A 57,671-nucleotide genomic window follows, 5' to 3' on the forward strand; every position below is an offset into this window, starting at 1 on the left:
TTCCCCACTGCTGCCTCCCGTAGGAGTCTGGGCCGTGTCTCAGTCCCAGTGTGGCCGGTCACCCTCTCAGGCCGGCTACCCGTCGTCGCCTTGGTGAGCCATTACCTCACCAACAAGCTGATAGGCCGCGAGTCCATCCAAAACCACAATAAAGCTTTCCACCCCCCACCATGCGATGAGGAGTCATATCCGGTATTAGACCCAGTTTCCCAGGCTTATCCCAGAGTTAAGGGCAGGTTACTCACGTGTTACTCACCCGTTCGCCACTAATCACCAGTGCAAGCACCAGGTCATCGTTCGACTTGCATGTGTTAAGCACGCCGCCAGCGTTCATCCTGAGCCAGGATCAAACTCTCCGTTGAAGTAAAACAAAAACGAACACAACCAACACCCCCGGGAAAACGGAAGAAGAAGGCCGCAAAATTTGAAACCAGCCAAATAACACCGGACCACACCACGGGGTGGCAGGCCCGGCAAATTCAACCAATTCAATACAATAAATTGGTATCAACAAACTTGGCACACTATTGAGTTCTCAAACAACAGACACACCCGGCACCACCACAACCAAACAGTCGCGGATCGCTCCGGAGCAACTTTTCAAAGTTACCCGGCCGCTTCACCCTTGTCAATTCGGCCTGCCCGACCCAGTGTCGCCATAGGCTTCTGGGTCTTTCTGGCCGCTCAACTCCGGGGAACAGCGCGGATTTGAACTCTATCACCACTTTGCCCCGCTGACAAAGCCCCCTGGAAGCACCCTCCCTGCGGGTGCCAAAAAGCCCGGAATCACGGGGATTCCGGGCCCCTTGCCAGCAGCGGCGCCAGGCGGGATACCCGCCGTCGTCATGAGTCAGTCCTGAGTCAGTCCTGAGTCAGTCCTGGGTCAGCCCGCCGGCCGGAAGTACGCAGCACCCAGCGGGGGCAGCGTGACGGTGAGGGTGGCCGGCTGTCCGTCCATGCCGGCGTCGGACGCGGTCAGCGTTCCTTCGTTCAGCACGCCCGAGCCGCCGTAGGCTCCGGCGTCAGTGTTCAGCACTTCCTGCCACCCACCCACCGACGGCACCCCCAGGAGGTAGGCCGTGTGCGGGCCTCCCGAGAAGTTGAAGGCGCAGACCAGGGGGTTGCCGGACTTGTCGCGCCGGATGAAAGTGAGTACGTTGCGGTCCGAGTCGCCGCCGTTGATCCACTGGAAGCCGGCCGGATCGTTGTCCTGCTCGTACAGGGCCGGAGTGGAGGAGTAGAGCTCGTTAAGGTCTTTGGTCAGGAGCTGTATGCCGCGGTGCGCCGGAATGTCGGCGAGCCACCAGTCCAGGCCGTGCTGCTCGGACCATTCGGCTTCCTGGCCAAACTCGGTGCCCATAAAAATCAGCTGCTTGCCGGGGTGCGCCCACTGGTAGCCCAGGAACGCCCGCAGGTTCGCCAGCTGCTGCCAGCGGTCTCCGGGCATCTTGCGCAGCATCGAGCCCTTACCGTGGACAACTTCGTCGTGGCTGATGGGCAGCAGGAAGTTCTCCGTGTAGGCGTAGACCATCGAGAAAGTGACGGTGCCGTGGTGCCACTTGCGGTTGTTCGGGTCCTCGGCCATGTACTTGAGCGAGTCATGCATCCAGCCCATGTTCCATTTGATACCGAAGCCCAGTCCGCCCTGGCTCGTGGGTCCCGTGACACCGGGGAAGGCAGTGGACTCCTCCGCAATCATGACGGCGCCGGGATGCGTCTTGTAGACGGTGGCATTGACTTCCTGCAGGAAAGAGATGGCTTCCAGGTTTTCCCGGCCGCCGAAGCGGTTCGGTTGCCATTGCCCTTCCTCACGGGAGTAGTCCAGGTAAAGCATGGAGGCGACAGCATCCACCCGCAGGCCGTCGATGTGGAACTCATCGAACCAGTAGAGTGCGTTGGCCACGAGGAAGTTGCGGACTTCGCTGCGGCCGAAGTCGAAAATCAGGGTGCCCCAGTCCGGGTGCTCGCCGAGATTCGGGTCGGAGTGCTCATACAACGCCTCGCCGTCGAACCGGGCCAGTGCAAAGTCGTCCTTGGGGAAGTGCGCCGGCACCCAGTCGAGCAGCACTCCGATGCCCGCCTGGTGGAGTTCATCAACCAGGTGCCGGAACTCGTCCGGGTGGCCGAAGCGGGAGGTCGGTGCAAAGTAGGACGTGACCTGGTAGCCCCACGAACCGCCGAAAGGGTGCTCGGCCACGGGCATGAGCTCTACATGGCTGAAGCCTAGCCACTTGACGTACTCGACGAGTTCTTTGGCCAGTTCGCGGTAGCCGAGACCAACCCGCCATGAGCCGAGGTGGACCTCGTAGACGCTCATCGGTGCGTTGTGCGGATCCCGGGCGGCCCGGGCCTCCATCCATTCGGCGTCCCTGAAGGCGTAGGAGGGCTCGACGACGCGGGACGCCGTCAGCGGCGGGACCTCCGTCCCGAAGGCCAGCGGATCCGCCTTTTCCACCCAGTAACCGTGGCTGGTCCTGATCTCAAACTTGTAGCACGCCCCTGCTACAACGCCGGGGATGAACAGTTCCCACACCCCGGAGGAGCCGAGGGAGCGCATCGAGAACTCCCGGCCGTCCCAGCCGTTGAAGTCACCCTTGACGCGCACCGCCTGGGCGTTAGGGGCCCACACCGCGAAGGAGACGCCGTCAACGTCGCCCAATGCCGACTTGTAGTGCTGGACATGGGCGCCGAGGACATCCCAGAGGCGCTCGTGGCGGCCTTCACCGATCAAATGCAGGTCCACCTCGCCTACGGTGGGCAGGTAGCGGTACGGGTCATCGGCGGACTGCGGCGCCTGACCTTCGTACGTCACGTCCAGCCGGTAGTCCGGCACATGGCCGGGCTCCAGCGGATCCACCACGGCAACCCACACTCCCCCGGACTCGTGGGTCATCGGGAAGGTCCCGGCCGCCGTCACGACGGACACGGCTTCGGACAGGTGCTTCACGGTGCGGATGGTGACGTGTCCGTGGTCATCAAAGTGCGCGCCCAGGACAGAGTGCGGCGCGTGGTGCTCACCGGCCGCGATCCTCGCCAGGGTGTCCGGGTCCACGGGGAGGGGGGCTCCGGGCCGATCGATACGTGCTGGTCCTGTCATTGTGATACCTTCCGCTGCGGCTTCGGCCGGAACGCCGGAGCCTGTACTGCCGAGGAGACGACGTGATGCGTTCACCGGGATGGCAAGCCAGTCCGGCCTGTTGCGCAATTCGTAGATGACTTCGTAGAGCGCCTTGTCGAGCCACAGTGCCACGAAGAGCGGCGAATCGCGGTCGATGCTTCCGGGGATGACGCCCGCATAACCGGCCAGGAACGCCTCGGCGCAGTGGTCCACCCAGCTTTCCGGGACGTCCGCGTCGGGATGCTCCCGGGCGGCCGCGCCAGCCGCGTAGTCGAAGGACCGCAGCATTCCGACGACGTCGCGCAGCGGGACGTCGGGGAAGTTGCGTTCCGAGATGGGCCGGAGCGGCTCCCCCTCGAAGTCGAGGATGGCCCAGCGGGGCGACCCGCCGGCGCCCGGAACCTGCAGGATTTGGCCCAGGTGCAGGTCGCCGTGGATCCGCTGGAGCGGACCCGCACCGCTGCCCTTTAGCCGCCCGAGCAGGCTGTCCAGGGCGTCGTCGTAGCTGCCCACGATACTCCCGGCCTGGGCCCAGGACTGGCGGATGCGCTGGGCAACGCCCGGGGCGATGTCGCTGCCCGGGAGGGATTCGACGGTGGTGCCAAGGGCCTGGGCCAGCCGCCGGTGCACTGTGGCGGTGGCGGCTCCGAGCGCATGCGCTTCGGCGGTGAAATCCTGGCCCTTGCCAGCCGCGTGCACCGCCAGCCGCCAGGCGTCCAGCCCGCCGGCGAGGAATTCGTGGGCCACGGCCAATTCGCCGTGGGCGGGCCGCATCCCCCCGGCGGCAGAACCGGCAGTCCCGGCAGCGGCGGCGGAGATGGCAGAGTCGGCAGAGCCTGCAGGGTCGGCGGCGGTCTCCCACTCCCCGGTGACCCAGCCAAGGGTCGCAGGGACTTCGACGGTGCGCCCGGCCGTCAGGGCGGCTCCGATTTCCACCTCCGGGTTGTGGCCCTCGGAGAGCACCCGGAAAAACTTCACGATGGCGGCCGAGTCGCCGTCGTCCACCATTACGGAACTGTTGGACTGCTCGCCGGTGAGGACCTTCACGACGCCGGTGGCGAGGGGCAGACGGTGACCGGACGCCACGTGGTGTCCGGTGGCGTTGCCTGCGGGAGTGGTGCCGCCGCCGCGGATGAGTTCCAGCCACGCCGCGACGAACTCCGGGTCATGCACCCCGTCGTAAACCCAGCGGGCGCCGTCGCCGGCAGCGCCACCCGTCGTCTCGCCGATCAGCGCGGACTCCGCGCCGGCCAGGGGCGCGCGGCGGAAGCTGAGCGGGACCTGCACGACGTCGGTGCGGCTGCCATCCGCCGTCGGGTAGCTGACCGCGACCAGCAGCACCTCCAGCTCGGCCCCGCCGGCGAAGGTGTTGCCGGCGCCGCCGGCGGCCCCGCCGGCGCCGGTCCCGGTCAGGCGAAGGCCGCCGGCCGGCTCGAAGCTGAACTCGGCGCTCTTGACGGGGAACCAGCGTTGGCGGGGAAGCCAGCTGCCGAGGAGCCCGCTCAGGGCGGGGGTAAGGGTGGGTCGGGTCATGTCAGCCTTCGATGGACAGGATCGGCATCGCCTGTGTGAAGGGCGATGCCGGGTTGGAGGCAGCCGTGCGGATCCGCAGCCAGAAGAAGTCGTGGCTGCCCAGGGTCAGCGTCAGGGTTCCGTCCTCGGAGATCGCGGGGAACGCCTGGCCGCCGAAGACGTCCCGGAGCCCTCGCCCGGCAAACCGCGGGATCCGCAGCGTGGTGGCCACCGGGTGCTGGGACAGGTTGAAGGCGCACAGGATGGTTTCGCTGTCCTCGCCGGCCGAGTTGCCGTCCGGAAGCTCGCGCAGGTAGGCGAGGACGACGTCGTGGTCTGCTTCGACGTGCTCGAATCCGCCCAGCCCGAACGCGGGGTGGTTCCTGCGGACGCTCAGGATCTGGCGGGTCCAGCGCAGCAGTGAACCCGAATGCGCGGCCTCGGCCTCGACGTTGGCCATGCTGTAGTTGTAGACCAGGGACTGGACTACCGGCAGGTAGAGCTTGCCCGGGTCGGCGTGGGAGAATCCGGCGTTGCGGTCCGGGCTCCACTGCATCGGGGTGCGGACCGCGTCGCGGTCCTCGAGCCAGATGTTGTCCCCCATGCCGATTTCGTCCCCGTAGTACAGGAAGGGGCTGCCTGGCAGGGAGAGGAGCAGGGCATTGATCAGCTCAATTTCGGAGCGTGAGTTGTCCAGCAGCGGCGCCAGCCGGCGCCGGATGCCGATGTTGGCGCGCATCCGCGGATCAGGGGCGTACCAGCCGAGCATCGCGGCGCGTTCGTCGGCGGTGACCATTTCGAGCGTCAGCTCGTCGTGGTTGCGCAGGAAGGTGCCCCACTGGGCGCCTTCGGGAATAGCCGGGGTGTCCTTCATCGTCTCGATGATGGGGGCGGCCTTCTGGTCCCGCAGCGCGTAGTACAGGCGCGGCATGATGGGGAAGTGGAAGGCCATGTGGCATTCCGGCGCCTCCTCGGTGCCGAAGTACTCGACCACCTCGGCCGGCGGCTGGTTGGCTTCGGCGATGATCACCCGGCCCGGGTAGCTGTCGTCGACCATCTTGCGCAGTTTGCGCAGGAACTCGTGGGTCTGGGGCAGGTTCTCGCAGTTGGTGCCCTCTTCTTCAAACAGGTAGGGGATGGCGTCGGCGCGGAACCCGTCGATCCCCTGGTCCAGCCAGAACCGCACGACGTCGAACAGCGCGTCGATGACCTTGGGGTTCTCGAAGTTCAGGTCAGGCTGGTGGCTGAAGAAGCGGTGCCAGAAGAACTGGCGCCGGATGGGATCGAAAGTCCAGTTTGATTCCTCGGTGTCCACGAAGATGATGCGGGCGTCCTCGTACTTCTCGTCCGTGTCACTCCAGACGTAAAAGTCGCCGAAGGGTCCGTCCGGGTCCTTGCGCGATTCCTGGAACCATGGGTGCTGGTCCGAGGTGTGGTTCAGCGGCAGGTCGATGATGACGCGCACGCCGCGGGCGTGCGATTCGGCGACGAGGCGCTTGAAATCGCTGATGGTGCCGAACTCATCCAGCACGGAGTTGTAGTCGGAGATGTCGTAGCCGCCGTCGCGGAGCGGGGACTGGAAGAACGGCGGGAGCCAGAGACAGTCGACGCCGAGCCACTGCAGGTAGTCCAGCTTCTCGATCAGGCCGTGGAAGTCGCCGGAGCCGTCACCGTTTCCGTCGGCAAACCCGCGGACCAGCACCTCGTAGAAAACCGCTTTGCGGTACCACAGCGGGTCATGCTGGAGGCCGGGCGCGTTCAGTTCGAAAGTCCCCTTCGGGCGGAAGTGCTGGCTGGGGTTCGTGGGGCTGAAACTCACGGCTTCTCCCTCCGGATGCTCAGAATGTGGGCGGGCTCAACATGGGCGTCCAGGCGGACGTAGTTGTACTCCCCCCATTCCCAGCTTTCACCGGTCAACAGATCATCCACCATGAAGCCGCCGTTGGGCGTCAGGTTCTCCGGATCCAGTTCCAGCGCCGCCAGGTCCAACGACACCGTGCTCTCCCGGACCCCGTGCGGATCCACGTTGACCACGATGATCAGGGTGTCCTTCGTGCCGTTTGGGAGGGTCTTGTGCTTGGAGTACACCACCGTGGCATTGTCTGTGCTCGTGTGCAGCGTGAGGTTTTGCAGGTCCCCGAGCGCCGGGTGGGCGTGCCGGATGTCGTTGAGCCGGGTCAGGTACGGGGCCAGCGTCCGGCCGGATTCGGCCGCCGCGTCCCAGTCCCGCGCCTTGAACTCGAACTTCTCGTTGTCGATGTACTCCTCGGCACCCGGCCGGGCGACGTGTTCGTAGAGTTCGAACCCGGCGTACACGCCCCAGATCGGGCTCGCCGTGGCGGCCAGCGCGGCGCGGATCCTGAACGCGGGCGGCCCGCCGAACTGCAGGTACCCGGTCAGGATGTCGGGGGTGTTGACGAAGAAGTTCGGCCGGAAGTAGGCCGGCGACTCGTGGCTGATCTCCTGGAAGTACTCTTCCAGCTCCTCTTTGGTATTGCGCCAGGTGAAGTAGCTGTACGACTGCTGGAAGCCGGCGCGGCCCAGTGCGTGCATCATGGCGGGACGGGTGAACGCCTCGGCGAGGAAGACGACGTCGGGGTGCTTCTTGTTGACCTTGGCGATCAGCCATTCCCAGAACCACACGGGTTTGGTGTGCGGGTTGTCCACGCGGAAAATCTTCACGCCGTGGCCCACCCAGAGCAACACGATGCGCAGGATCTCGTTGGACAGGCCGGCAGGATCATTGTCGAAGTTGAGCGGGAAGATGTCCTGGTACTTTTTCGGCGGGTTCTCGGCATAGGCGATGCTGCCATCCACCCGGGTGGTGAACCACTCAGGGTGACTCTCCACCCAGGGATGGTCCGGGGCGGCCTGCAGCGCGAGGTCCAGGGCAACTTCCAGCCCCAGCTCCCCGGCGCGTGCCACAAAGGCGTCGAAGTCCTCGAAGGTGCCGAGGTCCGGGTGGATGGCGTCGTGGCCGCCTTCCTTCGCGCCGATGGCCCACGGCGAACCGGGATCGTGCGGACCGGCCAGCAGGGTGTTGTTCGGGCCCTTGCGGTGCTGGCTGCCGATCGGGTGGACCGGCGGCAGGTAAATGATGTCGAAGCCCATACCGGCGACCGCATCTAGTCGCGTCGCGGCGGTGCGGAAGGTCCCGGACATCCATTCGCCGGTCTGGTGGTTGCGGACAGCCCCTTCGGAACGGGGGAAGAATTCGTACCAGGCGCCCCGGCCGGCCAGCTCGCGCTCCACCAGCAGCGGGTACGGCGCGGAGACCGTCACCAGTTCGCGGATCGGCTGGCGATCGACGACGGCGGCCACCCCGGCGCTGAACCCGGCGGCGAGACGCTCCTCCGGGGTCCGGGTGGCGTCGGACAGGACAACGACGGCCATCCGCAGCGTGCGCCGGTCAGCGGACGGGCGCGCGGAGTCCTCGGAAGCTTCGGAGAGCAGGGCGGCGCCCTCGGCCAGCATCAGTTCGACGTCGATCCCGGCCTCCACCTTGACCTCGGCGTTGTGGTGCCAGGTGCCGTAGCGGTCATGCCAGGCCTCGATGACGAAGGACCAGTTGCCGGTGGCGGAAGGAGTCAGGAGCCCTTCCCAGCGGTCGGTGCCCTTGCCCCGGTCTCCCCTCGGCGGGGCGAGGCGGACGCGCTGGCGCTCCTTCCCCCGGGGGTCCAGGAGAACAGCGCTGACGCCGAGCATGTCGTGGCCTTCGCGGAAGGCAGTGGCCCCCACCACGATACTTTCGCCCGCCACGGCTTTGGCAGGGAACATCCCGCCTTCCACCGCGGGCTGCACGGCGGTGATCGGAAAACGGCCAAATCGAAGGCCATCCGTGATCAGGGCCTTTGGCTTTTGCTTGGACACGGCGCTGGTTCGAGAGTTAGTCGTCACAGGCTCGACGTTATCGACAAATCGGCCAGATTGCTAAGTCTGCTCGGCTTTTCCGGACGTTTTTCGGACCGCAATCCGTCATTTAAGCAAAAGTATCCCCCAGCGGTTCCGGGGCTCGATCTTGTCCGTTAGTCTTTCGCAGGTGAAGGCTATCCGCAGATTTACCGTCCGAACCGTTCTCCCCGAGTCAATCCGGCCGCTGGCCCGGCTGGCCACCAACCTTCGGTGGTCCTGGCACCGGCCCACCCGGGAGCTTTTCGAGGGGCTGAACCCGAAGATCTGGGCCGAGAGCGCCCACGATCCCGTGACGTTCCTGGGGCTGGTCAGCCGCGAGGAACTGCAGCGGCTTGCCGCGGACCAGGACGTGGTGCGCCGCGTCCACGCGGGCGCTGACGACCTTGACCGGTATCTCGAGCACCCGCGCTGGTACCAGAGCCTCGGCGACGACGCGCCGGCCTGCATCGCGTACTTCTCGCCCGAATTCGGCATCACCGAGGTCCTGCCCCAGTACTCCGGCGGCCTCGGCATTCTGGCCGGCGACCATTTGAAGGCTGCCTCCGACCTCGGCGTGCCGCTGATCGGCGTCGGCCTGCTCTATCAGGCCGGCTACTTCAAACAGTCGCTGTCCCGCGACGCCTGGCAGCAGGAAACCTACCCGGTCCTGGACCCGGACGGACTGCCACTGACGCTGCTGCGTGAGGCGTCCGCGGACGGCAACGGCCGTCCCGTCCAGATTTCGCTGCCGCTCCCCAACGGGCGCCGGCTGCTGGCGCACGTCTGGCGTGCCGACGTCGGGCGTGTCCCGTTGCTGCTGCTGGACTCGAACGTTCCGGGCAACGACGACGCCGCCCGCGGCATCACTGACCGCCTCTACGGCGGCGGCGGTGACCACCGGCTCCAGCAGGAACTCCTGCTCGGCATGGGCGGAGTCAAGGCCTTGCGCGCCTACCAGAAGCTCACCGGCAGCCCGACGCCGGAGGTCTTCCACACCAACGAAGGCCACGCCGGCTTCCTGGGCATCGAGCGGATCCAGGAACTGATGTCCGGACCGGCACCGCTGAGCTGGGAGGAAGCCCTTGCCGCCGGACGCGCCTCCACCGTGTTCACCACCCACACCCCGGTCCCGGCCGGGATCGACCGCTTCGAGACCTCGCAGATCCAGCAGTTCTTCGACGCCGGGCTGGCCCCCGACGTCCCGGTGGGCAAGATCCTGAACCTCGGCCGCGAGGACTTCACGGATGGCAACCCTTTCGTCTTCAACATGGCCGTCATGGGCCTGCGCCTGGCCCAGCGCGCCAACGGTGTGGCCAAGCTGCACGGTGTGGTGTCCCGCGGCATGTTCTCGGCCCTGTGGCCGGGATTCGATCACTCGGAGGTGCCCATCACCTCGGTCACCAACGGCGTCCACGTGCCCACCTGGGTGGACCCGCGCGTCTCCAAGCTGGCCCGCGACCAGTTTGGCGCAGAAGCGGAAGCGCACGGCCGCTGGGACCTGGCCTACAACGTCAGCGACGAGGACGTCTGGGCCCTCCGCCGCGAAATGCGGGTGTCCCTGGTCGACGACGTGCGGCGCCGGCTCCGGTCGGCGTGGAAGAAGCGCGGCGCGGCGGACGCCGAACTCGCCTGGACGGACTCCGTGCTGGACCCGGATATCCTGACGATCGGCTTCGCCCGGCGCGTGCCGACCTACAAACGCCTCACCCTTATGCTGCGCGAGCCCGAACGGCTCAAGGCACTGCTGCTGCACAAGACGCACCCCATCCAGCTGGTCATCGCCGGCAAGTCCCACCCGGCCGATGACGCGGGCAAGAAGATGATCCAGGACCTGGTCCGGTTCACCGACGACCCCGCCGTGCGGCACCGGATAGCGTTCCTGCCCAACTACGACATCGCCATGGCCCGGACGCTGTTTCCCGGCTGCGATGTGTGGCTGAACAACCCGCTGCGTCCGCTCGAGGCCTGCGGCACCTCCGGCATGAAAGCTGCCCTGAACGGTTCGCTGAACCTTTCGGTCCTGGACGGCTGGTGGGATGAGATGTACGACGGCGAGAACGGCTGGGCAATCCCCACCGCCAACAACGACGCCTCACCTGAGGAGCGCGATGACATCGAGGCCGCGGCGCTCTACGAGCTGCTCGAGACCCAGGTAGCGCCCCGGTTCTACGGCCTGACGGTGTCCGACGGCGCCGGCGCGGCCGGTCCCTCACAGCCCGGACCGCAAAAAGTCCCGACGCACTGGGTGTCGATGATCAAGCACACGATGTCCCACCTGGGCCCGGCCGTCTCCGCCGACCGGATGCTCAAGGACTACGTCAACGTCCTGTACCGTCCGGCCGCTGTCGCGGGCCGCCGCGCCGTGGCGGAGAACTTCGCCCAGGCAAAGAACCTCGCGTCCTGGACCTCCCGGGTCCGGGCGGCCTGGCCCCGGATCCAGGTGGAGCATGTGGACTCCGTGGGCGTCTCCGAAGACCCGCAGATCGGTGACCTGCTTCAGGTCAACGCTTATGTGGCCCTCCACGAGCTCACGCCGGACGATGTGTCCGTCGAGGTGGCCTACGGCAGGGCCGAGGAAAGCGACGAACTGGCGGACGTCACCGTGGCCGAGCTGACAGCCGTGGAGGACCTCGGCAAGGGCCGCCACCTCTTCAGCGGAACCCTCGTCATCGACCGCTCCGGGTCCTTCGGCTACACCGTCCGGGTGCTCCCCAAGCATGAGGCCCTGGCGTCAAAAGCCGAGCTGGGTTTGATCGTCAACGCCTAGTCCTGATCCGCATGGGGCGCCGCGGACCGGTCATCCGGTCCGCGGCGCTCTTGCCGTCCCGGCCAACTATTGGCGGTGGATCGCGGCTTAGAGGCAGACGGCGATCACGGACAGGTTCTTGCCGGCGTAGCCTTCGGCGTCCTGCAGGATCTCGCAGATGACGCCGAAGGAACGGTCCGCGCGGAAAACTGCCGGGACTTCCCAGATGAACGTAATCGGGGCCTGTCCGCCGTCGGAGACCGCGTCGGCGAAGTCATGCAGCGAGTCGTTGAGGGCGTCAAGGTTGACGCCGTAATCCGCCGGGAAGTCGAGCGTTTCTGCGAAAATCGCCAGGACGGTCCGCTTCGTGTCCGCCGCGGGAATCACCAGGGCGCGGCGGCCGGCGTCGTGCACCAGGGCCTGCAGTTCCTCGATGGTCCAGGTGTCTGCGGAGTAGATCTTCATGGGTTCCTTCACTTGCCTTCGATGATGAAGATGAACGAGTTGTAGTGGTCCGCCGTATAGTATTTTTCGCCGGTTTTGCCAGCCACGATCCGGCGGGCGCCCCGGTCTGATTCGCCGGGGGTGCGGACCGTGTATTTCTTGTAGTAGCCCGGCGATTTACGGGGCAGGATCCCCTCGAAATTCCCGAAGGACACGTCATCCCGGGAGTAGGGATACGGGCCGCCCGTTGCGATCAGGGCAAGGGTCTCGCGGGCCTCGGCGGGCAGCTCCGACGCTTTCACCTCGGTGAGCCGGGAAGGGTTCGCGGCGCCGGCCGGGCCCGGGGCAGGGCCCGGGGCCGGGGATCTCGAGGCAGCGGGACCCGGCGGCCCGGGAGCCGCGGCTGCACCGCCGTCGGACGCGGTGACATTTGGCCGGGCAGTCCCGGTCTGCGGGCCTCCGCCCGTCCACACCGCCAGCACCACCAGTGCCGCCAGCAGGGCAAGGAGGGCAAGGAGGGCAACGAGCCGTTGAACCTTCACTGTGACTCTCCCCAAAATTACAGTGACTCTCCCCAAAGTCTCATTGCCTGCCCCATTCCGTTCGGCCGGAACTACGTGCGGTAGATGTTGATGGAATTCGCCTGGATAATGTCCCGCTCTCCGGCAGAGACCCGGACGCCCTGGCGCCGGTCGTGGAGTTCGGAGGTGGTCAGGCGCAGTTCGAAGAGGCGGTTGCCGGTGCCCTCTTCGTTGCTGAGCAGGGGCAGGGTGATTTTGACGTCGAGGGCGCTGCCGTTGACCACTACGAGGCCGTCCACGTGGCCGTCGTCGGAACCGAGCAGGAGCTGGACTACCCGTTGGCCGGGATCGTTCCAGCTGGCTCCGGACATCGTCCCGCCGTGCGCATCGAACCAGTGGAAGTAGGACTGCTGATCGCGCGCCGGGTAGTCGTGCGGCTGGCCGGCCAGGAATTCCCTGCGCAGCCGGATCACACGCTTGGTGGTCCGCAGCATGGCGTGGGATTCCGGGGTGCTGGTCCAGTCGATCCAGGTGATGGGATTGTCCTGGCAGTAGGCGTTGTTATTGCCCTGCTGGGTCCGACCGATCTCGTCCCCGGCGGTCATCATGGGCACTCCGAGGGAGATCATAAGGGACGCCATGAGGTTGCGGCTGGTCTGGGCGCGCCGGGCCAGGACGTCCTCGTCCTCGGTGGGACCCTCAAAGCCGTGGTTGTGGCTGCGGTTGTCGCCGTGGCCGTCACGGTTCTGCTCACCGTTGGCCTCGTTGTGCTTGCGGTCGTAGGAGACGAGGTCCGCCAGGGTGAAGCCGTCGTGGGCCGTGATGAGGTTGACCGAGGCGAGCCTGGACCGGCCCGAGGGCTCAAACAGGCTGGCTGAGCCGGACAGTGCGTCCGCGAGGCGGGCCACCGAGCCGCCGTGACCGCCGGCGTCGATCGCGGCGCGGTCAGCGAGCCAGAAGCTGCGGACGGCGTCGCGGAAGTGGTCGTTCCAGTCCACCCAGCCTGCCGGGAACCGGCCCGTCTGCCAGCCGCCGTAGCCGATGTCCCACGGTTCGGCGATCAGCTTCGTGGCGGAGAGGACGGGGTCACCGGCGACCGCGACGAGGAAGGGGTGCCGGGGATCGAACTCGTTGGCCGCGTTGCGGGCCAGGGTCACCGCGAGGTCGAAGCGGAAACCGTCGATGTGGAACTCGGTCACCCAGTAGCGCAGGGAGTCCAGCACCAGCTGGACCACGCGGGGTTCGCTGAAGTCGAGGCTATTGCCGCAACCGGTGGTGTCCACATATTTGCCGTGGCCGTCATTGCGGTAATACTGCATCTCGCCAAGGCCGCGGAAGCTCAAGGCAGAACCGTCGGTGCCGCCCTCGGCCGTGTGGTTATAGACGACGTCGAGGATGACCTCCAGGCCGGCGGCATGCAACAGCTTGACCATGCCTTTGAACTCGTCCTGGACTGCCTGCGGGCCGGCGTCCTGCGCCGACCGGGTGGCGTAGCCGGGGTGCAGGGCGAAAAACGCCGCCGTGTTGTAGCCCCAGTAGTTCGTCATCCCAAGGTTCTGCAGGTGCGGTTCGTCCACATGGAAGTGGACCGGCAGGAGCTGGACCGCGGTGATCCCGAGCGCGATCAGGTGCTCAATCATGGCCGGATGCGCCATGCCGGCGTAGGTGCCCTGAAGGTTCTCCGGGATGTCCGGGTGGAGTTTGGTCTGGCCGCGGACATGGGCCTCGTAGATGATGCTGTTCCGCCACGGAGTCCGGAGGCCGGAGTCACTGCCCCAGTCGAAGCCGCCGGCCATCCGGACACTGGTGAGGAATTCGTGGCGCTCGTCCACGGCCCGGCCGTAGGGGTCCAGCAGGAGCGGCTGCCCGTCCTCGACGTCGAAATCCACCGTCGGCATGGGCAGCGGGAGCGCCTCATGGCCCGGTGAGCTCCGGAAGCCGTAGCACGACCCGGCGGGAATACCCTCCACCATGCCGTGGTGGACGCCGTCGGTGATGTTGGGCAGCGTCTTGAGCTGCCAGGTGCCGCCGGGCGCCTGATAGGCGATCTCGAGGGTGGCCACCCCGGGAGCGTAGACGGCCACATTGGCGACGGCACCCCGGGGATCGTCAATGGCCGGCGAGCCGGTGCACGGAACGCTGATTCCCAGCGGAAACGCGCGTGAGTCGTCTACGGTGGAAGCTGTGTCTACATAGGTCATAACCATCGCTTAAAGCTTAGCGGGGCCGAACAAATGGCCGTGATCCCGAAACTCTGGTCACGTGCGGTGTACGTAGCCGTGGCGCCGCATACTGGATTGGATCGCCCACTTTGGAGGTAATTGTGCGGGTTGCACTGGCTCAAATCATCACCGGCCGCGATCCTGCCGGGAATCTGGCCCTCGTGGCGGAATACGCCGGCCGGGCCAGGGCCGGCGGCGCGCAGCTCGTGGTGTTCCCCGAAGCGACCATGCGCGCCTTCGGCAATTCCCTGCTCGACGTCGCGGAGCCGCTGGATGGCCCCTGGGCCTCGCGCGTGCGTGCCATCGCGTCGGAGCAGGACATCGTGATCGTCGCCGGGATGTTCACGCCGGGAACCGCGGACGGCGGCGGGGCTCCCGGCAAGGTGCGCAACACCCTGCTGGTCACCGGCCGCGGCGTGGACACGAGCTACGACAAGATCCACCTCTTCGATGCGTTCGGCTTCGAGGAGTCAGACACCGTCGACGCCGGCAGCGAGCCCGTTGTCTTCGAGCTCGGCGGCGTGACTTTCGGCCTGGCCGCCTGCTACGACGTCCGCTTCCCGGACCTGTTCACCGAGAACGCCGACCGCGGTGCCGAGGTCAACATTGTCTGCGCTTCCTGGGGCTCCGGTCCCGGCAAAGCCGAACAATGGAAGCTCCTGGCCCGGGCCCGTGCTGCTGATTCCACCACCCTGGTCCTCGCCTGCGGCCAGGGCGACCCGGCAAGCCTGGGCATCGTCCCCAGGGGAGCGGCGCCCACCGGTATCGGGCACTCCGTCGTCGTTTCCCCCTTCGGAGAGGTCCTCGAAGAGCTGGACGGCGCCCCCGGTCTGCTGTTCGCCGAGCTGGACCCCGCCGTCGTCAAGGAAGCCCGCGCCAAACTCCCGGTCCTCGCCAACCGCCACAAGTTCTAGGCTTACTGTCGGGTTCGCTGCAGTCACCCGCCCGGACCGGCGCGGTGGCCAGTTTCGCCATGGTCACCCGCCCGTTCCGGCGCCTGGCCGTCGCTGAGCTGGCCGTAGCTCGTGTCCGTTGTCGCCTGAGGGGATCGTTGGGCCGCACGGCCGGACAGGTGCCCTACTGCTCTGACGCGGCGGATAAAGCCTGGCGACGCGCAAATTTCCTGGCGCTACTGACATTCCCGTAGCGCCAGGAAATTTGCGCATCGCAGAAAGGAATGCGCGTCGCAGAAGGAACGCGCGTCGCGCGTCTGGACCAGGGTGCCCCGACTCTGGGTGCCAAAGGCAAACGCTCCCCCACGAGACGTGAGGGAGCGCTACTGTCCAAAGCGAGTGGCGCTTAGGGTCGCGAGCCGGAACCGGGGTTTTGCGTAGGAGCGCATCGCCGACCAGAGCGGAACGAGGCCGCCCGAGGCCGAGCGGAGCGTCGGGAGGAAGAAAAGCTCCGAGGAACCTGAACTGAGCTTGCGAAGGTTGGAAGAGGCTGAACGCTAAGCGACGGCAAAACTCCGGTGAGGCGGGCCCAACCAGCGGCGGACCCAGCCCAACCGAAGAACTACTTGGCGGCGCGCTGGCGGGAGATCTCGTAGAGGGAGATGCCGACGGCCATGGAGGCGTTGAGTGACTCCATGGCAGAGTCGATCGGGATTGAAACGATCTGGTCGCAGTTTTCGCGCACCATGCGGCTCAGGCCCTTGCCCTCGGAACCCACAACGATGCAGACCGGCTCGGTGGCGAGGGCCAGCTCGGGCAGCGAAACGTCGCCGTCGCCGTCGAGTCCCAGTACATAGATGCCCATGTTCTTGAACGCCTTGAGCGTGTTGTTCAGGTTCGCGGCGCGTGCCACGGGGACTCGGACGGCGGCTCCGGCGCTAGTTTTCCAGGCCGAGGCGGTGACGCCGACGGAGCGGCGCTCCGGGACGATGACGCCGTGGCCGCTGAAGGCCGACACCGAGCGGATGATGGCGCCAAGGTTGCGCGGATCGGTGATGCCGTCGAGCGCGACGAAGAGCGGGGCGTTGGCCACGTGGCCGCGCTTCCAGCTCTCGAGGGTCTGCTCGGCCAGCTCGTAGGCGTCCTGGTATTCGTACGGCGGGATCTGCAGCACCAGACCCTGGTGGATGGCGTCGTCCGTCATTCGGTCCAGCTCGGGCTTGCCGGTCTCAAGCAGCGGGATGCCGCGCTCAGCGGCCAGCTTGAGGGACTCTTTGACGCGGTCGTCCATCTCGATGCGGATGGCAATATGAAGGGCCTTGGCCGGGATGCCTGCGCGGAGGGCCTCGACGACCGAGTTGCGACCGGTGACGACTTCCTCGGTGGCACGGCCCTTGGGTCCGGAGCGGGCGCCGGCGTTGCGCGCGGCTCCCGGGTGCTTGGCCGCGGAGCGTTCCGCGAGCTGCTTGTTCTTGTGGGCCTTGTGATACGGGCGGTCCTCCGCTTTGGGGGTGGGGCCCTTGCCTTCAAGAGCTTTGCGGCCGTGACCGCCGGTTCCGACGCTGGGGCCCTTCTTAAGTTTGACCGACCGGCGACCGTTGTTGGCCATGAGTTCCACCCTTTTAAATACGCGATTCGTTGACAAGTCTGACCCCCAGTCTACTGACTCGAACTAAATCCCCGACCGGCGGCAGGGCAGGTCCGTGCCCGCAGAACGTTCCATACCCCGAAGGCTCGGCCTGTCAGCCGCGCGTGAGGCTCCAGCTCGCGCCGTCCGGGCCGTCCTCAATCTCAACGCCGGCAGCGGCAAGAGTGTCGCGGATGGAGTCCGAAGCGGCCCAGTCCTTGCTCGCCCGGGCCTGCGCCCTGGCCGCGAGCTGCGCTTCCACGAGGACGCCGAGGGCATTGTTGCTGTGCTCGTCCGCGGCCGGCGTCGCGGTGTCGTTGAGACCAAGGACACGCAGCATGTCGGTGACGCTGGCCAGTGCCTGCCGGGCGGCGTCGGGCTCGCCGGCGATGAGGGCGGTGTTGCCGGCGCGGACCGTGTCGTGCAGTACCGCCAGGGCCTGCGGTACGTTGAGGTCATCGTCCATCGCGGCCGCAAAGGCGTCCGGGACGATGCCGTAGCTGGCGAGGCCGACAGCGCCGTCATGCGTCATGGTGCTCCGAAGGGCGCGGCTGATGAACCCGTCGATGCGTTCGACGGCGGCGCTGGCTTCCAGCAGTGAGGTGGGCTGGTAGTCGAGCACGGAGCGGTACTGGGCCTGGCCCAGGTAGTAGCGGACCACCCGCGGCGGGGCGAGTTCCAGCATTTCGGCCGGGCTGACGGTGTTGCCGATGGACTTGGACATCTTTTCGCCGGCGTAGGTGACCATGCCGTTGTGCATCCAAAAATTGGCGAAGCCGTTGCCCGCGGCCTGGGACTGCGCCATCTCGTTTTCGTGGTGCGGGAAGCGCAGGTCCAGCCCGCCGCCGTGGATGTCGAATTCGGTGCCGAGGTACTTGGTGACCATCGCGGAGCACTCGAGGTGCCAGCCCGGACGGCCGGTGCCCCACGGCGAGGCCCAGCCCGCCGTCGTCGGCTCCCCTTCCTTGTGGCCCTTCCAGAGCGCGAAGTCGCGGGGATCACGCTTCCTGTTGCTGAATTGGGCCTCGACGTCGGGGGCTCCCTGCATGTCATCGATGTCCTGCCGGGTCAGCGAGCCGTACTTGGCCCAGGAGCGCACGTCGAAGTACACGTCGCCGGAATCATCAAGGGCGGGGTAGGCGTGGCCGCGGTCGATCAGCTGCCGGATGAGGGCGTGCATTTCCGGGATGTGGCCGGTGGCGCGCGGCTCATAGGTGGGGCGGGAGACGCCCAGGGTGTCGTAGGCCGCCAGGAATGCCTGCTCGTAGCGGTAGGCCAGCGCCCACCATTCCTCCTCGCGGACCGCGCCCGGCTCGTCCTCGAAGCCAGGGGCGAAGGACGCTGCCGACTTCGCCAGGATCTTGTCGTCGATGTCGGTGACGTTGCGGACGGCGGTGACGCGGAATCCCCGGTACTGCAGCCAGCGGGTGAGCTGGTCGAAGGCAATGGCGGAGCGGATGTGCCCCACGTGCGGCATACCCTGCACCGTGGCGCCGCAGTAGTAGAGGCTCACTTTGCCCGGAACCAGGGGGACGAAGTCGCGGACTTTGGCGGATGCAGTGTCATAGAAGCGCAGGGTCACCGCTCCAGATTAGCCGACGGCGGGCGACGGCGGCGGCGGCGGGCGACGGCGGCGGGCCGGGCGACGACGGCGGGCCGGGCGACGACGGCGGGCCGGGCGACGACGGCGGGCCGGGCGACGACGGCGGGCCGGGCCGACGGCGGCGGGCCGGGCCGACGGCCTTACTTGCAGTACTCGCCGATCTTGTTGTGCTGTTCGGTGAGCTTCTTGGTCTGCTCGGCGCTCTCGGCCCCGAGCGAGGAACCGGCCACCTGCTTCATGGTGTCGGCCATCTCCTGGATCGGGGCCGCCACCTCGGGGGCAACCTTGTCCGCGACGTCCTGGTAGTGCTTGGCGATCTGATCCGCTTTTTGTTGCTGGTTTCCGCTGGGTACGAAGGTGTCCTTGTTCAGGAAGGCACAGCTGTCCTGGACGCTCATCTTCGGCGTCCCGGCGCAGCCGGTCAGCAGCAGTCCCATCGAGAGGACGACGGCGGGCAGCAGCTTTTTCACGGGAGGTCTCCTGGCGATTGCGGGACGGGGGTTCCCCAAGCCTAGGCGACGGACCCCGTGCGTGCTTAGTTCGACGGGTAAACGAGCGCCGTCGCCGTCGCCGAGATACCTTCGCCGCGGCCGGTGAAACCGAGGCCGTCGCTGGTGGTGGCGGAGACGCTGACCGGGGCCCCGGCCGCCTCGCCGAGGACGCGCTGGGATTCCTCCCGGCGCGGACCGAACCGTGGCCGGTTGGCGACGAACTGCACGGCGATGTTGCCGATCTCGAAGCCCGCGGCGCGGACTATCCGGGCGGCCTCGGCCAGCAGGGTCACACCCGAGGCCCCGGCATACTCGGGCCGGTCGGTGCCGAAATGCGTGCCGAGGTCCCCGATCCCGCAGGCGGAGAAGAGGGCGTCGGCGGCCGCATGGGCGACGGGGTCGCCGTCGGAATGGCCGGATAGCCCCCGCTCTCCTTCCCAGAACAGCCCGCCGAGCCAGAGTGGCTGGGGTGCGTCGTCCGGGGCGTAGGCGTGGACATCGATGCCGATCCCGGTCCGCGGGATGATGGGACCACTGGACATGCTCAGCCTTCCACCCAGCGCGCGCCCAGCGGGCCCTCAAGCAGCCCCTCGGCGATGATCAGGTCCAGCGGCGTCGTGATCTTCAGCGACTGGCTGGCGCCGCGCACGGCATGGACGGGGACGCCGAGGAGCTCCACCAGCATGGCGTCGTCCGTGACGGCGGCCGCCTGGCCGGCGTCGAACCGGGCCGCGGCGTCGTGGGCGCGTTGGAGGGTGGCGAACTCGAAGCCCTGCGGTGTCTGGACTGCGCGGAGGCTCTCCCGCGGCGCGGTGCCGGTGACCAGCTCCGGGGCCATTGCGGCGTCCTGGCCGGTGGTTGGTTCCACGGTCTTGACTGTGTCCACGACGGGGATCACCGGGATGACAGCGAGGGCGCCGGCGGCGAGGGCCTGTACCACCCGGTGGAAGACGGACTCGGGCGTCAGGGCGCGGGCGGCGTCGTGGACCAGGACGGCCTCCGTCTCAGGAAGGAGCGCCGCCATCGCGGCCCGCACCGAATCGGCCCGGGTGTCTCCGCCGTCGACGATGGTCACCACGGGAAGCTGTCCACCGTTTTCGGTGCCTGCGTTGAGCTGATGTTCGGCTTTGAGCTCCTGTGCGAATGTCAGGCACAGTGCCTGCAGCTCGGGATCTCCGGGCGGGATCGCAATGCAGACCTGCCGCGCGATGCCGGCTGCGGCGACTCCGCGCAGGGCATGGGTGAGGATGCTGTCCCCGCCGAGCGGAACTTTGGCCTTGGGCATTCCGTAGCCCAGTCGCTGGCCGGAGCCGGCGGCCACGACGATGACCGCCGTGGCGGGGATGGTCGATGCAGAGTCCATGGGCTCAAGACTACGTCCCGGCTGCCCCGGTCATCCCACTGAGCTATCAGTTCTGGTCCCTAACGGGCGCCCGGAACGACCCGGACTGATAGCTCAACCCGGCGGCCGGGCTGAAAAGGGCCAAAAAGAAACCCCGGCAGCCTTCAGCTGCCGGGGTTCAATTCTTGTTAGGAAGCCAAGACTTCGTCGAGAACGCTTGCAGCCTTCTCTTCATCCGTCTTTTCGGCCAGAGCCAGTTCTGAAATCAGAATCTGGCGGGCCTTGGCCAGCATGCGCTTCTCCCCTGCGGAGAGACCCCGATCGTGATCACGGCGCCACAGGTCGCGGACGACCTCTGCCACCTTGATGACGTCACCGGATGCAAGCTTTTCCAGGTTTGCCTTGTATCGACGCGACCAGTTGGTGGGTTCTTCAGTGAACTCGGCCCGCAGCACTTCAAAAACGTGCTCCAGACCTTCCTTGCCCACTACGTCCCGGACCCCAACTAGATCAACGTTTTCTGCTGGAACTTCAATGGTCAGATCACCCTGGGCCACCTTGAGCTTGAGATACATCTTCTCTTCGCCCTTGACAGTGCGCATCTTGATTTCTTCAATTTTGGCTGCACCGTGGTGAGGATAAACTACTGTTTCGCCGACCTCAAAAACCATGTGGACATTCCCCTTTCCCGCAGACCAGTTTATCACGTTTAAGGCATATGACTGCCACGGATCGCGCCCGCGAACCGCATGAATCCGGGGGGAATGGCCGTAATCGACCCTCGAAACCCTCTTGACGGATGCGGATATTAGTGCATCGGCCCGCCCTTGCCAAGGGGCCGCGTTGTCCCTGCCGGAGCACCGAACCTGCACCACTGCGTCCTGGCCGAATCCATATTTACCGACGATTACGGATAGGCTATGGCTGAATACTGTTCAAGACTCTCAAGGAGTGCGTGACGTGCGTTTCACTGCGATGAACCGGGGCCGGCGCGGCAAGCTGGCAATGGCAACGGCTGCACTTGGCATCGGCCTGCTGTCGGTCACCGGCTGCGGCTACACCAACCCCCAGCAGACCTCCGCGCAGTACTCGGCGTCGGACGGCACGAATACTGAGCTCGGCCCCCTGCAGCTCCGGAACATGATGATCATATCCGCCGGTGAGGACAGGCCGGGCCGAGTGATCGGCGCCGTCTACAACTCCTCCTCCAGCGCCGTGAAGCTCACCATCACCGGCTCCGGCGGCTCGCAAACCCAGGTTCCGGTCAAGCCGAACTCCTACACGCTGCTCAATGATTCTGCGGATGAGGCCATTCTCAGCAGTACCGGCGGCATCCCGGGCTCCATGTTCGAGGTCAGTATCCTGGAAGACGGCACGAACCAGAATGCCAAGTTCAAGGTTCCTGTCCTGGACGGCACCATCGCCGACTACAAGCAGTACCTGCCGGCCGGCAGCGAGCCCACCGGCTCGGCCACGCCGACGTCGACCCCTTCGCAGAGCGCCGCGGGGGGCCACTAGCCTGCACCGGCAGAAGACCACGCATAGCAAGGGCTCGAACAGAAGAGGAGGGGCACCCGGTCCGGGTGCCTCTCCTCTTCTGTCGCTGCCTTGTGCGAGCGTCGGTGCCGAACCTCCGTGCCGGACTCCGTGCCCCGGTAGCCCCATGGCCGCCTGGCCTCCAGCGGGGCATCTGCCCTTAGGGCTCGAACTTGTAGCCCAGCCCGCGGACGGTGATGAGGAACCGCGGCGCCGAGGGGTCCGGCTCCACCTTGCCGCGCAGCCGTTTGACGTGGACGTCGAGGGTTTTGGTGTCCCCTACATAGTCCGAGCCCCAGACCCGGTCGATCAGCTGCCCGCGCGTGAGCACCCGTCCGGAGTTCCGCAGCAGCATTTCCAGTAGTTCGAATTCCTTCAGCGGCAGCGAGACCTTCTCGCCGGCGACGCTGACCACGTGCCGTTCGATGTCCATCCGGACGGGACCGGCTTGAACGGTGCTGGAGACCAGCTCCTCAGGTTCGCTCTGGCGGCGCAGTACAGCCCGGACGCGGGCGACAAGCTCGCGGGACGAGTAGGGCTTGGTGACATAGTCGTCGGCGCCGAGCTCGAGCCCCACCACCTTGTCGATTTCCGAGTCCTTGGCGGTCAGCATGATCACCGGAACGGAGGAACGCTGCCGCAGCTGGCGGCAGACTTCGGTGCCGGATTGTCCGGGGAGCTGCAGGTCCAGGAGGACGAGGTCGGCGCCGTTGCGGTCGAATTCGGTGATGGCGTCCAGCCCGTTATCGACCACCGCAACCTCGAACCCTTCCTTGCCCAACAGGTATGACAGCGGGTCGCTGAACGATTCTTCGTCCTCGACTATCAAAATCCTACTCAAGCGCTAGCTCCTTGTTCATGGACGCCGGCGGCGTCGCTGAGTTGTGGGGTGACGGCCTTCGCCGCCGTGACGGCCTGCGCCGCGGGTTTGCGTGCCGCGGGGGCCACGGCGTCGTCCGGGCCTTCCATCTCAGGAAGCCGGATAGTGAAGGTGGAGCCCTGCCCCGGCTGTGACCAGAGGGTCACTTCGCCGCCGTGGTTGGAGATGACGTGTTTGACGATGCTCAGACCCAGGCCGGTGCCGCCGGTGTGGCGCGAACGGGCTGCGTCCACGCGGTAGAAGCGCTCAAAGACGCGCTCCTGGTCCTCGGGGCTGAGCCCTTCGCCCTGGTCCGTCACCGCCACCGACACCAGTCCGTCCTTGGCCCGCACACCCACGCCCACCCTGGTGTTTTCCGGCGAGTAGCGGATGGCGTTGTCGATCAGGTTCCGGAGCGCGGTCACGAGCAGGTCCTGGTCGCCGTAGACCATCGCGTCCGGGTGTCCGCCGACGACCAGCTCGATGTTCTTGCTTTCGGCTGGGAGCTGGGACCGGTCCACGGCCTCGGACACCACCGTGTTGATATCCACGGGCCGTCCCTGCTGCGCAACATTGGCGCCCTGCAGGCGGGAGAGCTCGATGATGTCCTGCACCAGGGCGGCCAGCCGGGCGGATTCCTTGTGCATGCGCTTGGCAAAGCGCCGTACTGCCTCCGGATCGTCCGCGGAGGACTCGAGGGCCTCCGCCAGCAGCGAGATGGCTCCGACCGGCGTCTTCAGTTCGTGCGAGACGTTGGCAACGAAGTCGTTCCGGACTTCCTCGGTGCGGGTGAATTCGGTCCGGTCATCGGCCAGCAGGAGGATGTAGTCTTCGGCGATCACGGCCGCCCGGATCTGGACCACGATGGTGCCCTGGCCCAGCGGACCGCGAGGCAGTTCGAGCTGCTTCTCGACGATGACGCCGTCGCGCCGGACCCTGGCTGTCATTTCCAGCAGCTGCTGGTGCACCACCGTATGGCCGCGCACCAGGCCATACGCGTAGGCGGCGGGACTTGCCCGGACGACGCCGTCGATCGCGTCCACCACCACGAAGGCCCGGCCGATGACGGCAAGCACCTGCGCGGCGCCCTCGGGGATTGACGGGTCCTCGAACCCGCTGTCCACCAGCTGGCGCTGCTGCTCGCTGACCCGGAACGCGAGCGCGCCGAACATGCCAAGAGACAGGCCGACCAGGCCGGCGATCACGCCGATGAGCATTGGATCCACGGCTCCAGCTTATGCTCTGGCCCGCGGCGGAAACCGTAATCTCCTGCTAATCCGGTTCCGGTTCAGCTAACGTTCATCTATTGGGGCGTAACAGTTCACCGGACACTGCAAGAGTTGACAGTTGAAGCGCCGCCAGGTGAACCGAAATAGTCCCGCCACTGTGGTGGCCGGCAATATTTCCGAGGAAAGGACGCACACGTGCGTAAGGTTTTTCAGGAAGAGCTCGCCCAGGTTGGGGAGCAGCTCGTCGAAATCTCCAAGCTGGTCAGTGAGGCCATCGAGAAGGCCGCTACTGCCTTCGAAGGCGCCGACATCGATCTCGCCGAGGACGTCATCGCGGCCGATGCCCGGATCGACTTCCTGCAGAACAGCCTCGACGAGCGTGCCATCGACATCCTGGCGCTGCAGGGCCCGGTGGCCAGCGACCTGCGGATGCTGGTCGGCGCGCTCCGGATGAGCGCCTCCCTTGAGCGCATGGGCGACCTCGCCCGCCACCTCGCCCAGCTCGCACGCCTTCGCTACCCGGCCACAGTGGTGCCCGCCCGGCTGCAGGAGACGTTCAAGAGCTTTGCCGCGCAGGACGCGCTGATCGCCAGCAAGCTCACCGTCCTGCTGGAAACCCGCGACCTCGAAGTTGCCCGGGACATTATGAAGGCCAACAGCGCCGTCAACGATCTGCACCTCAGCGTCTTCAAGGAGATCGCCCGCAGCGACTGGCACGAGTCCCCGGCCACCACCGTCGACGTCGCCCTGGCCAGCCGCTATTTCGAACGCTTCGCGGACCACGGCGTCTCGGTCGCGCAAAAGGTCACCTACCTGGTCACCGGCGCCTGGCAGCCGAACAGCATCGAACACAGCTAGCCCTGCTCCTGGCAGCACTGAAGAACGCACGACGACGGCCGGTCACCTTGGGGGGTGACCGGCCGTCGTCGTTAAGCCGGTGAACCTACTTCTTGCCCTGGTTGGCGACCGCCTGGACGGCCACGGCGGCGGCCTCGGGGTCGAGGTAGGTGCCGCCCGGGGTGAGCGGCTGGAAGTTCTCGTCCAGTTCATATACGAGCGGGATGCCGGTGGGGATGTTCAGGCTGGCGATGGCCTCGTCGCTGATGCCGTCAAGGTGCTTGACGAGGGCGCGCAGCGAGTTGCCGTGCGCTGTGACCAGCACGGTCTTGCCGGCCTTGAGGTCTGCCTTGATGTCCGATTCCCAGTACGGCAGCAGGCGGATCAGGACGTCCTTGAGGCACTCGGTGCGGGGCAACGCGTCGCCGAGGCCCTCGTAGCGCGGGTCCCCCACCTGGGAGAACTCGGAATCGTCGGCCAGCCGCGGCGGCGCGGTGTCGTAGGAGCGGCGCCAGGTCATGAACTGCTCTTCGCCGTATTCGGCGAGGGTCTGCGCCTTGTCCTTGCCCTGCAGCGCGCCGTAGTGGCGCTCGTTGAGTCGCCAGTCGCGCTTGACCGGGATCCAGCCGCGGTCCGCCTTCTCCAGGGTCAGGTTCGCCGTGTTGATGGCCCGCTTCAGCAAGGAGGTGTAGACGATGTCCGGGAGGATACTGTTCTCCACCAGAAGCTCGCCGCCGCGAACCGCCTCGACACGGCCCTGGTCGTTGAGGTCAACGTCCACCCAGCCGGTGAACAGGTTCTTGGCGTTCCATTCGCTGTGGCCGTGGCGCAGCAGAATCAGCTTGTAAGTCATGGTTTTTATCCTAGCTGAGCGGCCACGGGAGTCGCCCAGCGTTACATTCCGCCGCCTCCACCCCAACGCGGGGTCACTTCCGGCCCATGCGGGGCCCCGGGATGGGCCGGAAGTGACCCCGCGTTGGAGGATAGGGTAGGGCTGTGGTGCAGAAGGCTGAACGGGTGCAGTCCCCCCGGAACGAGGGCGGGGCGGCCGGTGTTACCCGGGCCGGTGGTCCCCGGGCCGGTGTTCCCCGGGCCGGCAGGCCGGTGGGCAACGTCACCCGCGGCACCACCAACCCGAACCGGATGCGCCGCCTGGACCGCTGGCTGACCGGGCCCCAGGCCTGGCGGCTGCGCGCGGCGGCCGATCCCCTCGTGGTGGACCTCGGTTACGGCGCCTCCCCGGCCACCGCCGTCGAACTCTTTGACCGTCTGTCCGTGATCAGACCGGACGTGCGTGTGGTCGGCATCGAGATCGAACCCGAGCGCGTCCGGCTGGCCAAGGAACTGGAACGCCCGGGACTCAGCTTCCGGCTGGGCGGCTTCGAATTGCCGGTGCCCGGCCGTCCGGTGCTGGTGCGCGCGTTCAACGTGCTGCGGCAGTACGAGGAGGGCGACGTCGCGGACCTCTGGCGGCTGGTGCAGGGCCGGCTGGCCGCGGACGGCCTGTTCATTGACGGCACGTGCGACGAGATCGGCCGCCGCGTCACCTGGGTGGCGCTCGACGGCGAGAAGCCGCTGAGCCTGAGCCTGTCCCTGCGGTTCGGCAGTTTCAGCTTGCCCTCGGAGGCGGCGGAACGGCTGCCGAAGGCCCTCATCCACCGGAACGTGCCGGGAGAGAAGATTCATGCCTACCTGCAGGCGATGGACAAAGCTTGGCTGGAGGCCGCGCCGCTGGCGTCGTTCGGGAACCGGCAGCGCTGGTCGGCCATGTGCCAGTCGCTGCTCGACGCCGGCTGGCCGGTCCGGGACGGGCCCTCGCGCTGGCGCTTAGGCGAACTGACCGTGGGCTGGGACGCCGTCGCACCAACCCTTTAGCCCCGGTGGGCCCACGCCGGCAGGGTTCCTTGAGCGAGCCTGCGAGCTTAGGGGGCCGGTGGGGATCACCAAGGGCCGTAGGGGCCCTGGTTCCGGCTTCCGCCGCGGCCCGCATCCGTGACGGCGGGGCGGACGTCGGCGAGGTACACGGACGCCGCGGTCACAGCCGCGATCCCGAACAACCCCAGCGGGCCAAGGAACCCACCGCCACCGCCCAGCACCGACAGCAGGGAGAGTACACCGATGGCCGTGGCGCCGCCGGTCAGGGCCAGCCAGAAGGTCTTCGTCCGCTTGGACACGGCTTCAAAAACCGGGCCCTTGTGGCGGACGCAGTCGAAGAACGCCCACCCCTCGATGGCAAGGGCTGTTAGGGCCAGGAGAAAGTAGATCCCTGTTTCGGCATAAAAGACCAGCATTGTTCCGTCCATGCCCCCAGCCTATCCGTCCAATGTGGCCAAAGCCTGCTCCAAATCGGCCCACAGGTCCTCAACGTTTTCGATTCCCACGCTCAACCGGACGAGGTTGTCGGGAACACTGGCCGGCTCCGCCGCGTGCCGGCGGCGCCGTTCGATCAGGGATTCCACGCCGCCCAGCGACGTGGCCGGCAGCCACAGCCGCAGCGCCCGGATCATCCGGTCTGCCGCGTCGGCACCGCTCAGCCCTCCGGCCGCAGTGCCAACCGGCGACATCTCAATACAGAGCACGGAGCCGAAGCCCTTCATCTGGGACCTGGCCCGCTGGTGGCCGGGGTCCGTGGCGAGACCCGGGAACCGGACGCTGCCGATTCTGGGGTGTGTGCTCAGCCGCCCGGCCAACACAGCCGCCGAGGCCTGCGAGCGCTCCACCCGCACCGCAAGCGTGCGCAGGCCGCGCAGCGCCAGCCACGCCTCAAAGGGCCCGGCGATCCCGCCATGGATGGTGCGGTGGTGCAGCAGCGTGGCGCGGAGGCCAGCGTCGGACGTCACGAGGGCGCCCAGCACCACGTCGGAGTGGCCGGAGAGGTACTTCGTCACCGAATGCAGCACGACGTCGGACCCCAGCGAGAGCGGCTGCTGCACGAGCGGGGTGGAGAAAGTGTTATCGGTGACGACGACGGCGCCCGCGGCGTGCGCCGCAGCGGCCAGCGCGCGGATGTCCGCGACGCCGAGCATCGGGTTGGTGGGACTCTCCAGCCAGAGCATGCTCGCCGCTTTACCGTCCGCCGGCGCGAGCTGGTCCAGGACGGCGTCGGTGTCCGCGATGTCGACTGTCCGCAGCTCCAGGAAGCCCTTCTCCGCCAGCTCCGTAGCCATCACCAGCGAACCGGCGTAGCTGTGCGAGGGCATAACCAGCACTCCCTGCAGGGGAACCAGGGACAGGGCAGAGCTCACGGCGGCCAGCCCCGAGGCGTAGAGCAGGCCGGGCAGGCCGGCACCCTCAAGCTGTGCGAGGGTCTCCTCGAACGGATCCCAGGTGGGGTTGGAATACCGGCCGTAGCCACGGTCGCCGTCGCCGAGGGGCCCGGTGCCAAAATAGGTGGAGGACAGCACCAGCGGAGGGTTAACCGGCTGATCGCGTTCGCGCGGCGGACGGCCGGCGGCCACCACCACCGTTTCGGCGGAAAGCGAGGCTGCCTGTTCTTCGGAAAGACTCATGGTCACAGGGTACTTCGGCACCGCGGAGGGCCGCGACGGCGTTACGCCGGGCACCGTGAAGTCGGTGGTTGTCGGTACTCTAGAACAGTGACCACCCAGAACCCCGGACTGTTTATTGCCTTCGAAGGCGGCGACGGCGCAGGAAAGTCCACGCAGACGGCAGAACTGGCCGGGGCCCTTGAGTCGCGCGGCCTAACCGTGCTGCGGACCCGCGAACCGGGCGGCACCCCGATCGGCGAAAAGCTGCGCTCGCTCGTGCTGGACCACGGCCACGGCCACATCGATGCCCACACCGAGGCCCTCATCTTCGCGGCTTCCCGGGCCGCGCACGCCGGCCAGGTCATCCGTCCTGCCCTGGCCCGCGGCGAGATCGTCCTCACCGACCGCTACATCGATTCCTCGGTGGCCTACCAGGGTGCCGGCCGCGATCTGGGCACCGAGGCTGTCCGCGATCTCAACGAATGGGCCACCTCGGGACTGCAGCCGGACCTGACGGTACTGCTCGACGTCGACCCGGCGGTGGGCCGCCGCCGCCGCACCGCGGGGGACGCCGCCGAAGACCGCCTCGAATCCGAGGCCGACGACTTCCATGCCAGGATCCGGACGGCCTTCCTCGACCTCGCCGCGGCCCGGCCGGAAAAATACCTCGTACTCCCCGCCCATCTCCCGGTTGACGAACTCGCCGCACGGATCCTCAAGCGCGTCGGGTCCCTGCTGTCCCTCCCGGGCAGTGTGAGAGCATGACCGTCTGGGACGACCTGCAGGGCCAGGCCGCCGTCGTCGCCCAACTGCGCCAGGCCGCCCAGGGCGAGGGACCCACCCACGCCTGGCTCTTCACCGGCCCGCCCGGTTCCGGCCGGTCCAACGCTGCCAAAGCCTTTGCCGCCGCCTTGAACTGCGACCAGGAAGACCTTGGCCGGCGCGGCTGCGGGAGCTGCGCGGCCTGCCTGACAATCCTCGGCGAGACACACTCCGATGTGGCCTTCGTGCGGACCGAAAAAGTCACCATCACCATCGATGAGGCACGCGACCTCGTCTCGACGGCGGGGAACCGGCCCTCCTCTGCCCGCTGGCGCATCATCGTGGTGGAGGACGCGGACCGGATGGCCGAACGCACCACCAACGTGCTGCTTAAGGCCATCGAGGAGCCTACCCCGCGCACCATCTGGATGCTGTGTGCCCCGTCCCCCGCCGATGTGCTCGTGACGATCCGTTCCCGCTGCCGGCCGGTGGCGCTGCGGCTTCCGCCGCCCGCCGACGTCGCGGCCCTGCTGGTCAAGCGCGACGGCGTGGACCCGGCCGTCGCGGAACGTGCGGCCCGGGCCGCGCAGAGCCATGTGGGGATCGCCCGCCGTCTCGCCCGGGATCCGGATGCCCGGGCGCGCCGGCTCGAGACAGTGCGGTTCCCGCTTGGCCTCCGCGGCGTCACGGCCGCTGTCCTGATGGCGGAAAAGCTGGTCAAGATCGCCACCGCGGAAGCCAACAGCTCCAACGATGAGCGCGACGCCGCCGAGAAGGTCGCGCTGCTCGCCACCCTCGGGGCGCCCGAAAGCGGCGCGCTGCCGGCGGCCATGCGGGGCCAGGTGAAGCAGCTGGAGGATGACCAGAAGCGCCGTGCCAAGAGATCCGTCACGGATTCCCTCGACCGCACCTTGACCGATCTGCTGTCCTTCTACCGTGATGTCCTGATCATCCAGATGGGGAACGCCGTCGAACTCGTCAACGTTGACTTCAGGAGCGAACTCGACGAATTCGCCCGCCACTCCACCGCCGAAACCACCCTGGCCCGCATGGACGCCATCAACAAGGCCCGCAAACGGATCACCACCACCAACGTGGCTCCGCTTCTGGCCATCGAGTCCATGGCCAGCAGCCTCATCTGATCCCCGGCCGCCCCGGTCCTTGCCCGCCGGCCCTTCGCCCCGTTCCAATCCCCAGGGAGAACCGCATGAAGTCTGCACGAGACGTGCCCGCCCGATTCCGATCCGCAGCGATCGGCGTACGGGCCGCTGCCGGCGCCCTGGCCCTGGCGCTGGTGCTTGCCTCGTGCAGTGTCTTTGGCGGCGGCGACAGCGCCTCCAAAGACGCCGCCAACCCCGATCCGGCGATCGCGGCCGCGGCCCCCGCCGAGCTCCGGAGCTTCTACACCCAGCAGGTGAACTGGACCGGCTGCGAGAACGGTTTCACGTGCGCCAAGATCAAAGTCCCGCTGGACTACAGCAAGCCGGACGGCGAAAGCATCGAAATTGCCGCGCTCAAACTGTCCACCAAGGGCAACAGCAGGAAGGGCAGCCTGCTGGTCAACCCGGGCGGCCCCGGCGGCTCAGGCTACGACTTCGTCCGGGATTCCGGCGCCACCACCATCTCGGAGAACGTGCGCTCCAACTACGACATCGTCGGTTTCGATCCGCGCGGTGTGAAGCGCTCGGCCCCGGTCATGTGCCTCACGGACCAGGAGCGCGACGCCGCCCGGGCGAAGATCTATAAACTTGACACGGACGCCGGTCTGGCGGAGGCCATTGCAGACAACAAGGTAATCGCCGCCAAGTGTGCCGAAAAGACCGGCCCCGTGCTCGGCCACGTCGACACAGCCAGCGCCGCCAAGGATCTCGACATTCTGCGCGGCGTGCTCAATGACAGCAAGCTGAACTACCTCGGCTACTCCTACGGCACCTTCCTCGGTTCCACCTACGCCTCGCTGTTCCCGGACAACGTCGGCCGGATGGTCCTCGACGGCGCGCTGGATCCGTCCCTCAGCTATGAAGAACTCACCAGCGGGCAGGCCAAGGCCTTCGAGAAGGCCATCCTGGCGTACGTGAAGCATTGCCTCGATAGCAACGGCTGTCCGCTCAGCGGCACCCCGTCGGAGGCCGTCGGCCAGATCCAGGACATCATCAAGGCCGTGGAGGCGGACCCGAAGTCCGCGAAGGACGGCCGGGTAGTCAACGCCTCCACGTTTGTCAGCGGCTTTATCCTGCCGTTCTACAACGATGACAACTGGCCCGTGCTCACGCAGGCCCTGGATAGCGCGTTGAAGGGCGACGTGACGCCGATGCTCCGGCTCGCCGACCTCGGCGCGGACCGGGAGCCGAACGGCAGCTACTCCGCAAATTCGGCCTTCGCCTTCACCGCCGTCAACTGCCTGGATTACCCCATGGTGACGGACACCGCCGGCATGCGGGCCGACGAGCAACAGTTACGCCTGGACTCCCCCACGCTGGGCTCCGCCTTCGCCTATGGCGGCACGAACTGCAAGGACTGGCCGTACAAGAACGTCCGGACGCCGGCCCCGGCGGAGTACAAGGGATCAGCAGAAATTCTGGTGGTGGGGACCACCGGCGATCCGGCGACGCCGGTGGAATGGGCCAGCTCGCTGCGCAAGCAGCTCGGCAACGCCTCGCTGCTGACGTGGAAGGGCGAAGGGCACACCGCCTACGGCCGCTCCAACGATTGCATCGCCAAGGCTGTGGACGGCTATCTTGTGGACGGTAAGTCACCGGCGGACAACACCGTCTGTTGAGGACCGGCGGAGGCTTCTGAATGACCCGGAACAGCCCATTTTGACCCGGGCGCCGGGACTCCATTACAGTTATCTCTTGCATGATCCGCCCGGTTCGCCGGGATTCATGCGGTTGCTTCCTTAGCTCAGTTGGTAGAGCGTCTCACTCGTAATGAGAAGGTCGCCAGTTCGATTCTGGCAGGAAGCTCGGAAAGAACCCCCGGAAATCAACGATTTCCGGGGGTTCTTGCGTTGCTGTCTGGCAGCCCCGTTTCGGGCGGCACGGCGAAGCCGGGGCGAGCTCCGGTCCCGGGCGGCACGGACACTGGCCGGCCGGTCCCGGAAGCTGCGACCAGCGGTCGCAGAATGTCAGCCGAGGCCCAGAATTGTGTTGACCATCTGGGTCAGCTCGGCACTTGCCTCGGGGGTGACGGTGGCGCCGCCTTTCACGACGGTGGCGGCGAGGTTTCCCTTGATACCCGTCACCGTCAGAGCTGTCTGCGTGGCGCCGGTTGCCAGGGTTTGTTTGGTCAGGGCCCCATAGGAGTCGTCCCCGGACGTCACAGCGACCACGGGGGTGGTCTCGGAGGTGACTTTCTGGCCACCGACTTCAATGGTGAAGCTTTTGCACTGCTCGGCCGCGGCCCGGGAAGCCTTCAGAGTGCCGGTCAGGGTCTTGGCATCCTTGAGGGCGATGACGGTTACGATGATTGCCGTTTTATCGGCGGCCGAGGCGGTGGTGGCTCCGGCATACGTGCTGTCCTCCGGGACCTGGGAACTGCTGTCGACGAAGACCTTGCAGGCTTCCGGTGTGACGACGGCGCTCTTGAGTAATTCTCTGGCCTTGATGATGCCCTCATCAATTTGTGCGGCCGGGATCACGGTGAGCGGCCGGCCCTGGGAGTCCTTGAGTGTGGAGAGCAGGCCTGTCAGGTCCGCGTTGCTGTAGGTCTTCGCAGGCGTGGGGGTGGCAGTCGCTGGCGGAGTCGCCGTCGTCGTCGCCGGTGCCGGTGCGGTGCCGGTCCCGGTACCGCACCCGGCCAGCGCCAGGAATGCTGCCAGGAGGAGGGCCGCCGGTGTGGTGCGTGGATGCATGAGTGTCCCCAATCGTTGACCGGTCCGCTCCCGGATATCGGGGGCGCGTTCCGGAACCCACCAGCCGTCGCGTCCTCAGGGATGCACCCGGCAGGTGTGGCGTATTGCGGCACGCCGGAAAGAGGTGGAAGGGGGCGCTGCGGCTGACGTCCGGCAATCCGAAACTTCGGCGCAACAGCCCTCTCCGACACCGCTGTCTGAGGCGATGTCGCCAACATATAACATGCTGTCCTCATGGCAATAGAGAGGCGGCTACCTGTTTTCCGCTATTTCTACCTTTCCATCGATGTGCCGGGAATCCGGCCGGCGCACCAGTAGCGCGGAGCTGGCGGATTCTGGAGCGGACCAGCGGGCGCCGCGTTTGACCGCCGCGTCCCGCGCAGGGGAGCTGCTGCCGGTATCGTAATCTCGTTACGGCATCACGCTGCGAGAAGACCGGCCGCGTGCCGCCGCGTGCGAATCTTCACTCGCGACCGCCTTGCGCGGCATCGGTACGGAACGGGGAGTACAAATGAAGGGCATCATTTTCAATTTGCTCGAGGAGGTGGTCATCCAGCACCACGGCGAGGACACTTGGGACGACCTGCTGGACGGAGCCGGATTCAGCGGATCGTATACCTCCTTGGGCAGCTATCCGGATGAGGACGCTCTTCGCTTGGTCAGCCTTGCCGCCGAGTCTTTGAATTCGACGCCCTTCGACATACTGCGGTGGTTCGGGCAGGAAGCCATGCCGCTGCTCGCCGTCCGGTATCCGGGCTATTTCCGCGGACACGCCACCACCCGGCCGTTTGTGCTCAGCGTCAACAGCATCATCCATCCTGAGGTCCGGATGATCTATCCTGGCGCTGATGTCCCCACCTTCGGGTTCCGGGACGAGCCGGACGGTTCGCTGGAGATGACCTACAGCTCCGCCCGCCGGCTTTGTGCGCTGGCCCACGGTTTCCTTGAAGGCGCCGCCGCCCACTATGGCGAAACCGTCGATTTTGACCAACTCCAGTGCATGAACCTGGGCGCCGCAAGCTGCGTGTGCCGCGTAACCTTCCACGGCGCGAAGCCGGCCTGAGCACCATGGATAGCCTGCAGAGGGCCGAGGCGGAGAACAGCAAGCTTCGACGGCGGCTCCAGCGTGAACGCGCCGCCCGCCTTGAAGCAGAATCGATCGCGGAGGAAGGGCTTCGCCGGCTATTCGCGAAGAATCAGCAGCTACTGCTCCTGGAAGCCATCGCGGACGCCGCCAATCAGGCTGTATCCGTTGCCGACGCGTTAGCGTCCGCTGTGCGCTCTGTCTGCCAGTTCACCGTCTGGCAGGTAGGCCATGCCTACGTGGTAGCCGGCGACGGGTCCGAGGCTCGTCTGCTCTCAACGTCCATCTGGCAGGGCGTCCAGGAGAAGCATCTCCGAGATTTTAGTCAGTCCGCTGAGGCCGCGGACTTCGACTCCGGCGCCGGCCTGCCCGGCCGGGTCCTGGCCGGGGCAGCGCCCGCCTGGATCCCGGACATCGCCCTCGACCCCGATTTTCCGCGGGCGGCCGCGGCCGAACGGATCGGGCTCAAGTCCGCCGCCGCCTTCCCGGTCCTGATGGGCGATGAGGTGACGGCGGTCCTGGAGTTTTTCGCTGACCGCGTGCTGGAACCGGACGAAACGCTGCTTCGCTTGATGGCAAGAATCGGTACGCAGCTCGGCCGCGTGGCCGAACGCAACCGTGCCGAAAACCGGTTGCTTCACGACGCCTTCCATGACCGGCTGACGGGCCTTCCCAACCGTTCCCTGTTTGCCGACCGGCTGGCCCATGCGGTCGCACACCATCGCCGGCAACGCGATGACACCTTTGCGGTGCTGTTCATTGACCTTGACGATTTCAAGAGGGTCAATGACAGCCTGGGCCATCGTGCCGGCGACGACCTGATCGTCCAGTTGGCGGTGCGATTGAAGGCGTGCCTGCGGGAGGAAGACACGCTGGCGCGGATAGGCGGAGATGAGTTTACGGTGCTGCTGGAGGGCGCGGCAGACGTCAATGACGCAAAATGCGCGGCCGAACGCCTCATGGCAGCCCTTAGACAGCCCTTCACCATTGACAACGAGGAAGTCTTCGCCGGCGCCAGCATTGGCATCACCGCCGGAACAGCGGGCCATGAATCGGCCGATGAACTGCTGCAACATGCGGACCTTGCCATGTACCGGGCTAAAGCCCTGGGCAAGGGCCGCTACGAAATCTACGATCCTGCCGCGCATGAAAGGTCCGCCGGCGGCGTTCCGCCGGAGACATGGCTGGCGCCGCGCGCGACCTGACGATGAGTCGGTCCGTCATGATCAGCCGACCATCGCCAGCACTATGTCCGTCCGCTGGCCCCGGCGCGGGGCATGTCCCGTAGGCCAACGTCCGGTCCGCGGGGGACATGCCCATTCTTCGCATCCAGGACTGGGCACAATGACACTTTGTCCATCCGCTGGCCCTCGCGCGGAGCATGTGCCTGAGCCCGGCCATCCCAACCGCCGGACCCAGACCCTCAACGAGTTCAAGAAAATGCCCACCGTTACGACGTCGTCGCTCTTTAGACCCGTCTGCGGCGTCGTCGGCTTGCGTCGGCACTACGAAACACTGCGAAGCGCTACCTGGCCGTCAGCACCGGGTTGACCGGAGCCGTCACGGCATCCACCTGCAGGCCCACGGTGCGCTTCTGCCCGGCGCTGATCGCCGTGGCCCACTCCGAGCCGGTGCAGGTGACCGAAACCTTGGCGATAAACGTGCACTTCACGCCCCAGGAGTTGACGATCCTCGTGACGTTCGGGTCCGGCCAGGTCACGGACCAGGTGAGGGCGCTCCGGAGCCCGGTGACGTCGATGTTGGCAACGTAGCCGCCGGCCCAGGAGCTGGCGAGCCGCCAGGACGCGCTGATCGCTGCGCCCGTCGTCGGGGCGGGCGAGGGGACCGCCGTCGGGGTCGGGCTGGGCGTAGCCGTGGCGGTTGGCATGACGGTCGCCGTCGGGGTCGGGGTTGCCGTCGCCGTCGCCGTCGGGGTCACTGGTGCCGTCGCCGTCGCGGTTGCCGTCGGGACCACGGGCGTGCCGCCCAGGATCGGTGCCAGCGCGGCCAGCTTGGCCGCCTCCGGCGTGCGCCAGTCCGCCTGGACGAGGCCACCGGTGACGCCGCTGTTCGGGTTGAACGACCAGTAGGCAAAGCTCATGCCGTTGCTGCCCAGATAGGAGACGATCCGCTCCATCCACTGCTGGTCCGAGGTGGTCTGCAGGGCGCTGCCGAACTCGCCGAGCAGGACCGGGGCGATGCCTTGCTTCTGGAGGTAGCCCCAGTTCTTGTCCCAGACGGCGGGCAGGTTGTTCGGGTAGTTCGCGTCGCTGAACCACTTCTGCGCGTATAGGGAGGCGGGGTAGTCGTGCGGCGAGTAGACAACGCGGTTGGGGGTGTCCAGGAGGACGGGTTTCGCTCCGGCGTCGGCGAGCCCGCCGCCCCACCAGGTGGCGGTGCCGTTGCCCTGGTTCTCGATGCCTTCGACCAGGATCAGCAGCTTCGGGTTGGAGGCCAGGACGGCGTTGCCGCCGCGGGTGGCTGCCGCGTGCCAGTCGGTCGCCGCGGAGCCGCCCCAGCTTGCGGCCCCGGCCGGCTCGTTGTGGAGGTCCGCGCCGATGACGGTCGGATCATTCGTGTAGCGCTCGGCGAGCATCTTCCAGTCGGAGATCCACTTCGACTCCGGGTAGGCGGAGGTGTACCAGAGCGGGGACTGGTCGGCGCTGGACGGACGGTGCCGGTCCAGGATGATCTGCAGGCCGTTGGCCTTGGCCCGGGCAATGACGATGTCCATCAGGACCAGCGGCGTCTTGCCCTCGAGGGCATACGCCCGGTTTGCCCAGTAGTTCAGGTTGCCCTTGATGGACGTCGCGGCGAGGCACTCGTTGGAGAACGGCAGCCGGACGGTGTTGAAGCCCATCGACTTGATATTGGCCAGGGCATCGTCGATGGTGAGGGTCCCCCACAGGCCGTGCGGCATGCAGTCGGAGGTCTCCATGCCGAACCAGGATGTCGCCTTGATCGTGTACGCGGCGTTGTTCGAGTCGCGGATCGTCCCGCCGTCGGTGTGCAGCCAGCCAGTCGCGGGCGTAATGGCTGCGGTCTCCGGCGTCAATGCGGTGCCACGCGGGCCGGCAGCCTGAGCCGAGACGGCGAAAGCGGACAGGGCGAGCGCCACGGCCACCGCGCCGCTCAACAGTCCGGCCGCCACGGCATTTCGACTTCCGCGGGCATGGCGTGGCATGTGCGTAAACAGCTTCACATTTTCCTCCGTGTGTGGTGTTCCGGCACAGTGCGGAACGGCAAACAAAAAGTATCAAGCCCGGGCGGAAAATATGCCCTTTTACGAATATTTCCTGCCGTGCCGAGGTGGAGAGGGATGTGCGACTCTTGCCTTTGCACGCACCCGTCGGCGAGTCTTGGGACATGGAAATGCCAGAGCGGACGCAGGCAGGACCTTCCGGATCGCCGGGCATGACGCGGCGGATCGTCTGGGGCCCGGTGATCGGGTTCGGCCTCGTCAGCCTGGCCGCCGACATCGTGTCCGACGGCGCCCGCCCGCTGGCGGGTCCCCTGCTGGCCCAGCTCGGCGCCTCGGCACTGCTCGTCGGCCTCGTGACCGGCGGCGCCGAAGCCGCCGCCCAGGGGCTGCGCCTCGTCTTTGGTCCGTGGTCCGACCGCACCCGCAGGTATTGGACGTTCACGCTGGCCGGCTACGCACTCACCGCTGTCTGTGTGCCCTTGCTTGCCCTCGCGCCACTGGTCGGGGCGGCGGGGCTGGTCCTCGCTGCTGTTCTCATCATCGGAGACCGGGTCGGCAAAGCCGTCCGGAGCCCGGCCAAGACCGTCCTGCTGGCAGCCGCTGCCAAGCCCGTCGGGCGCGGCCGCGGGTTCGCGGTCCACAAATCCCTCGACCTCACCGGGGCACTGCTCGGGCCGCTCCTGGTCTCGGCGGTGCTTGCCGCCACCGGCCTCATCTCGGCGGCTCTCGCGGTATTGGCCATCCCGGCAGCGGCGGCCCTGGCCCTGCTGGTCTGGCTGCGCCGTCGGGTCCAGGACCCTGGCAGCGGCCGTCCGGCGGCGTCCGCGGCCACCGCCGGCGCCGCGGACCCTGCCGGCGCTGCAGAAGCTGCCGGCCACCCGCCGTCGTTGCTCACCGGAAGCTTCGCCCTCTTCGCCGTCGCTGGCTTCTTTTGGAGTGCGGGGCTGGTGGCTTTCGGCGTCATCTCTTTCCACCTGACGACGACGGTGGCCGTACCCGTCGCCGTGGTCCCGTTGATGTACGCGGGGGCGATGGCGGCGGCGGCCCTCGGCGCCCTCGCCACCGGCGTGCTGTACGACCGGGCCGGCGCTGCCGTGCTCCTTGGGCTGCCCCTGCTGATCGCCGCCGTGCCGGTCCTGGCGCTGGCCCCGGGGGCCGGGCTGGTTCTGGCCGGCGTCCTGGTCTGGGGCGTCGCCACGGGCATCCAGGATTCGACGGTCAAGGCGCTGATCGCCGATCTGGTGCCGGAGTTCCGGCAGGGCACAGCCTACGGCGTCTTTGCTGCCTTCCAAGGGGCCGGGGCGCTGGCGGGAGGGGCGCTGTACGGCGCGCTTTTTGACTCCCGGCCGCTGCTGATTGCGGCAGTGGCCTTTCTGCAGCTCTCCGCCTTCGTGGTGCTCCTCGTCATCCTGCGGAAGTCCCGCCGGCCGTAGCGTCCGGCCGGGATTCCCGACGACGCCGACTTGCACAAGTGCGCTCTCGTCCTCCTCATCGAGCACGTCCGCATCGTGGCGGCCCTCCGCGGTGAACGGGGGCGCAGCTTCTATGCTTCTTGCATGGGAGAGCTGGAGCTGGCGGACATCGCGGCACGCCTCTATGCCCTGCCATTCGACGAATTTGTGGCCGCCCGGACGTCCGCCGCCCAGAACGCCGCCGGAACAAACACCGCCGGCACGAACACTGCCGGCACGAAGGAGCGGCGGTCTTTGGCAGCGCAGGTCCGTTCCCTTCCCAAGCCGTCCGTGGCGGCGTGGACGGTGAACATTCTGGCGGCGCAGCAGCCGGACACCCTGCTTGAGCTCGCCGCCTTGGGACAGTCGATGCGTGCCGCGCAATCGGCCCTCGACGCTGCCGAGCTTCGCCGGCTGGGACGGGAGCGGCGGCAGTTGCTTTCCGGCGCCGTCCAAGCGGCGCGGCTACTCGCGGAGCAGCTGGGCCGGAAGATCAGCGGCACGATTGCGGCGGAGGTTGAAGAGACACTGCGCGCGGCAGCCTCCGATGAAGGTGCGTCGGTCGCTGTGCGGAGCGGGCGCCTGCTCCGGGGGCTCACCGCCGACGGAGTCGACGCCGTGGATCTCGCCGGTGCCGTGGCTCTGCCGAGCCTTTCGGAACCGGCGGCAACGGCGGCTCCGGCTCCGACCGACACGGCTCCGGCGCCCTCAGAGATTCCCACCAGCACTCCTTGCAGCACTCCCGGCAGCACTTCCGCCGGGAGTCGTTCCGCAGCCGCCGGCACGGCAAGACCGAAACAGCCCCGGCTGCGGGCGGTGCGGCAGGAGGCCCGGACGCCGGCACCGTCGGCGCTGGAACGCGCCGCGGCCGCGCTGCAGGAAGCCGAACAAACGGCACGCGAAGCCGCTGAGCAAGCCGGCCACCATGAAGTGGAACAAATCGAGTCCGCCAGGCTGGCAGCCCAGCTGGCGGGGACCGTGCACAGCCTCAGGGAACAGCTGACGCAGACAGAACTGGACCTCAAAGCCGCGCGCAAAAGGCAGGAGCTGTCCGCAGCCCGGGCGCAGCAGGCCACCCGGGCCGCGGACAAGGCACTGCACCAAGAGGACCTTGCCCGGGAACGGGTGCTGCGGCTTGGCAACACGCCGGACTGATGCGCCATTACTGTCGGAGGCCGGTTGCACACTTAAACCATGGAAGCGAACCTGTACTTTGAAGTGACGTATCTGGACACGGACTGCGGCCGCATCCGCACCGAAAGCTTCGGCGATGCCGAGGACGCGGAACGATTCGCCAGCCGCCGGATCGTGGCTGCGGACGGGTGGGCCATCATCGACGCCGTGCCGCTGCGGGAGGAACGGGAAGCTGCCTAGCCCGCACCGGGAACACCCCGGGCAGCAGAAAGGGCCTCCACCCGGATCGGGTAGCGGCCCCTGCTGCAGTCCTCCGCCGGAAGAGGCCCGGCCGCCAAGCGCCTCGCCTCACGCAGCAAGCGCCTCGCCTCCCGCAGCTGGCACCTTGCGGCTGGCCAGCCTGGCACCTCAGCGGCGTTCGGCCGCCTCAGCGCAACTCGGCTGAGAGCATAGCCTAAGCGAAGTCGGAGACTGCCGGGTCCGGGCCGATGCGTCCGGCATCCTCTGCCGAGTTGTCCAGTCCGTTGATGGCCTGCAGATCGGTCTCGTCCAGACTGACGTCCAGCGCCGCGAAGTTCTCCCGGATGCGGGACTCGGTCACGGACTTGGGGATGACCACGTTGCCTATGGCGAGGTGCCAGGCGATAACTACCTGCGCCGGAGTGGCGTTGTGCTTGTCGGCGATGGCCGCGATGATCGGGCTCTCCAGCAGCTCGCCACCCTGGCCCAGCGGCGACCACGCCTGGGTGAGGATGCCCTTGGAGGCGTTGAACTCACGCAGTTCGGCCTGGTTGAAGAAGGGGTGCAGTTCAACCTGGTTGATGGCCGGCACAACGCCGGTCTCGTCGATCAGGCGTTGCAGACCGTCCTTGCTGAAGTTTGAGACGCCGATGGTCTTAACACGGCCCTGCTTCTGGAGCTCGATGAGAGCCTTCCAGGTGTCCACGTACTTGTCCTGCTTGGGCTGCATCCAGTGGATCAGGTAAAGGTCCAGCGTCTCGACGCCGAGCCGTCCCATGGACGCCTCGAACGCCTTTAGGGTGGACTCGTAGCCCTGGTCCGCGTTCCACAGCTTGGTGGTGATGAAGATTTCCTCCGGGCGGAGGCCCGAGCGCTCGATGGCGCGGCCCACGCCCGCCTCGTTGTCGTAGATCTTCGCAGTGTCGATGTGGCGGAAGCCGGCCTCGAACGCCTGGCCAACCACCTTTTCGGCCACGTCGTTTTCAACTTGCCACACCCCATAGCCGAGCTGGGGAATGGTGTTGCCGTCATTGAAAGTCAGTACCGGTGAAAGAGTCATCCGACTATCCTGCCCACGTCCCGGCCGTCCGGCCAGCGCAGGCGCACGGCTAAGCTACGCGCGTAACGGGGAATATCCGTCACGGGCGGCTTCCTGCGGTCCTCAATCCGCGGCCGAGGCCTCCGCGAGCCGCCGCTCGGCGTCGCTGACTTGCTCCAGCACCGAGTCGGCGCGCCGCCGCACCGATTCTGTGCCTGCGGACACGGGCCCGACGGCGAGCCGCAGCATTGCGGCGGCCTCTGCCGTTGTCGCAAGGGAGTTGCCCGCCGTGGACAGCGCCCGGTGGACGCCGCCCAGCGCACCGGGGATGTCGAGGCCATCGCTGGGTGAGCGCCGCTGGGCTTCCACGCAGACCCGCCGGACGCGCGCCGAGAGTGCGGACAGTTCATCGGCGATCTCCAGGAGACCGGCGTACAACGCTTCATCATCCACCCCTTCGAGGATTTGGTGATAGCGGTCCAGCCCCCGGGTGAAACGGTCATGGGCGCGCCGCCAGAGGCCCCTGCCGAGCTCGGCGTCGTCTTTGCGGCCCTGCCGGGCGTCAGTGAAGAATCCCAAGTGCCCTACAGGTATTGGCCGGGGCCGTGGTCCGGATCGGCGGGACCCGGCGGCTGCGCGGGGTCCGCCCCGGGCTTCGGCGCCGCCGCCCGCTGGGGCTCGCCGTTTTCCCCGATGATGACCCCGGGCGCAATCACCGTTCCGGGCGGCAACTGGCGGAGCTGCAGCTGGGCCATGGCCTGGTCCCGGGCGGCGTGCTGGGCAGAAAGGGCAGCCTGGATGCCGTGAAAAAGCCCCTCGAGCCAGCCGACCAACTGGGCCTGGGCGACGCGCAATTCCGCATCAGAGGGGGTGGTGTCATCGGAGAAGGGCAGGCTGATCCGCTCAAGTTCCGCGACGAGTTCCGGCGCAAGCCCGTCCTCAAGTTCCTTGATGGAGCGTTCGTGGATTGCGGCGAGCCTAAGCCGGGCGGCGTCGTCCAGCGGGGCTGACTTCACCTCGTCCAGCAGCTGCTTCATCATGGTGCCGATCCGCATGACCTTCGCGGGTTCGTCCACCAGATCGTGGAGCTGGCCGCCTCTGGGCCAGCCTGCGGCGGGTCCACGGTCGTGCGACGGGCCGCCGTCGTGAACAGGGTCGCGGTACGGCGCAGTCCCCCCGGCGGGAACGTCTGCGGCAGGCTTTACAGCGCTTGGATCGCTCATGGCTTCATACTCTCACGAGCCGGGAGCGGCCCACCGGACACAAAGAACAGCCAGGAAAGCCACAGCAGCATAACCGTTCCGGGCACAAAAGGCGGACGACGGCGACGGGCACCCAGGTGCCCAACGTCGCCGCCCGAAAGCCACCTTCCACGGCACAGCCGCAGTTCAGCAGCACCGGCTCTGCGGCCGCAGTTCAGCAGCACCGGCTCTGCGGGTTGCGGTCCTGGCGGTCCGTGTGGTCCCGCCAGAACTCCCGCTCGGTCATCGGCGGTCCGTCGTGACCCGAAACGGCGTGGTGCTCCAGGTACTTCGCGTAGGCATCCGCGCCCATCACCCCGCCCAGGTACCGGGCAAAACCCCGGAACCCCGCAACTACCGCGTTCATTTCCGGCTCCGCATCAGTGGTGTGCGGCCTTTTCCAGCCGCTTCCCTGCCGGGAGTTTGTCCCACTCGGCCCGGAGTTCGCGCTCGGCGGCCGATGGGACCGGACCCGCCGGGGCGAACACGCGGGACGGCCGGGCCGGGTCCTCATTGTCGGTGTTGACCACACCGGCTCTGGCATTGCGGAACGCCTTGTACGTGGCGATCAGCGCCGCCGTGATGACGATGATGCTGAGCAGCACGAAGATGACCGAAAGCCAGCCCTGGATCGCGGTGTTGCGGACCACGGCTTCCATGGCCGGGACAGTCTTGGCCGTGCCGAAGGAGGTCTTGCCGTCGGCGAGGGCCTTGGAGAAGGCGGCGTTGTTGGCGAAGTAGCCCACCGCCGGGGTGGAGGAGAAGATCTTCTGGTAGCTGGCCGTGATGGTCACGACGGCTGCGAAGGCCATCGGCAGCGCCACGATCCAGAGGTACTTGAACGAGCCCTTCTTGGCCGCGATGGCCAGGCAGACGGACAGCGCAATGGCAGCCAGCAATTGGTTGGCGATGCCGAACAGCGGGAACAGCGTGTTGATGCCGCCCAGCGGATCGGTAACGCCCATCAACAGCACAGCCCCCCAGGCACCGACCATAACGGCGGTGGCAAGCCAGGCGCCGGGACGCCAACCGTGCTCCTTGAACTTGGGCACGAAGTTGCCGATGGAGTCCTGCAGCATAAAACGCGCGACCCGGGTGCCGGCGTCGACGGCGGTGAGGATAAACAGGGCCTCGAACATGATGGCGAAGTGGTACCAGAAGCCCATCAGGGCCGTGCCGCCGATGAACTGCTGCATGATGTGGGCAAGACCCACGGCCAGTGTGGGTGCGCCGCCGGTGCGGGAAACGATGCTGGCTTCGCCGACGTTGGCGGCCGTTTCCGCGAGCATGTTCGGGCTGATGTTCACGCCGGAGAGACCCAGGCTGTTGACCCAAGCGGCCGCGGTTTCAACTGTGCCGCCGGTCAGGGCAGCCGGGGCGTTCATCGCGAAATAGAGCCCGCGGTCAATGGAAATCGCCGCCACCAGGGCCATGATGGCCACGAAAGACTCCATCAACATCCCGCCGTACCCGATGTAGCGGGTCTGGCGCTCCTTCTCGATCAGCTTCGGCGTGGTGCCGGAGGCGATCAGGGCGTGGAAGCCCGACAGCGCACCGCACGCGATGGTGACGAACAGAAACGGGAATAGCGCACCCGGGAAAACGGGACCGTTGTCGCGGCTGGCAAATTCGCTGAAGGCCGGGACGGTGATTTCCGGGCGGACCACGACGACGGCCACCGCCAGCATCACAATGACGCCGATTTTCATAAAGGTGGAGAGGTAGTCACGCGGGGCCAGCAGCAGCCAGACCGGGAGGATCGCGGCGATGAAGCCGTACACGATGAGGGCCCAGGCGATGGTGACCTTGTCCAGGGTGAAGAACGCGTCGCCCCATTCGGTGGCGGCAACGGCGCCGCCGCCGATGATGGCGGCCATCAGCAGGACAAAGCCGATCAGCGAGACTTCCATGATCTTGCCGGGGCGGAGGAAGCGCAGGTAGATGCCCATAAAGAGTGCGATCGGGATGGTCATGCCGACGGAGAAGACACCCCAGGGGCTTTCGGCCAGCGCGTTCACGACGACGAGGGCCAGGATGGCGACGATGATCACCATGATCAGCAGGGTGGCAATCAGGGCAGCGGTGCCGCCGATGACGCCGAGTTCCTCGCGGGCCATCTGGCCGAGGGAACGGCCGCCGCGCCGCATGGAGAAGAACAACACGACGTAGTCCTGGACTGCGCCGGCAAAAACGACGCCGATGATGATCCAGATAGTGCCAGGCAGGTAGCCCATCTGGGCAGCCAGGATGGGGCCCACCAGCGGACCGGCGCCGGCGATGGCGGCGAAATGGTGGCCAAACAGGACATTGCGGTCCGTGCGGACATAGTCCTTGCCATCGGCCTTGTACTCGGCGGGGGTGGCCCGGCGGTCATTCGGCTTGAGCAGGTAACGCTCAATAACCTTGGAATAGAAGCGGTAGCCGATCAGGTAGGTGCACACTGCGGCAAACACGAACCAGATTGCGTTGACGGTTTCGCCGCGGACAATCGCGAGCATGAACCAGGCAACGGCGCCCAGCAGGGAAATCGCTACCCAGAGCGCGATCTTGCCGGGCGTCCATTTCCGCTCTTCGGCTCCGCGGACGGCGTCGTCAACGGTTGCCGGCGGCAGGGCCGGATCCGGCGTGAGGCCGTCCTCAACCTGTAAGTCTTTTGGCGTGCCATCTGGCATTGTGCCCATGTCTCCTCCTTGAGAAACCCCAGCTGGACAAATCCACTGGACAGATCTGCCCCAAGGCACCCTACCAACGCGGCATCCGGAAGGGTATGGCTTTGCGCCAGGCGGTACGGGGGCAGCGATGAACGGTCACAGCGAACGGCGGGAGCGGCGCCCGCTGGTGTCACCCGGGAGGCGGCCGGTTTCGCCGGTCAGACCGGCGGGTTGGCGAGCTGCATCAGCCGGGCTTCGCAGAGATCCAGCCAGCGGACCTCGGCTTCGGTCTGGAAGATCAGCGAATCCAGCACCAGGAGCCGCGCGGTGTCGGCCGGCCGCTGGTGGGCGGCGGTGTCGCGACGGGCCTTCGTGTAGTCCTGCAGCGCACGGATGGAGACGGTGCGCTGGGCCTGGATGGCGGCGCCGACGTCAACCCCGGGAAGCGTCAGGCCGAGCGCGAGCTTGATGGCCAGCTCGTTGCGCGGCGGGTTGCTGCGGGGAACCGGCGACGTAAACCAGTCCCGGACTTCGGCCTGGCCCGCCTCGGTGATGCTGTAGATGACGTGGCCCTCGCCGTCGGCCTCATCCTTGCGGACCAGGCCGTCACGTTCCAGGCGGTCAAGGGTGGTGTAGACCTGCCCGATGTTGAGCGGCCAGGCCGACCCTGTGCGGTCCTGGAATTCACCCCATAGCTGATAACCGTAGCGGGGCCGGTCCTGCAGCAGTGCGAGGATGCTCTGGCGGATAGACATGGGGCTCCCGGCGTTAGCGGAACGACAGCATACACGCGCCCCAAGACGCGTGTATACCGCGTATGGAATTACAGTACCGTCATTTGGGCTCCCGAAGTAATCGGCGTATGCCCTATCGGGTATATGTGCCCGTACGCCGGGGCTACATCACCAGCAGGATCTTGCCGACGTGGTCGCCGCCGTCGAAATACCGGTGCGCGGCGCGGACTTGGTCCAGCGGGAAGGTCTTGGCCACGAGCGGGCGGATCCGCCCGTCGGCCAGCAGCGGCCACACCGCGTCACGAACGGCGTCCATGATGACCGTCTTTTCCTCGACCGGCCGGGGGCGCAGGGCGGTGGCGATGATCGCGGCCCTTTTACTGAGCAGTCTGCCCAGGTCCAGCTCGCCCTTGGCGCCGCCCTGCAGCCCGATCACCACGAGCCGCCCGTAGTCGGCCAGGGCATCCACGTTCTGAGTGAGGTATTTGGCTCCGACGACGTCGAGGATGACGTCGGCGCCCTTGCCGCCGTTCTGCGCGCGCAGGCTCTCCGGGAAGGCTTCCTCGGCATAGTTGATCGCGATGTCCGCGCCGAGGAAGGCGATGGCGGTGCCGACCTTCTCCGCCGTACCCGCCGTCGTGGCCACGCGGGCGCCGAAGGCCTTCGCAAGCTGGATGGCCATGGTGCCGATGCCGCCCGTGGCGCCGTGGATGAGTACAGTCTCGCCCGGCTGCAGCTGCGCGGTCATGATCAGGTTCGAATAGACCGTGGCGGAAACCTCCGGCAGGGAGGCGGCGGTGACCAGATCGACGCCGTCGGGAATCCGCAGGACCTGCCCGGCCGGGACAACCACCTGCTCGGCGTAGCCGCCGCCGGCCAGCAGGGCAACGACCTTCTCCCCAACCGTGAACGGCCTGGTGACACCGGGACCGAAGCCCGCGATCCTGCCGGAAACCTCCAGCCCGGGAACCTCGGAAGCCCCGGGCGGTGGAGGGTAGAAGCCCCGGCGTTGTTGGACGTCCGCGCGGTTGAGCCCCGCGGCGACGACGTCGATCAGCACTTCGCCGGGGCCGGGCACCGGGGCCGCAACCTCGCGGATCTCCAGGGCCTCGGGCCCGCCGGGCTTGGAGATGTAAACAGCCTTCATGGAGAACTCCCGATTTTCTAACGTACTTGGTGCAGGGATGCTCCTGCGGCACACCACGTCCGGCGGCACCTCATCCCAGCGTAAGTGGAGTAGCCGTGCCCGTCCGCGAGCGCCGCCGCGTTTTTTGTGGCTGCCCACCGGCTATGGAACACTACTCGTTAGGGAAGGTTGTCCGAGCGGCCGATGGAGCTGGTCTTGAAAACCAGTGTGCGGTAACCCCGTACCAAGAGTTCGAATCTCTTACCTTCCGCGACGAATGCCCCCGGCTCCTGCGCCTGCCGCAGCGCCGGGGGCATTTTGCGTTCCGTAGCTGCACTAATGCCGTCCCCGGGCGCGGCCGGGAATAGTAGGGCGCGCGGACCTTCGCCGCGCGGGCAGTTCAGGGCGGATACGGTCCGATTATTCGCCCTGAACTGCCCCCGCGGCGCCATACCGACGCAGCGAGCGCCTTCGCCTGTTCATCCGGGCCAGCCCTGCGCCCGCAAGGCCTGCCGGACCCGCATCAGCACCCAGCCCTCGCCGTTCCTGACGTCTAGCGTGTTGATCACCAGCTGCCCCCACCCTGCACCGAAGGTTCGTGCGTTCCGCAGCGCATCGGACCGCTGCTGGGCCGGTGTCAGGTGGTGGCCGCCGTCGTACTCCACCGCCAGGCGGTATTCCGGGCAGGCGAGGTCCACCCACAGCGGCGCACCGTGGCGGTCCAGCAGGATGAAATTCGGCTCGAAGGCCGGCAGGGCGGAGCGCCCGAAGAGTAAGCGGAGCCGGGTTTCCGGAGGGGAGTCGACGCCGACGCGAACCAGGCCGAGTGCCTTCCGGAGCAGCCGGAGGCCGGCTACCGCGTGTTGCCGCTCGGCGAAGTCCAGCAGCTCAGGCAAGGGAACCCGCGCGGTTCTTGGGTGCCGCGAGCGCGTATGTTCACACACCAGGTCGTCGGCTATGACCACGAGGTCCTCTAGGCTCATGACCCCGGTCCCGGCCAGGTCCAGCAGCGTCCGCGGCATGGAGGTGACCGGGACGCCGTCGAGGATGACGATGTGGTCCGGCGCGAGCGGGGAACGGTGGCCGATGACCCCTTTCCGGCGGGGCGCGGCGGTACCGCTGCGGGTCAGGTCGAGCAGCCTGGCCGACGGCGGCAGCCGCCTGGACGCCAGCTGACTGGGAAGCTTGAAGGAGTGGACTTCGGCAGCGGAAAAGAAGCTGACGGTGTCCGGCGTTCCGAGCCGGGTGTACGGCCGGGCCCTGGCGAGGAGGGTCTGCTCCCGGGCGACAGGCACGCGGATGCCGCGGCTGGGAACGTGGAGATCCTTGGCCTTGGCCCGCCAGGGAGAGATGCCGCCCAGCCTGGCTTCGCCGATAGTGAAGGAGCCTGCGGCGAGGTCCGCCGGCAGTGGTTTCGCAGTCGCCATCCGCCCATTAGGCCACAGGACGGGCCGGGACGCGTCGGGTTATCCACAGCCTGCGGACTCCGGCGATTGGTGGCGGCATTCTGTTACCGCTTTGTGGCGCGAGTCTCCGATGGGCCTGCCCCACCTCCCGGGGCGGGGAGACGATGCGTCGTGGCACCGCGATGGGACGCAGTAGGCGGCGGATAAATGGATGGCATGGTGATCTCTTCACCCTTCATGATCAGCCTGTCCGGGGCCGATGAAGCCGTGCTGTCCGCCCGCGCGGTGTTTGCCCGGACCCCGTTCCGTGACGTTCTCCGTGCACGGGTCGTGCTCCTCGCCGAGGATCACTGCCTCAGTGCCCATGCGGCTGACCCAAAAGCTCACGGGCGAATGCCGTCCGGTCCTCCGCTGCTCAGCCGTCCCGGTTCCAAGGAATCGGGACGCGCACGCCGGACGTCCGACAATGTCATGTTCAGGAGTCTGAAGCGTGCAGCGGTATTCGGCGGTGTTCTGCAATCGCCAATTCGCGGGTCATGGTCAAAGCGGAGCTCTGGCAGCTTGGCTGAGCTGGACCCTTCAGTCGTGCAGGATCAGCTGGTAGAGGTTGTGGTCCTGCCATTCTCCGGCAATCTGCAGGTATCGCGGGGCCATACCAACTTGCTGGAATCCGGCCTTCTGAAGCACCCGCTGCGAGCCAACGTTGTGCCGAAGTGTGCTCGCCTCGATGCGGTGCAGTCCGAGTTCATCGCGGGCCAAGTCGACTATCCTCTGGACCGCAGCAGACGCCAGCCCGCGGCCTGCATAGTCGCTGTCCATCCAGTACCCCAGCCCGGCGTTCTGGAACGGACCGCGCACGACTCCGGCGACGTTGAATCGACCGACGAGTGTATCGCCGGCAAACAGGCCGAGCGGATACCCCTCCCGGGCTTCATGCGCAGCGAGGCGGTTGGCAATGTCAGAAGCCTGCCAAGCCTCGGTGTAATACTCCTCGGGCCGGACTGGCTCCCAGTGTGAAAGGTATGACCGGTTGCGCACGTATGCGGCGGCAAGCGCTCCCGCATCGCTCAGGTGCAGTACGCGCATGCTGACGCTCTCGCTAAGTTGATGCGATTCAATCATCGGTCAACATTAGTCCGAATCGCCGATTCCATTCACGCTCGTCCGGCCGATCAGCGACCCCACTGGGCAAGGTCTGATAAGCCTGCCCCCATGTCCTGAGTTCCGAAAAGCTGGGAGCACACCCGCGCTTCCCAGGCCGCCTCGGCTTCTCCCGGGCAATCGCCGCAAATCGAATGCATCAACCCGCGGCAATTTCCGGCTCCTCGAGCGGCTGTTCCCTCAAATCACCCGCGTCCTGAAATCCAACCAGCTCGAAACCATCATCGACGACGTCATAGAAGCTGCCGCGAGCATCCTCGTCATCGGGGAGTAGCCTTCGTCGCTCGGGCAGATCAGGGCGGATGCCGGGTGCTGATTCGCCCTGATCTGCCCGCGCGCTGCGGCTGCGGCTGCGGCTGCGGCGAGGGTGGCCCGCGCGCTGCGGTTTCGAAGTCATCGCCGAACACCTCGTTCCGGCCGGGCAGACCCGAAAACCCGAGAAATCTTCAGCAAAAACTGAGGAAACACTTCAAGAGAATTGCTGCTAGACATACCGGACAGCCCGTTCCGCTTCGGATACCGGCCGGTATTCTGTTGGAATGCCCGGAGCCTGAGCGGCCGCGCATAGTTCTACTGACGCAGGTCAGAAGCTCCGCCAACACCGTCTCCGGGGTCGCCGTTGGGGTCTCCGTGCCGGCTGTGACACGTTCCGCTGGGGGACGTCTCGCCGAATGCACGCGCAGTACACACCGCGTTCATTCAACTCTGTTTTGCTGTGCCGGAAACTGCTTGACCAGGAGCAAAGACCGGCCGGTCCGCGGGTACCACCCGGACACAATCCACCCAGCCCTTACCCGGGCATCCTAATGAGAGTTAGAGCGGATGAAACACATACCTTGGAAAACAGCGCTGGGCACAGCGCTGTCCGCGGCGCTCGTCGCGGCGCCGCTGGCAGCAGTGCCGGCGTTTGCCGTGGAGGTCTCCCCGGCAGCGGCCGGCACATCGCCGGTCATCATCAACGAGGCCTACCTCAGCGGCGGCAGCGCCGGAGCGGCCTTCAAGAGCAAGTTCGTGGAACTGTACAACTCCTCGGACGCCGCGGTATCGCTGGACGGCTGGTCCCTCCAGTACCGTTCGGCCGCCGGCACGGCCGCCCCCGGAAACGTGGTTCCACTGACCGGCAGTATTGCCGCCAAGGGATTCTACCTCATCAAGGCCGCCGGAAACTCCCCGGCATCCACGGCCCCGGATCTGCCGGCGGCAGATCTGGACGCAGGAACCAAGTTCGCCCCCAGCGGCACCACCGGCACCATCGTGCTCGCCGAGCAGGCCACCGCCGTCAGCCCGTTGGCCACCGGCTCGGTCATCGAGCCCGCCGGCGTCGCTGATCTGCTCGGTTACGGCAGCTCCAACACCTTCGAAACCCAGGCGGCAGAGGCGCCGTCGAGCACCACCGACGTCAAGAGCATCAACCGCAGCAACGGTCCGGACGGCAACAACAACTCCGCGGACTTCGCGCTTAACGCGACGATCACCCCCAAGGCCCCCAACGGGGCAGCCGCCCCGGTTGACCCGCCCGTCGATCCCGGCCCGGTCAGCCCGCCTGCAGTCAAGACCATCGCCGATATCCAGGGCACCGGGACCGCCAGCCCGTTCGTCGGATCCAACGTCACCACCCGCGGCAGGGTCACCGCCACGTTCCCCACCGGCGGATTCTCGGGCTACTACATCCAGACACCGGGCACCGGCGGCGATCTGACGCCGGCCAACCACACGGCGTCGGACGCTGTCTTCGTCTTCTCGGCTGCCACGGCCGGTTCCGTCCAGATCGGCGACTACGTCGAAGTGACCGGCACCGTCAGCGAATTCTTCGACATGACCCAAGTGACGGTGGCCGCTGCAGCGGACTTCAAGAAACTCACCGAGGCCGCACCGGAGGTCAAGGCCACCGGTTTCGCCCTCCCGGCCGAGGAAGCCTTCCGCGAATCCCTCGAAGGCATGCTGCTGACCCCGCAGGGGCCCGTGACCGTCTCCGACAACTACTCGCTGAACCAGTACGGCGAGATCGGCCTGGCCGGCGGAACCACCCCGCTGGAGCAGCCCACCGCCGTCGCACCGTTCGGCTCCGCCGAATACACCGCTACCGTTGCCGCTAACGCCGCACGTGGCATCAAGCTCGACGACGGCGCCACCACCAACTTCCTCAGGGACGCCGAAACCAAGGCCCAGGTGCTGCCCTACCTCACGACGTCGGATCCCGTCCGGGTCGGTGTGCCGGTGAGCTTCAAGACCAACGTGGTGCTCAGCTACGCGAACAAGTCCTGGAAATTCCAGCCGCTGACCCACCTGACCCCCGCCAACGCGGACGCCGTCCAGCCGGCAGGCTTCGGCCCCACCACCCGCACGGAGGCTCCCGCTGCCGTCGGCGGCAACCTGAAGATCGCCTCGTTCAACGTGCTCAACTACTTCCCCACCACCGGGGACACGCTCACGGGCTGCAGCTACTACACGGACCGCGTCGGAAACCCGATCACCGTCCGCAGCGGCTGCGACGCCCGCGGCGCCGCCAACGCCGAAAATCTCCAGCGCCAGCAGGACAAGATCGTGGCCGCCATCACCCAGTCCGGCGCCGACGTCGTATCCCTCATGGAGATCGAGAACTCGGCAAAATTCGGTAAGAACCGTGACGATGCCCTGGCCAAGCTGGTCGATTCCCTGAACATCGCTACACCGGGAATCTGGGATTACGTCCGCACGCCCGCCAACGCACCTCCGCTGGCCGACGAGGACATGATCCGCACCGCCTTCATCTTCAAGAAGTCCGCAGCGGAGCCGGTGGGCGAGTCCATCATCCACAACGACACCGTCGCTTTCGCGAATGCCCGCAAGCCGCTGGCCCAGGTCTTTAAGCCGGTCGGCGCCGCCGATGACAAGACGTTCATCGCGGTCGCCAACCACTTCAAGTCCAAGGGCTCGGCCGCCACACCGGACGACACCGACAAGGGACAGGGCAACTCCAACCTCGCCCGCACCGCGCAGGCCAAGTCCCTGCTCGCCTTCTCCAACGACCTGCAGGCGTCCAAGGGCACCGACAAGGTCTTCCTGATCGGCGACTTCAACGCCTATGCCAAGGAAGACCCGATCAATGTCTTTACGTCCGCGGGCTACATCAACCAGGACGAGAAGGCCAGGAACGCCGACGGGTCCGCGAAACACTCCTACCTCTTCGGCGGGATGGCGGGCTCACTGGACCACATCCTCGCCTCACCGGGCGCCAACACCGTCGTCACCGGCGCGGACATCTGGAACATCAACTCCGTGGAGTCCGTCGCCCTGGAGTACAGCCGCTACAACAACAATGTGACCAACTACTACGCTCCGGACCAGTTCCGGGCCAGTGACCACGATCCGGTGGTGGTGGGACTGAACCTGCCGGTCACCCCCGCCAGCGTTGAGCTGAACCTCCTCGGCATCAACGATTTCCACGGCCGCATCGATTCCAACACCGTGTTCTTCGCGGGAACCATCGAGAAGCTGCGCGCCGCGGCTGCCCCCGGCGCCACGGCCTTCCTCTCCGCCGGCGACAACATCGGCGCCTCGCTGTTCGCCTCCGCCGTCGCCAAGGACCAGCCGACCATCGACGTGCTGAACGCCCTCGAGCTGCGGACCTCGGCCGTGGGCAACCATGAGTTCGACGGCGGCTGGGCGGACCTGCGTGACCGCGTCATCGCGGGCGGGGCCAGCGCCAAGTTCCCGTACCTTGGCGCCAACGTCTACAAGAAGGGCACCACCGAGCCGGTCCTGCCGGAATATACCGTGCTCGACATGAACGGCGTCAAGGTCGCCGTGATCGGCACTGTCACCCAGGAAGTGCCCTCGCTGGTCACCCCCGCAGGCATCGCCGACCTCGAGTTCGGCGACGCCGTCGACGCCGTCAACCGGGTTGCCGCGAAGATCAAGGCGGGCAAGCTCGCCGACGTGATCATTGTGGCGAACCACGACGGCGCCGGTTCCGGCGCGCCCGAAGGCTCCACCCTGGCGCAGGAAGTCGCCGCCGGCGGCCCCTTCGCCAAGATGGTCACCGGGGTCACCCCGGATGTCGCCGCCATCTTCAACGGCCACACCCACAAGCAGTACTCCTGGGACGCTCCGGTCCCCGGCGTTGAAGGCAAGACCCGCCCCATCGTCCAGACCGGCAACTACGGCGAGTTCATCGGCCAGATCCAGCTGACCATCGACACTAAGACCATGTCGGTGACCGGCTACAAGGCCGGCAACGTCAAGCGCACCACCTCCGCGGACCAGCCGGCAGCGGACCTCGTGGCGAAATACCCGCGGGTCGCCGCCGTCAAAACCATCGTGGATAAGGCCCTGGCCGACGCGGCCGTGGTCGGCAACCAGCCGGTCGGAAAGGTGACCGCGGATATCACCACCGCCTTCACCCCCGCCACCGCCACCACACCGGCCTCACGCGATGACCGCGGCAGCGAATCCACCCTGGGCAACCTCGTCGCGGATTCGCTCGTGGATTCGCTCAAGGCTCCGGATCTCGGCGCTGCCGAGATCGGCGTCGTCAACCCGGGCGGCCTGCGCAACGAGCTGTACTACACGCCGGACGGAACCATCAGCTACGCGGAGGCCAACGCGGTCCTGCCGTTTGTGAACAACCTGTGGACCACGTCGCTGACCGGTGCGCAGTTCAAGACGCTCCTGGAGCAGCAGTGGCAGACCAACCCGGACGGCACGGTCCCCAGCCGCGCGTACCAGCAGCTGGGCCTGTCCAAGAACGTCAACTACACCTACGACGCCGCCCGCGCCGCCGGTGACCGGATCACCTCGATCCGGATCAACGGCGCGGTGATCGACCCCGCGAAGTCCTACCGGATCGGTACGTTCAACTTCCTGGCAACAGGGGGCGATAACTTCCGCATCTTCAAGTCCGGCACCGGAATCAAGGACTCGGGGCTGGTGGACCGTGACGCGTGGATCAAGTACCTGCAGGCCAACAACCCGGTCTCGCCGGACTTCGCGCGCCGCTCCGTGGCCGTCGTCAACACCACCGCCGCCGAGGTCAAGCGCGGGGAGTCCATCACCCTGGCCCTCTCCAAGCTGGACCTCACGTCGCTGGGCAGCCCGGCCAACACCTCGCTGCGCGCCGAATTCGCGGATGCCAAGGGCGCCGTCACAGCGCTGGGCACGGTACCGGTTTCCGCCGGTGCGGCCGCAGTGAGCGTGTTGGTTCCCGCCGGTGCCGCCGCCGGCACGGGCACGCTGGTGCTCACCGCCGTCGAATCCGGCACCGTGGTGAAAGCAGAGGTCAAGGTCGCCGCCAGCACCCCGGTCCCGCCGACGTGCACCGCGCCGGTTCCGCCGAAGAAGTGGTACGACTTCAAGGGCTGGATCAAGTACACGATCGCCTGGTTCCAGTACCAGAAATGCCTCAGGGGCTAGTTTCTTAGCCCTTGCGGCCCCGCACCGGTGAGCATGCCCTCCCCCGGGCTGCAGCGCTGGACATATAGCCCATATGTCCGTCGCTCAGCCCGGACGGAGGGCATGCTCATTTTTGGTGGGGCGTGATCAGCGGGACTCTTGGCCAAGGATGGCGCGGGCAATCTCGTCGGCGTCACGCAGGGTCCGCTGGCCGCTGCGGTAGACGGGTCCGTCCTTCTGCCGGGCTTCGGCCGCGATGGCGGTCCCCCATTGCGTGGCGGAAAGCTGCAGCCCGAGGGCGTAGAGGCCGTCCGTTACCGAGCCGTTCGCGCCCAGCGGCCGGTACGGGTGGGGAGCGATGTCCAGGCCGGAGGTCTGCACCGGGGTGCCTTCCGCGGTCATCATGAGGCGCGCGCGCACCAGCCCCTCGGCGAGCAGCTGTTCGAGCAGTGGTGACTCGTTGACTGCCAACCGGTTGGCCGGGGCGAGCGCCTCGATCATGGCCACGGCCGCCACGGCATGGTCGTGCGGGTCGGCATGGTCGTGCGGGTCGGCTTCCGCGCAGCCGGACCGGCCCGCGCCGCCGCCGCCGCCGCCGCCGACCCACGGGGACACCGCGGTGAACGTCCCGGCCTTGCGGTCCACACCGAATCTGGGGTCCGGTCCCACAAAGCGGACGACGCCGGCCCGCACCAGGGCGGCGAGCTGTTCGGCACGAAGCGCGGGCGGTCCGCTGGCGAGGCCTTCGACAAACGATTCGAACCAGCCGCGGAGCCCGGCCACCCAGGACTCGTCAGTGATGCCGCCGTCCGCCACGGCGGTCTTGAGTACGGCGCGGCCATGGTGCAGGGCGCCGATGGCCATCTTCACCGGGTCATCCTCCCCGAGTGCGGAACGCCGGGCGTCATCGAGCAGATACTCCACGACGGCGGCGTCCAGTTCGGCCCGGGAAGCGAAGGACCGCCCGGCGAGGGGCGCCGCCAGCCCCAGCAGGTCCAGCCGGTACGCGGCGCGGACGTGCACCTCGATCACGGAATCCACGCCGTCCGCCCATTTGGCCGTGGTGTGCGCGTGCGGGTGCAGGGACTCCTCCAGAGCCCGCAGGAATTCGTGCGGGCCAGTGCGGATCGCGCCCGGCTGCGAGCGCACCAGTGTTGAGTAGTAGGCCCAGAGGGCGTCGCGGTGCAGGAGCGGCCACAGATCGTGGTCGAAGGCCGGCCGGATCCCCGCCGCGGCGAACTTCGCCAGCGCACTCTCGGTGAAGTAGCGCAGCGTCACGGCCGCGGGGTAGTACCCGGCCAGGGTGGCCTTGGCCCGGTACGGGGTGCCGCGGCGCGAGGCGGCGATGATGAGCGGTTCGCGGCCGGAGGGGAGGTAGCTGAGGCCGCCGTCGTCCCCGGCCACGAAGCGCCCGCCGCGGCCCTCGGTCAGCTGGCCCATGGCGTCGAAGAAGTTCAGGCCCATGCCGCGCACCAGCACGGGTTTGACCGCCGGCACGCGGGACCAGTCGACGTCGGCCGGGGCCGCCGGCGGCAGGTACAGCAGCCCGAGCTCCTCCGCGGCGGAGCGCAGCTCCCGCTGTTCCGGGTTCAGCCGGGATTCAAGGTGTCCCAGGGCCAGCACCACGGCGTTGACGGTGAGCACCGCGCCGTCCGCAAGTTCGACGTCGAAGACCGTTCGCCCGTCCTCCCCCGCGGCAGCAGCATGCCGGACTGACGCCGCCGTCGTCGGATGGAAGACGACAGTGACGCCGGCGGGCAGGCGGCCCATCAGCTCCTCGACGGTGGAGCGGAGGTAGCGCCCGTACAGGGCGCGGCTGGGGAAGTCCGCGGAGCCCAGCCCGGCGAGCTCGGCGCGTTCCTCTGCGTTCAGCGAAGGATGCGGGGTCTGCTGCTGGAGTTCGCGCCAGCGGTCAAAGGTGTGGCCGGCCAGCGGCGGCGCAAGGTCGGGGTCCTCGGGGATCACCGTGGGATAGAAGGACTGTGTGTTCATCAGGTACAGCCGGGACTGGCCGGGCTGCCAGACGTGCCCCGGGCCCGCGGGGTAGGGATCCACCACGTCGATGTGCAGGGTGTCGTCGGGGCCGGCCGGGGCCCAGTTGGCGAGCATCCGCTCCAGCACGCTGGTGCCCCGGGGGCCGGCGCCGATCAGTGCCGTCCGGATGCTCTGCGATTTGCCCACGGCATCCAGAGTATCCGCATGCGGCCCGCGCACCGGACGGGCGGCTTGACTTGCTACCGGTACGCAGATGTTGCTTGGATGGGAAAATGACCACCACTGAAGCTGCTCACCCGTCCGCGTCCGGCCACCCTTCCGGCAACGCCGCGGATCAGGAAACCGCCCCCGAACCCGTAGACGAGAACAGCTGGCTGGAGGACATCTACGGCGGACAGCAGCTGGCCTGGGTCCGTGAACAGAACGCCCGCACCGAGGATCTGCTTGAGGACGCGGAGTACGCCGGGCTTGAGGGCCGGATCCTGGAGGTCCTCGACTCCACCGACCGGATCGCCATGGTGGGCAAGCACGGGGAGTGGTACTACAACTTCTGGAAGGATCAGCAGAACCCCAAGGGACTGTGGCGCCGGACGGGCTGGGAGAGCTACCGGGGCGGATCCCCCGCATGGGAAACGCTGCTGGATGTGGACGCACTGGCCGTCGCGGAAGGTGAGGAATGGGTCTTCCACGGCGCCAGCTTCCTCCGCCCGGCCGACGGCGGGCCGCACCGGCTGGCGCTGCTGGCCCTCTCCCCCGACGGCGGCGACGCGAACCGGTACCGGGAGTTCGACGTCGGGTCCCGCAGCTTTGTGGACCCCGCCGCCGGCGGCTTTGACCTCCCGACGGCGAAGGGCAACGCTTCC

At 67.1% G+C, this 57,671-nt stretch carries 45 protein-coding genes, 2 tRNA genes, 1 rRNA gene and 1 pseudogene (1 of these 49 running past the window's edge); 18 read left to right on the forward strand and 31 right to left on the reverse strand.

Annotated elements, in window-relative coordinates; all coding sequences use genetic code 11:
- The 4 genes from RCH07_RS10520 to RCH07_RS10535 all read right to left on the reverse strand — a co-directional run.
- Window positions 1-362, reverse strand: a 16S ribosomal RNA gene (locus RCH07_RS10520); the annotation flags it as partial.
- Between the two features lie 521 nt (window positions 363-883).
- Complete coding sequence (locus RCH07_RS10525; RefSeq protein WP_326967421.1) at window positions 884-4,651, reverse strand: 1,4-alpha-glucan branching enzyme; 3,768 nt, start codon at window positions 4,649-4,651, stop codon at window positions 884-886.
- A 1-nt stretch (window position 4,652) separates the two neighbouring features.
- Window positions 4,653-6,449: a maltose alpha-D-glucosyltransferase gene (treS, locus tag RCH07_RS10530; RefSeq protein ID WP_326967422.1), complete on the reverse strand. Its 1,797-nt coding sequence runs from the start codon at window positions 6,447-6,449 to the stop codon at window positions 4,653-4,655.
- On the reverse strand, window positions 6,446-8,527 hold the full coding sequence (locus RCH07_RS10535; protein WP_326967423.1) for an alpha-1,4-glucan--maltose-1-phosphate maltosyltransferase: 2,082 nt from the start codon (window positions 8,525-8,527) through the stop codon (window positions 6,446-6,448). Before RCH07_RS10535 ends, treS begins: the two co-directional genes overlap by 4 nt.
- 142 nt (window positions 8,528-8,669) lie before the next feature.
- Between RCH07_RS10535 and glgP the strand changes: the two genes are divergently transcribed.
- Window positions 8,670-11,288, forward strand: coding sequence for an alpha-glucan family phosphorylase (glgP, locus tag RCH07_RS10540; RefSeq protein WP_326967424.1), 2,619 nt, complete (start codon window positions 8,670-8,672; stop codon window positions 11,286-11,288).
- Window positions 11,289-11,375: 87 nt separating this feature from the next.
- Here the strand turns inward: glgP and RCH07_RS10545 are convergent, their stop codons facing one another.
- From RCH07_RS10545 to glgX, 3 genes are all read right to left on the reverse strand, one after another.
- Window positions 11,376-11,732 carry a barstar family protein gene (locus RCH07_RS10545; RefSeq protein WP_326967425.1) on the reverse strand — a complete coding sequence of 119 codons (357 nt, stop codon included), beginning with the start codon at window positions 11,730-11,732 and terminating at the stop codon, window positions 11,376-11,378.
- An 8-nt stretch (window positions 11,733-11,740) separates the two neighbouring features.
- Window positions 11,741-12,253 (reverse strand): ribonuclease domain-containing protein, encoded by a 513-nt coding sequence (locus tag RCH07_RS10550; RefSeq protein WP_326967426.1) that lies wholly within the window; start codon window positions 12,251-12,253, stop codon window positions 11,741-11,743.
- Window positions 12,254-12,324: 71 nt separating this feature from the next.
- Window positions 12,325-14,439 carry a glycogen debranching protein GlgX gene (gene glgX, locus RCH07_RS10555; RefSeq protein ID WP_326967427.1) on the reverse strand — a complete coding sequence of 705 codons (2,115 nt, stop codon included), beginning with the start codon at window positions 14,437-14,439 and terminating at the stop codon, window positions 12,325-12,327.
- A 116-nt stretch (window positions 14,440-14,555) separates the two neighbouring features.
- Here glgX and RCH07_RS10560 point away from each other — a divergent pair, with 116 nt between their 5' ends.
- Complete coding sequence (locus RCH07_RS10560) at window positions 14,556-15,368, forward strand: carbon-nitrogen hydrolase family protein (RefSeq protein ID WP_326967428.1); 813 nt, start codon at window positions 14,556-14,558, stop codon at window positions 15,366-15,368.
- A gap of 601 nt (window positions 15,369-15,969) precedes the next feature.
- On the opposite strand, the gene rlmB is transcribed toward RCH07_RS10560, so the two are convergent.
- The 6 genes from rlmB to RCH07_RS10590 form a co-directional block, all read right to left on the reverse strand.
- A complete protein-coding gene (rlmB, locus tag RCH07_RS10565) occupies window positions 15,970-16,956 on the reverse strand; it encodes a 23S rRNA (guanosine(2251)-2'-O)-methyltransferase RlmB (protein ID WP_326967429.1) in 987 nt (328 codons plus the stop codon).
- Window positions 16,957-17,089: 133 nt separating this feature from the next.
- Entirely contained in the window at window positions 17,090-18,556 is a 1,467-nt protein-coding gene (gene cysS / locus RCH07_RS10570) for a cysteine--tRNA ligase (protein ID WP_326967430.1), read from the reverse strand.
- Between the two features lie 161 nt (window positions 18,557-18,717).
- Window positions 18,718-19,047, reverse strand: coding sequence for a hypothetical protein (locus tag RCH07_RS10575; RefSeq protein ID WP_326967431.1), 330 nt, complete (start codon window positions 19,045-19,047; stop codon window positions 18,718-18,720).
- A gap of 65 nt (window positions 19,048-19,112) precedes the next feature.
- A complete protein-coding gene (gene ispF / locus RCH07_RS10580) occupies window positions 19,113-19,610 on the reverse strand; it encodes a 2-C-methyl-D-erythritol 2,4-cyclodiphosphate synthase (RefSeq protein WP_326967432.1) in 498 nt (165 codons plus the stop codon).
- A 2-nt stretch (window positions 19,611-19,612) separates the two neighbouring features.
- Window positions 19,613-20,431, reverse strand: a complete 819-nt coding sequence (ispD, locus tag RCH07_RS10585; RefSeq protein WP_326967433.1) for a 2-C-methyl-D-erythritol 4-phosphate cytidylyltransferase — start codon at window positions 20,429-20,431, stop codon at window positions 19,613-19,615.
- Between the two features lie 167 nt (window positions 20,432-20,598).
- Window positions 20,599-21,081, reverse strand: coding sequence for a CarD family transcriptional regulator (locus tag RCH07_RS10590; RefSeq protein ID WP_024367191.1), 483 nt, complete (start codon window positions 21,079-21,081; stop codon window positions 20,599-20,601).
- Between the two features lie 304 nt (window positions 21,082-21,385).
- On the opposite strand from RCH07_RS10590, the gene RCH07_RS10595 reads away from it, so the two are divergent.
- On the forward strand, window positions 21,386-21,928 hold the full coding sequence (locus tag RCH07_RS10595) for a hypothetical protein (protein WP_442784810.1): 543 nt from the start codon (window positions 21,386-21,388) through the stop codon (window positions 21,926-21,928).
- Between the two features lie 178 nt (window positions 21,929-22,106).
- On the opposite strand, the gene RCH07_RS10600 is transcribed toward RCH07_RS10595, so the two are convergent.
- Both RCH07_RS10600 and RCH07_RS10605 read right to left on the reverse strand, forming a co-directional pair.
- Window positions 22,107-22,787 (reverse strand): response regulator transcription factor, encoded by a 681-nt coding sequence (locus RCH07_RS10600; protein ID WP_326967435.1) that lies wholly within the window; start codon window positions 22,785-22,787, stop codon window positions 22,107-22,109.
- Entirely contained in the window at window positions 22,784-24,022 is a 1,239-nt protein-coding gene (locus RCH07_RS10605) for a sensor histidine kinase (RefSeq protein ID WP_326967469.1), read from the reverse strand. Before RCH07_RS10605 ends, RCH07_RS10600 begins: the two co-directional genes overlap by 4 nt.
- A 207-nt stretch (window positions 24,023-24,229) precedes the next feature.
- On the opposite strand from RCH07_RS10605, the gene phoU reads away from it, so the two are divergent.
- Window positions 24,230-24,892: a phosphate signaling complex protein PhoU gene (gene phoU / locus RCH07_RS10610; protein ID WP_326967436.1), complete on the forward strand. Its 663-nt coding sequence runs from the start codon at window positions 24,230-24,232 to the stop codon at window positions 24,890-24,892.
- A gap of 85 nt (window positions 24,893-24,977) precedes the next feature.
- On the opposite strand, the gene RCH07_RS10615 is transcribed toward phoU, so the two are convergent.
- Window positions 24,978-25,724: a phosphoglyceromutase gene (locus tag RCH07_RS10615; RefSeq protein WP_326967437.1), complete on the reverse strand. Its 747-nt coding sequence runs from the start codon at window positions 25,722-25,724 to the stop codon at window positions 24,978-24,980.
- 143 nt (window positions 25,725-25,867) lie between these two features.
- On the opposite strand from RCH07_RS10615, the gene RCH07_RS10620 reads away from it, so the two are divergent.
- Window positions 25,868-26,746, forward strand: a complete 879-nt coding sequence (locus RCH07_RS10620; protein WP_442784809.1) for a class I SAM-dependent methyltransferase — start codon at window positions 25,868-25,870, stop codon at window positions 26,744-26,746.
- Window positions 26,747-26,811: 65 nt separating this feature from the next.
- Here the strand turns inward: RCH07_RS10620 and RCH07_RS10625 are convergent, their stop codons facing one another.
- The gene (locus tag RCH07_RS10625) at window positions 26,812-27,174 is read right to left on the reverse strand and encodes a DUF2516 family protein (protein ID WP_326967438.1); all 363 of its coding nucleotides are present in this window, start codon (window positions 27,172-27,174) and stop codon (window positions 26,812-26,814) included.
- Between the two features lie 9 nt (window positions 27,175-27,183).
- Window positions 27,184-28,380 carry a trans-sulfuration enzyme family protein gene (locus RCH07_RS10630; RefSeq protein WP_326967439.1) on the reverse strand — a complete coding sequence of 399 codons (1,197 nt, stop codon included), beginning with the start codon at window positions 28,378-28,380 and terminating at the stop codon, window positions 27,184-27,186.
- Window positions 28,381-28,467: 87 nt separating this feature from the next.
- On the opposite strand from RCH07_RS10630, the gene tmk reads away from it, so the two are divergent.
- The 4 genes from tmk (at window position 28,468) to RCH07_RS10650 (ending at window position 32,087) form a co-directional block, all read left to right on the forward strand.
- A complete protein-coding gene (gene tmk / locus RCH07_RS10635; RefSeq protein WP_326967440.1) occupies window positions 28,468-29,124 on the forward strand; it encodes a dTMP kinase in 657 nt (218 codons plus the stop codon).
- Window positions 29,121-30,263, forward strand: coding sequence for a DNA polymerase III subunit delta' (locus RCH07_RS10640; RefSeq protein ID WP_326967441.1), 1,143 nt, complete (start codon window positions 29,121-29,123; stop codon window positions 30,261-30,263). The genes tmk and RCH07_RS10640 overlap by 4 nt, the downstream gene beginning before the upstream one ends.
- 65 nt (window positions 30,264-30,328) lie before the next feature.
- Window positions 30,329-31,900, forward strand: coding sequence for an alpha/beta hydrolase (locus RCH07_RS10645; RefSeq protein WP_326967442.1), 1,572 nt, complete (start codon window positions 30,329-30,331; stop codon window positions 31,898-31,900).
- A gap of 114 nt (window positions 31,901-32,014) precedes the next feature.
- Window positions 32,015-32,087: transfer RNA gene (locus RCH07_RS10650), tRNA-Thr, on the forward strand.
- 161 nt (window positions 32,088-32,248) lie between these two features.
- Here the strand turns inward: RCH07_RS10650 and RCH07_RS10655 are convergent.
- A complete protein-coding gene (locus RCH07_RS10655) occupies window positions 32,249-32,974 on the reverse strand; it encodes a hypothetical protein (protein WP_326967443.1) in 726 nt (241 codons plus the stop codon).
- Between the two features lie 511 nt (window positions 32,975-33,485).
- Here RCH07_RS10655 and RCH07_RS10660 point away from each other — a divergent pair.
- The gene (locus tag RCH07_RS10660) at window positions 33,486-34,037 is read left to right on the forward strand and encodes a heme NO-binding domain-containing protein (protein ID WP_326967444.1); all 552 of its coding nucleotides are present in this window, start codon (window positions 33,486-33,488) and stop codon (window positions 34,035-34,037) included.
- 5 nt (window positions 34,038-34,042) lie between these two features.
- A complete protein-coding gene (locus tag RCH07_RS10665; RefSeq protein ID WP_326967445.1) occupies window positions 34,043-35,263 on the forward strand; it encodes a sensor domain-containing diguanylate cyclase in 1,221 nt (406 codons plus the stop codon).
- A gap of 320 nt (window positions 35,264-35,583) precedes the next feature.
- Here RCH07_RS10665 and RCH07_RS10670 read toward each other — a convergent pair whose 3' ends face one another.
- Window positions 35,584-37,209 (reverse strand): cellulase family glycosylhydrolase, encoded by a 1,626-nt coding sequence (locus RCH07_RS10670; protein WP_326967446.1) that lies wholly within the window; start codon window positions 37,207-37,209, stop codon window positions 35,584-35,586.
- A gap of 215 nt (window positions 37,210-37,424) precedes the next feature.
- Between RCH07_RS10670 and RCH07_RS10675 the strand changes: the two genes are divergently transcribed.
- The 3 genes from RCH07_RS10675 (at window position 37,425) to RCH07_RS10685 (ending at window position 40,085) form a co-directional block, all read left to right on the forward strand.
- A complete protein-coding gene (locus tag RCH07_RS10675) occupies window positions 37,425-38,693 on the forward strand; it encodes an MFS transporter (protein WP_326967447.1) in 1,269 nt (422 codons plus the stop codon).
- A gap of 123 nt (window positions 38,694-38,816) precedes the next feature.
- Complete coding sequence (locus RCH07_RS10680; RefSeq protein ID WP_326967448.1) at window positions 38,817-39,866, forward strand: hypothetical protein; 1,050 nt, start codon at window positions 38,817-38,819, stop codon at window positions 39,864-39,866.
- A 39-nt stretch (window positions 39,867-39,905) separates the two neighbouring features.
- Window positions 39,906-40,085 (forward strand): hypothetical protein, encoded by a 180-nt coding sequence (locus RCH07_RS10685; protein WP_326967449.1) that lies wholly within the window; start codon window positions 39,906-39,908, stop codon window positions 40,083-40,085.
- A gap of 214 nt (window positions 40,086-40,299) precedes the next feature.
- On the opposite strand, the gene RCH07_RS10690 is transcribed toward RCH07_RS10685, so the two are convergent.
- The 7 genes from RCH07_RS10690 to RCH07_RS10720 all read right to left on the reverse strand — a co-directional run bounded on the left by RCH07_RS10690 (window position 40,300) and on the right by RCH07_RS10720 (window position 46,897).
- Entirely contained in the window at window positions 40,300-41,145 is an 846-nt protein-coding gene (locus tag RCH07_RS10690; protein ID WP_326967450.1) for an aldo/keto reductase, read from the reverse strand.
- A 102-nt stretch (window positions 41,146-41,247) separates the two neighbouring features.
- A complete protein-coding gene (locus tag RCH07_RS10695) occupies window positions 41,248-41,703 on the reverse strand; it encodes a hypothetical protein (protein WP_326967451.1) in 456 nt (151 codons plus the stop codon).
- Window positions 41,704-41,708: 5 nt separating this feature from the next.
- Window positions 41,709-42,347: a bacterial proteasome activator family protein gene (locus RCH07_RS10700; RefSeq protein ID WP_326967452.1), complete on the reverse strand. Its 639-nt coding sequence runs from the start codon at window positions 42,345-42,347 to the stop codon at window positions 41,709-41,711.
- 193 nt (window positions 42,348-42,540) lie between these two features.
- Entirely contained in the window at window positions 42,541-42,732 is a 192-nt protein-coding gene (locus RCH07_RS10705) for a YbdD/YjiX family protein (protein WP_326967453.1), read from the reverse strand.
- 13 nt (window positions 42,733-42,745) lie between these two features.
- On the reverse strand, window positions 42,746-45,046 hold the full coding sequence (locus RCH07_RS10710; protein WP_326967454.1) for a carbon starvation CstA family protein: 2,301 nt from the start codon (window positions 45,044-45,046) through the stop codon (window positions 42,746-42,748).
- Between the two features lie 188 nt (window positions 45,047-45,234).
- Window positions 45,235-45,771, reverse strand: coding sequence for a PadR family transcriptional regulator (locus RCH07_RS10715; RefSeq protein ID WP_326967455.1), 537 nt, complete (start codon window positions 45,769-45,771; stop codon window positions 45,235-45,237).
- Between the two features lie 142 nt (window positions 45,772-45,913).
- Window positions 45,914-46,897: an NAD(P)H-quinone oxidoreductase gene (locus tag RCH07_RS10720; protein ID WP_326967456.1), complete on the reverse strand. Its 984-nt coding sequence runs from the start codon at window positions 46,895-46,897 to the stop codon at window positions 45,914-45,916.
- Between the two features lie 162 nt (window positions 46,898-47,059).
- Between RCH07_RS10720 and RCH07_RS10725 the strand changes: the two genes are divergently transcribed.
- Window positions 47,060-47,147 (forward strand) — tRNA-Ser (locus RCH07_RS10725).
- A gap of 208 nt (window positions 47,148-47,355) precedes the next feature.
- On the opposite strand, the gene RCH07_RS10730 is transcribed toward RCH07_RS10725, so the two are convergent.
- The 3 genes from RCH07_RS10730 to RCH07_RS10740 all read right to left on the reverse strand — a co-directional run bounded on the left by RCH07_RS10730 (window position 47,356) and on the right by RCH07_RS10740 (window position 49,404).
- A complete protein-coding gene (locus tag RCH07_RS10730) occupies window positions 47,356-48,303 on the reverse strand; it encodes an endonuclease domain-containing protein (protein WP_326967457.1) in 948 nt (315 codons plus the stop codon).
- Between the two features lie 207 nt (window positions 48,304-48,510).
- The gene (locus tag RCH07_RS10735) at window positions 48,511-48,648 is read right to left on the reverse strand and encodes a hypothetical protein (protein WP_326967458.1); all 138 of its coding nucleotides are present in this window, start codon (window positions 48,646-48,648) and stop codon (window positions 48,511-48,513) included.
- Between the two features lie 213 nt (window positions 48,649-48,861).
- Entirely contained in the window at window positions 48,862-49,404 is a 543-nt protein-coding gene (locus RCH07_RS10740; protein ID WP_326967459.1) for a GNAT family N-acetyltransferase, read from the reverse strand.
- Between the two features lie 181 nt (window positions 49,405-49,585).
- Between RCH07_RS10740 and RCH07_RS10745 the strand changes: the two are divergent.
- Together RCH07_RS10745 and RCH07_RS10750 are read left to right on the forward strand one after the other, a co-directional pair.
- Window positions 49,586-49,717: pseudogene (locus tag RCH07_RS10745) on the forward strand (AAA family ATPase); the annotation flags it as partial.
- Between the two features lie 548 nt (window positions 49,718-50,265).
- The gene (locus RCH07_RS10750) at window positions 50,266-54,834 is read left to right on the forward strand and encodes an ExeM/NucH family extracellular endonuclease (RefSeq protein ID WP_326967460.1); all 4,569 of its coding nucleotides are present in this window, start codon (window positions 50,266-50,268) and stop codon (window positions 54,832-54,834) included.
- A gap of 126 nt (window positions 54,835-54,960) precedes the next feature.
- Here the strand turns inward: RCH07_RS10750 and RCH07_RS10755 are convergent, their stop codons facing one another.
- Window positions 54,961-56,994 carry an FAD/NAD(P)-binding protein gene (locus tag RCH07_RS10755; RefSeq protein ID WP_326967461.1) on the reverse strand — a complete coding sequence of 678 codons (2,034 nt, stop codon included), beginning with the start codon at window positions 56,992-56,994 and terminating at the stop codon, window positions 54,961-54,963.
- Between the two features lie 86 nt (window positions 56,995-57,080).
- Here RCH07_RS10755 and RCH07_RS10760 point away from each other — a divergent pair, with 86 nt between their 5' ends.
- Window positions 57,081-57,671: the 5' portion of a prolyl oligopeptidase family serine peptidase gene (locus tag RCH07_RS10760; RefSeq protein ID WP_326967462.1), read on the forward strand. It continues 1,758 nt past the right edge of the window; the window shows 591 of its 2,349 coding nt (coding positions 1-591); it begins with the start codon at window positions 57,081-57,083; its stop codon lies beyond the right edge, outside the window.

The organism is Arthrobacter sp. CG_A4 (genome assembly GCF_035985125.1).
Taxonomy (GTDB): domain Bacteria; phylum Actinomycetota; class Actinomycetes; order Actinomycetales; family Micrococcaceae; genus Arthrobacter.

What these genes read in the sequence shown, in the direction of transcription:
- rlmB (WP_326967429.1), bottom strand. Translation starts at nt 16,956, where the DNA reads ATGGCCAACAACGGTCGCCGGTCGGTCAAACTTAAGAAGGGCCCCAGC.
- RCH07_RS10685 (WP_326967449.1), top strand. Translation starts at nt 39,906, where the DNA reads ATGGAAGCGAACCTGTACTTTGAAGTGACGTATCTGGACACGGACTGC.
- RCH07_RS10545 (WP_326967425.1), bottom strand. Translation starts at nt 11,732, where the DNA reads ATGAAGATCTACTCCGCAGACACCTGGACCATCGAGGAACTGCAGGCC.
- RCH07_RS10740 (WP_326967459.1), bottom strand. Translation starts at nt 49,404, where the DNA reads ATGATTGAATCGCATCAACTTAGCGAGAGCGTCAGCATGCGCGTACTG.
- RCH07_RS10680 (WP_326967448.1), top strand. Translation starts at nt 38,817, where the DNA reads ATGGGAGAGCTGGAGCTGGCGGACATCGCGGCACGCCTCTATGCCCTG.
- RCH07_RS10675 (WP_326967447.1), top strand. Translation starts at nt 37,425, where the DNA reads ATGGAAATGCCAGAGCGGACGCAGGCAGGACCTTCCGGATCGCCGGGC.
- RCH07_RS10700 (WP_326967452.1), bottom strand. Translation starts at nt 42,347, where the DNA reads ATGAGCGATCCAAGCGCTGTAAAGCCTGCCGCAGACGTTCCCGCCGGG.
- RCH07_RS10735 (WP_326967458.1), bottom strand. Translation starts at nt 48,648, where the DNA reads ATGGGCACTGAGGCAGTGATCCTCGGCGAGGAGCACGACCCGTGCACG.
- glgX (WP_326967427.1), bottom strand. Translation starts at nt 14,439, where the DNA reads ATGGTTATGACCTATGTAGACACAGCTTCCACCGTAGACGACTCACGC.
- RCH07_RS10655 (WP_326967443.1), bottom strand. Translation starts at nt 32,974, where the DNA reads ATGCATCCACGCACCACACCGGCGGCCCTCCTCCTGGCAGCATTCCTG.
- RCH07_RS10615 (WP_326967437.1), bottom strand. Translation starts at nt 25,724, where the DNA reads ATGACTTACAAGCTGATTCTGCTGCGCCACGGCCACAGCGAATGGAAC.
- RCH07_RS10625 (WP_326967438.1), bottom strand. Translation starts at nt 27,174, where the DNA reads ATGGACGGAACAATGCTGGTCTTTTATGCCGAAACAGGGATCTACTTT.
- RCH07_RS10590 (WP_024367191.1), bottom strand. Translation starts at nt 21,081, where the DNA reads ATGGTTTTTGAGGTCGGCGAAACAGTAGTTTATCCTCACCACGGTGCA.
- RCH07_RS10525 (WP_326967421.1), bottom strand. Translation starts at nt 4,651, where the DNA reads ATGACCCGACCCACCCTTACCCCCGCCCTGAGCGGGCTCCTCGGCAGC.
- RCH07_RS10665 (WP_326967445.1), top strand. Translation starts at nt 34,043, where the DNA reads ATGGATAGCCTGCAGAGGGCCGAGGCGGAGAACAGCAAGCTTCGACGG.
- RCH07_RS10720 (WP_326967456.1), bottom strand. Translation starts at nt 46,897, where the DNA reads ATGAAGGCTGTTTACATCTCCAAGCCCGGCGGGCCCGAGGCCCTGGAG.
- RCH07_RS10595 (WP_442784810.1), top strand. Translation starts at nt 21,386, where the DNA reads ATGAACCGGGGCCGGCGCGGCAAGCTGGCAATGGCAACGGCTGCACTT.
- RCH07_RS10730 (WP_326967457.1), bottom strand. Translation starts at nt 48,303, where the DNA reads ATGGCGACTGCGAAACCACTGCCGGCGGACCTCGCCGCAGGCTCCTTC.
- ispF (WP_326967432.1), bottom strand. Translation starts at nt 19,610, where the DNA reads ATGTCCAGTGGTCCCATCATCCCGCGGACCGGGATCGGCATCGATGTC.
- RCH07_RS10750 (WP_326967460.1), top strand. Translation starts at nt 50,266, where the DNA reads ATGAAACACATACCTTGGAAAACAGCGCTGGGCACAGCGCTGTCCGCG.
- RCH07_RS10690 (WP_326967450.1), bottom strand. Translation starts at nt 41,145, where the DNA reads ATGACTCTTTCACCGGTACTGACTTTCAATGACGGCAACACCATTCCC.
- RCH07_RS10660 (WP_326967444.1), top strand. Translation starts at nt 33,486, where the DNA reads ATGAAGGGCATCATTTTCAATTTGCTCGAGGAGGTGGTCATCCAGCAC.
- RCH07_RS10705 (WP_326967453.1), bottom strand. Translation starts at nt 42,732, where the DNA reads ATGAACGCGGTAGTTGCGGGGTTCCGGGGTTTTGCCCGGTACCTGGGC.
- RCH07_RS10645 (WP_326967442.1), top strand. Translation starts at nt 30,329, where the DNA reads ATGAAGTCTGCACGAGACGTGCCCGCCCGATTCCGATCCGCAGCGATC.
- RCH07_RS10715 (WP_326967455.1), bottom strand. Translation starts at nt 45,771, where the DNA reads ATGTCTATCCGCCAGAGCATCCTCGCACTGCTGCAGGACCGGCCCCGC.
- RCH07_RS10640 (WP_326967441.1), top strand. Translation starts at nt 29,121, where the DNA reads ATGACCGTCTGGGACGACCTGCAGGGCCAGGCCGCCGTCGTCGCCCAA.
- RCH07_RS10630 (WP_326967439.1), bottom strand. Translation starts at nt 28,380, where the DNA reads ATGAGTCTTTCCGAAGAACAGGCAGCCTCGCTTTCCGCCGAAACGGTG.
- ispD (WP_326967433.1), bottom strand. Translation starts at nt 20,431, where the DNA reads ATGGACTCTGCATCGACCATCCCCGCCACGGCGGTCATCGTCGTGGCC.
- RCH07_RS10710 (WP_326967454.1), bottom strand. Translation starts at nt 45,046, where the DNA reads ATGGGCACAATGCCAGATGGCACGCCAAAAGACTTACAGGTTGAGGAC.
- RCH07_RS10605 (WP_326967469.1), bottom strand. Translation starts at nt 24,022, where the DNA reads ATGCTCATCGGCGTGATCGCCGGCCTGGTCGGCCTGTCTCTTGGCATG.